Origin of the sequence: Neobacillus vireti (assembly GCF_036962345.1) — a bacterium.
GTDB lineage: Bacteria > Bacillota > Bacilli > Bacillales > Cytobacillaceae > Neobacillus > Neobacillus vireti_A.
In genome coordinates this window covers 57,672-115,342 of the sequence record NZ_JBALNB010000025.1, presented here as the reverse complement: position 1 = coordinate 115,342, position 57,671 = coordinate 57,672, and the positions used below count along the sequence as shown (strand labels likewise).

The following is a 57,671-nucleotide window of genomic DNA, read 5'->3' as shown; positions in this document are numbered from 1 at the left end:
AAAGAACCCGCACTTGTACCAATGGCAAACAAAAGTCCAATCGCAGTAAGAATTCGGAAGTTGATTGGCAAAATTTTCACAACTGTTTTGATGTCATAGGTAATTAATAGGAGAACAATTGCTCCAGCTGTCATTAGCCCTCCGATAAACCCGCCACCAGGATAATAATGACCCGCTGTAAAAATATAGACTGAGTACAGGGCTATAAAGAAGAGAAGAACTTTTACAGCAGTTTCAAGTATGATATTGTTTGTTTTTCTCATCCTTCTTTCCTCCTGTTCAGCCGTAATTTGATCATGCCAAAGATTCCCAAAGAAGCAATCGCCAATACTGTGATTTCAAAGAGTGTATCGAAACCGCGAAAATCTACTAAAATTACGTTTACCATGTTTTTTCCTGCAGCCTCAGTATACGTGTTTTCCACATAATACTTTGATATTGAGCCAAATAGCTTATTGCTATGAGCTGAGAGTGCGATTAAGGTAACAATGGCACCTACCCCAACAGAGATGAAAACATTCGTCAGTCGAAACACCATTCTTGTTTCAAACTTCCTTAATTTAGGTAAATGGTAGAAACAAACTAAGAATAAGGCAACAGAGATCGTTTCAATAACAAGTTGAGTCAAAGCCAAATCAGGTGCTCGGAATAAAACATAAAATAAAGAAACGGTATAACCAACAGCACCAAGCAAGATGATGGTGGTCATTCTTGATTTAGCAAATAGAATACATATAGATCCCAAAACAATAAGAATGGCTAAGGCGACTTCGTATACTCCTATCGAAGATACATTGCTTGTATCCAATTTAAAGGCATTCTTTCCAAAAAGCGTGGCTGCAAGAATAAAAATAAAGAAAGCAAATATATAGACGAGATACGTTCGAATCGATCCATTCATATAGGCAGTTGTTACCTTATGAGAGATTGATTGTACCCCGTTTAATAAGAAATCATAAAAACGATTAAGGGCAAGCTTCTCCGGGATCGCTCCATAGATTTTCTTCCATCTAGAATGCGTTTTATAAAGAAGGACGCCTAAAATAATCACACCGAGTGTCATAAAGAGTTCGATGTTGGGTCCATGCCAGAAGGTAATATGAACCATAAATTCTTCTCCGGTCCCTAGCAGACTTGGAAGAATCGAAGCCATAGCCGGCGAGATGAGACTATCCGATAATAGGTTAGGGAAAAAACCGAATATAATCACAAGTGAAACTAAGATAACCGGTGAAATCAGTAATCCAATTGGAGCTTCATGTGGTTTTTTATCAAGCTTTTCTGGCTGATATTTTCCGGTGAAAGTTTTAAAAACAAGAATCATACTATAAAAAAAGGTAAAGATACTAGCAATCCATGCAAGTACTGGAAATAGAATTCCCCAGGTTTGGAGGTTAAAAATATCCATTTCGGTTACATGAACCATTGCTGTAAAGAACATTTCTTTACTTAAGAAACCATTAAATGGAGGAAGCCCTGCCATTGAGAATGCACCAATAATTGAAATGGTAAATGTAATCGGCATAAAATGCATTAATCCACCCAATTTACGAATATCCCTAGTTCCTGTTTCATGATCGACAATTCCAGCTGCCATGAACAAGCTTCCTTTAAAAGTAGCGTGATTGATTAGGTGAAAAATTGCCGCGGTTACAGCTACTGTAAAGATATTTTCATCTAAAAATTCATAATGTTTAGCCGCTGCTCCTACACCAAGCAACGACATGATAAGTCCTAATTGGCTGACGGTAGAAAAAGCCAATATCGCCTTTAAATCCGTTTGTTTCACCGCAAATATAGAACCCCATATCAAAGTCAGTAATCCTACACCCGCAACCAGTAAGAACCAAAGAAAATGTTCTCCGAACACAGGTGTGAACCGTGCTACCAAATAGATTCCTGCCTTCACCATCGTTGCTGAGTGTAAGTAAGCACTAACTGGTGTTGGGGCTTCCATTGCATCTGGAAGCCAAATATAGAATGGGAACTGAGCAGATTTAGTAAAAGCACCAAGTAAAATACATAATAATGCAGGCACAAATAATGTGTGGTTAAAAATTTCATTGGCTTGAGTCATTATTTCCGAGACACTAAAGGTTCCAGTCATAATGTAAAGCAGGATGATTCCCCCAAGCATAGCGAGACCGCCAAATACAGTAATGAGCATAGACTTTTGTGCGCCATATCGTGATTTTTCGCGCTCGTACCAGTAACCAATTAATAGAAATGAAGAAAAACTTGTGAGCTCCCAGAACGCATACATCACAATTAAGTTATCCGATAAGACAACGCCAAGCATCGCCCCCATGAAGAGCAGTAGATAGACATAAAAGTTATTGAGTTTTTCTTTCTTCTTATCGAGATAATAGATGGAATAAAGAACAACCAATGCCCCAATACCTGTTATTAACAGGGAAAATAAAAGCCCCAGTCCATCCACTTTTGCTGTAAAATTAATGCCTAAAGATGGAATCCAGTTCAAGTTTTCCATGAATGACTTCCCACCCATTGTTACCGGTAAGAATGAAAGATAATAGATAAACAAGAAAATAGGTAAAGGCAGCACAAACCATCCAGTATGTATTTGACGAAATAGTTTATAAAATTGCGGAATAAAAACAGATAGGATCAATGGTGCTATAATTGCTAAGTGAAGATATGACAAAACAAAACCTCCTTGTTTCTGAAGCCCCACCCCTTTTGGGGGTGTTGTTATCAAATTTATCTTTTTCAATTTTTAACCCTTCAATATCATTCCACCTCTCAATGCGTTTCATTAATTGTTGCTGTAAATTTTAGAAATGCAAAAAGAGCCTGTCACCATGGGACATAGTTATCCCTTGGTGACAGGCTCCTCCAAAAATCGTTTTTATTTATTTACACAATGATAACATGAATTTTAATTCCATTCAATCCTTTAAAAAAAGTAATACAACCATGACCTTTGTCCAAACCTTCCAACCAGTGATTTCATAAATTGAAGTAAATGGTGGAGGTGGGAAAGAATGGGTCAACATGGTGGTAACAACAATGGATTTGCATTAATTGTTGTTTTGTTTATTCTTTTAATTATTGTAGGTTTCTGCATTCATTGGCGGCGGCTATTAAATACTAATACTCAACAAAAACTTGCTTTAGCGGCTATCCTCTAAAGTATTTTTAAAAATGTCTGTTTTGTTAATGATTGATGTTAAAATCCTAAAGCCGATTTTAACGTGGGAATAGTTAATTTGCGCTTTAGAATTTAGTTTGCAGGCTCTTTTCTTAACAAATTTATTCTATTTTTCGCAGAAACTTAGCACAATCATTAATTTTTGTGAAAAAACAACAAAGTTTAAGAAAAGAGCCTTAAATAAAAAGTTGTAACTTCAGTTAAACTATCGGTATGATAGGTACATTACGAAAAAAATTGGAGGCAACGATGCTTACTTTTAATGAAAAATTAGCCATTATTGAAGAATTCCCAGAATTAGAGCGAAAGGACGTATCACTTAAACGTGTAAATTTTCAACTGCCAAACAGTGCGTCAGACAAAAAAAATGTGGTCTACCACCTCCATCCCAATGGAAATGGTTTTGTTTATGCGGGGAATCTACATAGCTATGAAACAGATGATAAAGGAATGGTTAATATCCGTGACTTTACTGGAGATCAATTAAAAAAATTAATCAAGGAGTCTATTGACTCTTTATTACCAGTGGAAAAGTCGCTTGCAGAAGAAGCAATCATTGGAAATCAAGTTGAAGAACGCTGGGTTGATGACGAAAAGAATCATTTGATTGTCATCAATGAAAACGACTCGTGGAATATTTACTTTGGACTAAATCTTGAAGAAAGCTTCGATACCTATGGTGAAGCAGAGGATTTTTTATTAGAGGAAGGATTTCAAAGAGTTTAATACGTTATTTATTTCAAGCTGTGCCCTTTGCACAGCTTGTTCTATTTAGTCAACCTCACCCATTTTGGCTAACTCAGTATCAATCCAATCATCCAAGCGGATAATGCTCTGTTTTGCCCGATTATAATCAATACTTCGGTAGTGATGCATCCCACCCTTTTCCTCGTCTTTCTCATCCGCCCATTTAACAATTTGCTGTAGTGGTGTACGAACAATATCATTTGTCGGTAAGAAGGAATCGGTATGAAAAAGTATTGCCAATGCAATTGTCTTTGCTTTAATTGGATTTTCTCCAAGACGGATTAATAATTTATGTGCACGCTCCGCCCCTTTAATAGCATGTATATCATTTTGTTTATATAAATCATAATCCCATTTCCCATTTTTATACCATGTATAATGCCCCATATCATGTAATAGTCCAGCTTTTGCCGCAATATCAATATCCTCTTTATGCTCCTTTCCTAAATGAAAGGCATGATAGGCAACAGCAATTGCATGGGCGATTCCAGATCGATTTAAATATTTCTGTGCAATATGGTGTTCAAAAATATTTATCAACTTTACATCCCTCATATCAATCTCCTCTACTCCCTGTAAAATATTTTTTAATATTCATTATATTATAACTAAACTGTGTAAATCTACATATTTATCCAACCATTTTTATAAATAAAAGAGCCTTCATTAGTAATGAAAGCTCTCTTTTGATATTTATATTCAGTTATTATTCATTTGTACTTTCTGCCTCAATTATACCTTCAGGAACACTTTCACTATTAACATCTGACTCATTAAGGCTTTCACTGTCTTTCACTTCATTCTCTTCAATAGCACCCTTTTTCACTTTTGGAGCTAAATATTCGAAGTCGTTTGGATTAATCGGTGTAAAACCTTCCGGATGGTAGAATCTTAATAGGTCTTTATATACAATTTCGTCAGAAATCTGAAGCTCAACAGCAACTTTATCTGCGATCGGTTTGCATGCGTCTGTGCCTTCTAATAATTCTCCCGTTTCGTTACTGTAGCATTTCCCTTTGACTTGAACAATTTCAGGTGAGACAAAATCGCCATTTCTAAATAAAGCCCAATTTCGGTGATCCTTCGATAATAAATCTGATCCGAGTTCCATGTAATCCTTTGTGTCGATACCCAAAAGGTGCAAGATGGTTGAACGTACGTCTGCCTGACCACCATACTGCTGTTGAATTCCACCTTTTACACCAGGAACATGAATCAATAATGGCACACGTTGTAAGCCGACGTTTAGGGTTGGAGTAATTTCTTCTACACCAAGCACCTTGGCCATTGCATCATTATGGTTTTCGGAAATGCCGTAATGGTCTCCGTACATTACAATTACCGTATTATCATATAAGCCTGAAGCTTTTAAATCATTAAAGAACTGTTCAATGGCTTCATCCATATAGTGCGCAGCTTGGAAGTATTGATCAACCACTTTATCACCTGTATTACCTGCAGGAAACTCGGTATCCTGTGGGTCCATTTCAAATGGGAAATGGTTTGAAAGGGTTAAAAACTTTGTATAAAATGGCTGTGGCAAGCTTTGAAGCAATGGCATTGATTCCGTAAAGAATGGCTTATCTTTTAAGCCGTAATTCTTTGTATTTTCTTCCGTCATATTGTAATATTCCGCGTCAAAAAATTGGTCGTAACCTAAAGCTTTATACATAACATTTCGATTCCAGAACGTTTTATAGTTTCCGTGGAAGGAAGCAGAATAATAGCCATTCCCTTTTAGAATTGCTGGCATAGCATGATACGTATTTTGTGCTTTATTGACGAATACCGCTCCTTGTGCCATCGGGTATAATCCATTCTCCATCAAGAATTCCGCATCAGATGTTTTTCCCTGTCCCGTTTGATGGAAGAAGTTTTCAAAGTAAAAAGCTTCATTTCCATGTACTAAGGAATTTAAGAATGGTGTTACTTCCTGACCATCCGGCATTTTATAATCAATGGCAAAGCTTTGAAGTGATTCCATCGCAATATAGATTACATTCATTCCTTTGGCTTTACCAAAGTACTCGGGATTCGGGCTTGAGAAATTTGCTTTTCGATAGTTCTCAACATCTGTAATATCGCTGCTGTCTGCAAGTGCACGCTGGCCTGATGATTTAATGTTTTGAATTACATCGTAAATCGTAAAGTTATAGGCACCTAAATATTTTACCAAGTAGTTCCTATCGAAAGAACGGCTTAAAAGCTGTGGGCGGTCCTTTTCTGCTAATCCAAGATTGAATAAAAAGACAGTGACCGCAAACAATAGAACGACCTTAAATGATTTTTTATTCTCAACCGTAACCTTTCTAAAAACAGTTAACGCTAACGCAATTAAAAGAAAGAAATCTGTGAAATACAAAATATCGAATGGAGACATTAAAGACAAGGCACTATCTCCAAGTTGTCCTGCATTGGTTTTGGTCGACATTAATACAGGTACGGTAATAAAATCGCTAAAGAATCTGTAATACGCAATGTTTGCGTATAATAAGAACGACAAAATAAAATTGGTAATGATTAATACGAGTTTCATTCGCTTTTTAAAAAGCAATGCTAATCCAAAAAAGAATAATGCAGAACTTAATGGATTAATAAATAAAAGAAATTCTTGCAGGTTATTATCAATTCCAAGTGTAAATTCAATTTGATACGCAGCATATGTTTTTAGCCAGAATAAAACAACGGCAATTGTAAAGAAAACAATCGATCCATTATTTTTTATATCAGGCATTCTAATCTTTTTCATTGTTCATTCTCCTCTCACTTACCAATGAACCCGGTAAACGAACCTCAATTACTATATCACATTTATTGAAAAATAAAAACAAAACCATTACCAGTAATACCCATTTCTTTTCGTCAATTTTCACTATATTTAGCTAGTAATCTTAGATTTTGCTAGCTTGGTCAAATTCATCAGAGCATACATGTTGCTAAAAAGTGGAATCTTAAAGAATAGAGTTTCTTTTATTTAAGACGAAGGGAACCCAAATTAGTTTCAATTTTTTTCGTTACTTATATCAAGTAATCATAAACATGAAATTTCGTGCAGGCAATATGCGTATAGTCTTATCTTTTACAGAATATAAAACAAGCTCCCCTTTTAGAACTACATATAATATAAGAAAGCGATTACAAAACAAACGAATGAAAAACAACCTGTTGGTAAAAATAAAACGACAATTTTATTAGGAGTGAAAAAAATGAATGTGAATCGTGTAAAGCAAATTCTTTCGTCCTCCGCTGATATCGAAGTCAAATATAATGGAGCTTCTGTCTGGATCGATCAATTAAATGAGGATGGAAGAACAGCTACTGTTCACCTAAGAGGACCTCTTGAGGAAAGAACAGTCGTTGAAATTGGAGAACTAAACGAAGATTAAAAAAATACCTCCACCTTTTCTCCTTAAGGTGGAGGTATTTTTTTGCCTATATCATGTCTTCGTTTTCTTTATTAATCTCTCTAGGCTGAGGCTTTACTTGTTGATCAAAACCTTTTCTTAGTACCTCTTTGGTATTTGTTCCCATGTCAACTCTAGTATCAGATTTAGGAAGCTGGCTCAATTCTTTACCTCTTGGCATTGTCTTCACCCCTTTATTGTTAAATTGTTCAGGGGGTGTAAGAACTATACAGGTTTTATACGTTTTGGATGGCGTGATTTGCGAGAACCTGGATCGTCATATCATCCATTGGCGGGTTATGTAGTCCCGCTCTTACATCCCGATAGTACCGCTGAAGAGGATTTTTCAAAGATAAGCTTCTTGCCCCTACTACTCTCATGGCCAAATCCACTACTGTGATCGCATTATTCGTAACCGTTAATTTGGCAGCTCCCAGGACAGGTCCCATTTCCCCTCTAGCCTGTTCATCTGAATTGTCCCATTGCTTTGCTACAGTATGTAAGAAATACTCAGACTCCATCAACTTCAATTCCATTTCCCCTATTTTTTGTCGGACGTTCGGAAGGTCAATAATCGTACCTTCTACACTATTCGGAGAGTATTCTAGAGCAAAGTTAATGGCATATTTCTTTGCTGCTTTCGCTATTCCAAGATAACAAGCTGGTATATGGAGAAGCCAGCCATTTGCTTTTTTCCCTTCCCTTACGACTTGCTCAATTAAGTACTCTTCTGGTATTGAAACATCACGGAGGATTAAATCATGGCTTCCTGTTCCTTTTAAGGCAATACTATCCCATGTCTCTTCAATCATTAACCCAATTGAAGATCTAGGAATGAGAAAGTTGCCAACCTGATCACTATCGTGAATAGAAGCACTGACAAGAAAATAATCTAGAACAGGAGCCATGGTCGTAAATGTTTTTCTTCCATTAATAATCCAGCGGTTTCCTTCTTTACGCGCATTTGTCTCAGGTCTGCCTCCACGGGTTGGGCTTCCGGTTCTTGGCTCGGTTGCCGCACTATTAATAAGGGAACCATTTTTAACATCTTCACAGATTTTTTTAAAGAGGTCCTCATTCCAAGAATTTTTTTCAGCTTGATTCTTTATTAAACCCATATGCCAGCCAATAGATAGGGCTGTTGAGCCATCTCCCTCAGCAATTTTTTCTTGAAACCGCAGCATTTCGACTAAGGAAATTTCTCTCCCGCCATACTTTTTTGGAACCGTTAATGCCGTATAACCTCTATCTTTTAGCTCTTGTATATTTTCAAAAGGGAAACCTCCCTCGATATCAGTTTGATGAGCTCTTGAAAAAAATCGTTGTGAAAGAATGTTCATTAAATTCAACTGTTCATCAAATGATTCAATTGCTTGAAAATTCATTGAAAACTCTTCCTTCCTTTTGAATAAATCTAAAATTTTTATTAGTAAATTAAATTACTATGATCATACACGATAAAGGGTTATCTTTCCATTTATTTAAGAAATGTTACAATATTTATAGTCATGTGTCTCATCTCACAGTTCGAGGACGGAATTTGTTATATACTACAATAAGAAAAATTTACCAAGGGTGTTTTCTAGCCAATAAAAATGTTCGGTTGTTTAGATTTATTCTGGAAATACTACACGTGTTGGAAATGAAGGGGGGATTGGAATGTCTAAAGGTGCAAAACAATTATATCTGCAGACTACAAGCCTTATTGCTGGTTTTATGGTTTGGGTACTTATTTCATCGCTTATGCCTTATATACAAGCAGATATTAAACTATCATCGACTCAAATTTCTTGGTCAACAGCTGTACCGGTTATCCTTGGATCTTTACTAAGAGTACCAATTGGCTATTGGACAAATCGGTTTGGTGCTCGTTCATTATTTACAATTAGTTTTATCCTCTTGTTACTTCCAATTGGAATCTTAAGCATTGCCAACTCTTTATTTATGTTACTTTTGGGCGGATTTATGCTCGGTATTGGCGGTGCTGTTTTTTCAATTGGTGTAACCTCATTGCCTAAATATTACCCAAAAGAAAAACATGGATTTATTAATGGGATTTATGGTGCAGGAAATATTGGTACAGCAATTACTTCTTTCTCTGCCCCGGTGCTTGCCAATGCATTTGGCTGGAGAACAACTATTCAAATATTTCTTATTGTCGTGTTAGTTTTTGCACTATTAAATTTCTTCTTTGGTGACAAAACAGAGAAAAGAGTTAATGTCTCATTAATGGATCAAATTAATGCAGTATATAAAAATCAAAAGTTATGGTTTTTAAGTTTATTTTATTTCATTACCTTTGGTTCTTTCGTAGCTTTCACTATTTATTTACCATCTTTCCTAGTTAACCATTTTGATTTAGAAAAGGTGGATGCTGGTTTGCGAACAGCCGGATTTATTGCCTTAGCCACGGTATTTCGACCGGTTGGTGGATGGCTCGGGGATAAGTTCAATCCTTTTCTTATTTTAGTAGGTGTATTCTCTGGACTTACTTTTGCCGGGTTCCTGTTGTCCTTTACCCCCTCTTTGCCTATTTATTCTTTTGGTTGTTTATTTGTAGCTATTTGTGCAGGGACTGGGAATGGGACCATCTTTAAATTAGTGCCCTTCTATTTTTCAAAGCAAGCAGGTATCGTTAATGGTATTGTGTCTGCAATGGGAGGGTTAGGAGGTTTCTTTCCACCAATCATTTTAACCATTTTCTTTAATTGGACCGGACATTATGCGATTGGTTTTATGGCACTGTCAGAATTTTCACTTGCAAGTACAATATTAGTAGTTTGGCTTTACTATCAAGAAAGGATTGAAATATCAGCAAAGGTTGTTGAACATGCTACGGATGGAATAACGATTACAGACAAAAATGGAATCATACAAAGTGTTAACCCTGCTTTTACAAAGATTACAGGGTATACAATGGAGGAAGTAGTCGGAAAGACGCCAAGTGTTCTGCAATCAGGAGAACATGATAATGCCTTTTATAAAAAAATGTGGGATAGCCTATTAAGTGTTGGCTACTGGGAAGGTTTTATTTGGAACAAACGAAAAAACCAAGAAATCTATCGGGAATGGTTAACCATCTCGGCCATCAAAGATGACAGCGGGGAAACAAAGAATTTTGTAGCCATGTTTCATGAGTCCGATGATGAAAGGAAATCATAAGCAGTCAGACCTTCTTCGGTAGGTCTATTTTTTTTGAAAAATTCGTTTATCTGATCCAAATATTACAACTTTTTGTCTTTTATCCTAAGTTCACAGTTCCTTCACCTTTTTTGTGACGTACGTCACAAAAATCATGTTATCATCTGGTTTATAGTGAAAACACAAACAATATCCACTTCGAAATATGGAGTGGATTTAAGGGAGAGATATAAATGGCGCGGATTAATTATTGGAATCCTGAAGATGAAAAGTTTTGGAAAACAGAAGGAAAGAAACACGCAAATCGAAATTTATGGATTTCTGTTCCTTCATTAATGCTTGCGTTTATTGTTTGGCAGATTTGGTCTGTGGTTGCAATAAGATTAAACGACATTGGCTTCGCTTTTACAGATGAACAATTATTCACATTAGCTGCGGTTCCTGGACTTGTTGGAGCAACCCTTCGATTTGTTTATACTTTCGCAGTCGGATCAATTGGCGGTAAAAACTGGACGGTCATATCAACGGGTGTTCTTGCGATTCCTGCTATCGGCATTGGGTTTGCGGTACAAAATCCTGATACTCCATTTTCGATTATGTTGTTGTTAGCTGCACTTTGTGGACTTGGAGGAGGTAACTTTTCTTCCTCTTCAGCAAATATTAGCTTTTTCTTCCCGAAAAAAGAAAAAGGAACAGCTTTAGGTATTAACGGTGGATTAGGAAACATGGGTGTTTCAGTGGTTCAATTTGTTACACCATTAATCGTTACAACTGGTGCATTCGCATTTGCCGGTAAAGGTCAAGTCTTAGCAAATGGTCAACAAATATGGATACAAAATGCAGCATTTATCTGGGTCATTCCGATTGTTTTCATGACATTGCTTGCTTACTTTAAAATGGATAATGTCCCAGGTGCTAAACAATCTGTTGCAGACCAGTTTGTTATTGTAAAACGTAAACATACTTGGATTATGACCGTACTTTATATTGCGACATTTGGTTCTTTCATTGGCTATTCAGCTGCATTCCCGCTTTTATTGAAATCACAGTTCCCTGAACATATTTCACTAGCATTCCTAGGTGCTCTTGTAGCGGCTGCTGCTAGACCTGTTGGCGGCTGGATGGCAGATAAGTTTGGCGGAGCAAGAGTAACAGCATATGTATTTATCATTATGACAATTGGTGCTTTTGGAGTTATTTACTTCTTAAATCTTAACCAGTTTGCTGGTTTCTTAGCTACCTTCTTGGTTCTATTCCTTGCGGCTGGTATTGGGTCTGGGTCAACCTTTCAAATGATTCCAACCATCTTTATTCCAAAAGAAGCTGCACCAGTAATTGGTTTTTCAGCAGCATTTGCAGCCTATGGTTCATTTTTAATTCCTAAGCTTTTTGGATGGTCCGTTGAAACATCTGGTTCTTATGTAACAGCATTCTATTTCTTTATTGGCTTTTACGTCATCTCTTTTGCACTTAACTATTTCTACTATCAAAGAAAAACAACAGCAGTTAAAGAAATGGTCAAACAAGCCGGGTAATCCCCGGCTTGTATTCAAACCCTAGATTTCACAAATGATATCTAGGGTTTGTTTATTGTTGAAACTTTGAATATGAATCATTAATTGAGGACAAATCACTTTGCCTGCTATAAGTGATTTGTCCTCAAGACCCCCTATTGAAGACAAATCACTTTGCCTGCTACGAGAGATTTGTACCCGAGACCCCTTATTGAGGACAAATCACTTTGCCTGCTATAAGTGATTTGTTCTCAAGACCCTTTATTGAGGACAAATCACTTTGCCTGCTATAAGTGATTTGTTCTCAAGACCCCTTATTAAGGACAAATCCCATTGCCTGCTTTAAGTGATTTGTTCTCAAGACCCCTTATTAAAGGACAAATCCCATTGCCTGCTATAAGTGATTTGTTCTCAAGACCCCTTATTAAAGGACAAATCACTTTGCCTGCTATAAGTAATTTGTCCTCAGGTGATTCAACACAAAAAAAGCGCGGAATCAAACTCCGCGCCAACCTTTTAAATCCGAGAGATTGCAACTGCACAGGCCTTGTATTCTGCTGTGCCAGAAATTGGATCATATTCGTTTAGGGTTAATACATTTGTTGGAGTTTCACTCCAGTGGAAACTCATGAAGACAAGCCCTGGAACAACTTGGTCAGTGATTTTCGCCTTAACCGTCAATTCTCCCCTACGAGATCGGACTTGAACGATTTCCCCATCTACAATACCTAGTGCAAGTGCATCGTCTGGATGAATATCCACTGTCTCTTCGGTTTGTTTCACCTTAACTCCCGCCGCATAGTAACGAGTTTGCGAATGTGTGTTATAGGACTCATATCGTCTTCCAGTCGTTAAAGTAAATGGATATTCCTTATCCGGAAGCTCTAGAGGCGGTGTAAAATCTACTGGGACAAATGGTGATTTTTTAACATCAGACTGCTTATTATGAAATCTCTCATGCATAATAAATGTACCTGGGTGATCCTCCGTTGGACATGGATAATGGATACTATATTCCTTTTCTAGTCTTTCGTAAGATATGCCTCCATACATCTCCCAAGCCAGTTTTCGTACCTCATTCCAAATTTCTTCACTGCTTGAATAGTTCATTGGATAACCCATCATCGTTGAAAGTTCACACAGAATAACCCAATCCTCTTTTACGTTAACTCCTGGCTCAACCGCCTTGCGGACTCTTTGAATTCTCCTGTCCGTATTCGTGTAGGTACCATCCACCTCTCCCCAAGAACAAGCTGGAAGAACCACATCTGCCATTTGAGCTGTTTCTGTTAGGAATATATCCTGCACAATTAGCAAATCAAGCTTTTTCATTAGCTCCTTGGTATGGTTCATATGAACATCTGCTAGTAATGGATTTTCTCCAATTATAAAGAGAGCTTTTAACTCACCATTTTCGAGCCTGTCAAATGTTCTCGTTTGTGTATCACCCGCATGTGGATTAAGCGTCACATTCCATTCTTTCTCATACCTGGCACGGAACTCATCGTTAGCTACACTCATTGCTCCTGCCAATTGATTCGGAAGACAGCCCATATCTCCAGCACCCTGAACATTATTTTGCCCGCGCAGCGGCATAATTCCAGTGCCTTCCCTGCCGATATTACCTGTCAATAAAGCTAGATTTGCAATATCAAATACGTTATTAACACCACAATGGTGCTCTGTAATCCCAAGAGTGTAAGCAATCATAGAACCACTTGCAGACGCATATTCCCTAGCGGTCTCGACAATATCCTCTGGATTCAGCCCCGTAATGGCAGCTGCATATTCAGGTGTGTACAGTTCTACCTGCTTCTTTAACGAATCAAAATCAATCGTAAATTGCTCAATAAAATCTTGGCTATATAAGTTTTCCTTAATAATCACCCGAAGGAATGCATTAATTAGAGCAATATCGGTACCGACATTAATTTGCAGATGACGGTGTGAAAATTTAACCATGTCAATTTTTCTTGGATCAATAACGATTACTTTAAGACCATTCTTAATCGCTTTCTTAATTCTATTTGCGATGATTGGATGTGCTTCAGTCGTGTTCGACCCCATTAGCAGCAATACTTCTGCTCGATCAAAATCCTCTAACGTATTGGTTGGGAAACCGCTTCCAAATACAGTTGCCAGACCGGCAACACTTGGTGCGTGTCACGTTCGGTTACATCCATCTATATTATTACTGCCTATTACAGTCCTCATGAACTTTTGTGTAATATAATTGGATTCATTGGTTGTTCTAGCACAGGCAAACATCGAAATTGCATTTGGACCCCATGTATCTCGAATGTTGGACAATTTATCTGCTATAAATTTGTAAGCCTCATCCCATGTTGTTTCTACTAATGTGCCTGATTTTCTAATAAGCGGATTAAATAATCGTTTGTTCGAATGAACATATTCATAAGCGAAAGCACCTTTCACGCAGGTTTGACCTTTGTTTACTGGTGCATCCTTGTCACCGCGAATTTTCGTTATGCGATTATCATTTACTTCGAGTACCAGGCCGCATCCTGTACCGCAATAACCACAAATGGTTTTGACTAAATTTGCTTCCCCCACATTTTCCCCTCCAGTTTAAAACATAATACTTATATAAACATATTAATCTATTCAAATGAAAAGTAGCTTTATTTTTTCAAAAATATTTGTCTATTCTTTGAACAGTAAAAAAGACGAAAGAGAAATCTTCCGTCTTGATCATGCTGGCTTTGCTGGTAAAAGAATATTAAAGGTAGTTCCTTTATTTGGCTCACTCTCAACAAAAACTTTACCATTATGATTTTCGATAATTTTAAAGCTGACCATTAACCCGAGCCCATTCCCATTTTTCTTCGTCGTATAAAATGGTTCACCCAGCTGTTTTAATTTATCTTTTGGAATCCCTACTCCGGTGTCCTGAATAGAGATTTGAACATTGTTATCATGAATCATTGTTTTCACATGTAACTCGCCGCCATTTGGCATGGCTTCGATACCGTTTTTAATAAAATTTAAAAACACTTGTTTCAAACGATTTTCGTCACATTCAATTTGAATAATCTCATGTGGACAATCAAATGAAAGTTTCACATGCTTCTTTCTTGCTTCAAATTCTAGCAGTGATACGACGTTTTTAATGACTGGAACCACATTCTTTTCTTCTAATTCAACCATCTTAGGTTTTGCCAATACCATGAAATCCTCAACAATCGTATTGACCCGTTCAATCTCATCAAGAATAATATTCATAAATTCTAAGCGTTCAGGGTCCTTCTCATCTAATGTAAGAAACTCCGCATAACCTTTCATAGATGTCAGTGGATTTCGAATTTCATGCGCCACACCTGCCGCTAATTGGCCAACCGCTGCCAGCTTATCTTGACGATGGAGAACTTCTTCTGCTCTCTTACGCTCTGTAATATCATTTCGAATGGCAACATATTGATATGGCTTCCCATTTTCATGCAGGAAAGGAACAATGGTCGTATCCACCCAATATAAGGTTCCATCCTTCGCTTTATTTCTTATTTCACCTTTCCAAACCTTACCTTCTCCAATCGTCTTCCATAAATCTTTGAAAAACAGTTTCGTTTGATGACCTGAGTTTAAAATATTATGGTCCTTCCCAATAAGTTCTTCTCGGCTATATTTAGAAATTTCGCAGAACTTGTCATTGACACTTGTAATCCTTCCTCTTGCGTCTGTAAAGGCAACAATCGTTGATTGGTCAAGTGCAAAGCGAATGTCTGTATTATCTTTTATTGATTCCTTTAAATGTTCTTCCGCTCTTTTACGATCTGAAATATCGGAACGAATCGCTACATATTGGTAAGGCCTTCCTTTTTTATTCAAGAAAGGGACAATTGTGGTATCCACCCAATAAAAAGAACCATCCTTTGCTTTATTTCTAATTTCCCCACGCCAATTCTTACCGGATTGTATTGTTGTCCACAAATCTTTAAAAAACTCTTTCGAGTGATATCCAGAATTCAACATCCTGTGGTTCTTTCCGATAATTTCCTCTTTTTTATACTTTGAAATTTCTTCAAACTTATCATTTACGAATATAATGTTTCCTTGTGGGTCGGTTATAGCAACAATGGTCGATGCATCCAATGCAGCTGTGATATCCCTTAAATTTGTATCAGATTCTGCTAACTGCTTACTAACTAAAGTACTAGAAGCAATTAATCCGCTGATAATCAAAACTGTCACAAGTAATACTAAATAAACTAGGAATGTATCTTCATTAATAGAACTATTTCCAGTATTAGCTGAGAGAATCGTAGATGCTCTTTTTAATAGAAAATGCCCTTCCGCAATGGCTGCGGATATAATAAGGGCACTAAGAGGTTTCAACCAAGTCTGATTTCCTTTTGAATACGTTTTTGAGGAAAAGAGAATCCATAAGGAAAATAAAAAAGAACCAAATAGAAGTAGTCCTGAAAACACAAAAAGCGGAACATTGTATGCGATCGATAAGTTCATTGCGTAAATACTTATGATATGAATAGCAAAAACAGCTGTTGTTAAAAAGAAACTTCCGAATAACAAATGAATCGTTTTAACCTCTCTGCCAAAAAAAGGAATGAACGCCATTCCTGAAAAGGCTATCCCGATTAGGATAGACAAAATCGTTAGAGGAATTTGGTAACTTGAAAATCGATTTATATCGGCTGCTATGAGTCCGATAAAATTCATCACCCATATTCCAACACCCAATGACAAAGCACCGCCAAGATATAGCATCCTCTTATTTTTTTTAACACTTTTTATCAATGTGAACATATCTAACCCTGTATATGACGCCATGATCGTTAAACCAACAGCGATGACAATTAAAAATGGATGTAATTCAGTAGATACTGTTTCCATTTACAGCATCCCCCCTTTTTCTAAATATCTAGCTACTATGATTGTAATGTAAACAGTTTAGAGAAGGAAGTGTTTTTGTTCACATAATTGTCGAATTTATATTCCATTAAAAGGCATTCATACATAATATGTTCCAAACTTGCACAAAATTAAAAAAACGTGATAAATGACTCATTTTTCAAAAAAAATAAATTATTTTTTAAAAAGGACTACACAAATCTATTTTTTTTGATTATACTGTACTACAACAGTACGAATTAAAATAAACTGTATTAAAAAAGGAGGAGATTTTTAATGTTAATGAACCCAGTTGAATTTTTCCGCACTTTACAGAAAAAGGAATGTCCAGAATGTGGGCAGCATATGGAAGAACAGGCTGAAAGCTACTTAATGGAATGTGACCGCTGTTTAGCAAAAAGAGAAGAATAAGAAGAAATATTTTTTTATTCAATGTGTACTATAACAAAACAAAATCTAATACACTGTATTAAAAAAGGAGGAGTTTTTAATGTTAATGAGTCCAGTTGAATTTTTCCGCAATTTGCCAGTAAAGCAATGCCCTGAGTGTGGTCAGCATATGGAAGAACAAGCAGAAAGCTACTTAATGGAATGTGACCGCTGTTTAGCAAATAAAGACGAATAGACATAGGATTTACACGCTCCCCAATGAATGGGGAGTTTTTTTGATTTAAGATAGGAAAATTATCCATGATTTTTACTATGAAAATTCAGGAAGGAATAAACCCTATTTATAAAGCAAATGCTTAGTAAAGGAGGTGTTTGTGATGGCAAAGGAAACTACTTCATCCAATAAGAAGCAAACATCCATTCATGGTGGGATCTATCCTTCACAAAAATATGTTCCAGGTGAATCCGTAGATGAACATAAGGATATTGAGGATGCAAACATCATGTTAACCGGAGATGAAATTCGTCAACAAAATGAAAATCTTTAATAGAGGAAGGTAAATGGATATGGATATGGTTGATATTTCGAGTGCTAAGCCTGGAGACGAAGTGTTTGTAATCTATCGTAATCCGCATGTGCCAACTGTAGCTAATATACGAGCAGCAGAAATTGTCGCTCATCCAAAGGATCCGAATGCCCTTGCACTTTTCTTGAATGAAACTTTTCATGTCATTGAAGATGATGACGCTCTGTTTCCTAGTTCTGAATCTGCACAAAAAGCATTCGATGGTCATTTTTTTGATTTTGGAGAAGAATAAAAGACTGTCATCCTTTTGACAGTCTTTTTGAATATTATCCTAATTAAATTTTCGGAAGCTCTCTTATTTCTGCAGCCATTTCGTTTCCACACATTGGGCAGAGCAAATCGTCTGTTACAAAATCTTTTCTCATCCAGCCAATGCAAGCATTATCCATACAGGAATAGATTTCGGTGTCAATCATGATTACTTCAAGTTCTTCATCCTTAGCCCTTTTACCGTAAAAAATGGGAACCGCCTCCTTTTTTTATAGTATGTACCAAAAATGTCCTTTTCATCGCTTAAAAACAATCTTTACCATAAACAAAAACAGGAAGGAATAATTAATATGAAACCAACAAGTAAAAAGTTTACTGCGGCCGGTACAGATATTGAAGAGGTAAAACGATTAAATAGCCAGTCTGGCTTAAGTTATAACCAGGTAAAACAACTACTTGCTGAAAAATATGCCAATAAAAGATAGCCTTCCGATTGGAAGGCTTCTTCATTTATGATTCCGTATAATCGATGACGACTTCACCATCATGCCTTTTGGAAAGTATATTACTTTTCTTCCGGTTTTCTTTTGATTGAAAGATGATATCGAAATCATAATCATCTGGGTAAAGTTCTTTAGCGGATATATAAAGCTGCATTCTTTTATGATTAACGGATATTTTTTCACCTTTCACCTGAACGGTGTAATTACCTTGTTTGTCAGGTCCACTAAACACAATACCAAATTCATTTGTTGGTGAAATTTTTATATTGTCACCTTGATTGAAAACAGGAATTTTGTCTTTAGGCATTGCAGATTTTTTTCGATTTTTATATTTATTAACAATTATTTGTTTTTCTAATTCTCTCTGTTTAAAGATATCTGTTTCCTGGTTATCATAGTTTTTTATTTCCTTATAGGTAACTTGATGGGCTCTTTCAATAATCTTTGGATGAATTCCTAGTTTTAAGGCAATGGCAAACGCCTGGCTCTCTCCTCCTTTACCAATCGTAAGGCGATAGGTCGGGCTTAACGTTTCTAAATCAAATTCCATGGACCCATTAATAAATCCCGGATGTTCTTCAGCAAACTCTTTTATTTCACTATAATGCGTAGTCGCCAGCAAAGTTGCTCCCTTGTTAAAGAGCTGCTCTAGAATGGCAGTTGCCAAGCCCATTCCTTCTCCTGGATCTGTTCCTGAACCAAGCTCATCTAATAAAACTAAAGTTTGATCATTTGTATCTTTAAGAATCTCAATGATATTCACGATCCTTGAACTGAACGTACTTAAATTTTCGGTTATACTTTGACCGTCACCAATATCAACGAGAATGCGCTGGAAGATACTAAGATTACTCTTTTCATCTGCAGGAATATGCAGGCCGTATTGGACCATTAGTGTCAAGAGAGCGACTGTTTTAATGGTAACTGTTTTCCCGCCAGTATTCGGACCTGTGATGACAAGCGCATTTTGCCCATCGTTCATCTCTACTGATAATGCTACTGCCTTATCGCCAAGCAGAGGGTGCTTTGCATGAATCAACTTAATATGTTGATCATTATTCACTTGAACTTTCACTCCATTAATCGACCTGCTATATTTAGCCTTTGCAAACAAAAAGTCATAATGGACCATTGTTTCAATCGCCAAACAAAGTTGCTGTTCTTTTTCTTCCACTAATCCTGTTAAGTAGCTCAACACCTTTTGGACTTCAACGTCTTCATCCGCTCGCAGCCATGTTAACTGTTCTTGATATTGGACTATTTCTTCCGGTTCAATAAATAATGTTGAACCAGAAGCGGAGGTATCTAGAACACTCCCTTTAATTTTACTTCTGTATTCCTTTTTAATCGGAATGACATATCTTCCATCTCTTTGGCTGACAACATTCTCTTGTAAATACGTTTTATACTTATTCGAGCGGATCAACTGCATCGTTTTTTCCTTCAGCCGTTCCTCATGTATGGCAATTTGCTTTCTGGTTTTCAATAATTCTTTTGAGGCATAATCATCAACCCTGCCGTTACGAATACAACGTATAATTTCACTTTCTAGCTCAGGCAATTCCTCAATCACTTCTACATATGAGGTAACCCTCGGCGCATAATACACTTTATCTTTCATAAACCTGCGCATTTTCCCACAACAATCTAGGAATTCATGAAGCTTTGATAATTGTTCTGGACGGAGTGCTGTACCTTTGTTTAATTTAGATAGAAGCTGCTCCATCCCACCCAACCCATGAACGGGTACGCTTGAACTTTTCGTGAGAATATCTACCGCTTCCGTTACTTCGGATAACCATGCTTCAATTTGTTTAACGTTTGTTGAGGGAGTAAGGTTATAAACTTTTTCTTTTCCTTCATTTGTTAATGCAAATTCAGCTATTCTCTTTTTGATTTCTTGAACTTCCAAAACTTTAAATGTATGTTGATTCAATCTTTTTCCCTCCAAATAAATAAAAATAGCCGCAATGAACAATGTCATTGCGGCTGCACAAAATAAACGAGAGTTGTTTGCTCGTTTCAAATACAAAATTTCCCCATAAAAAAAACTGTCTACAGGAATGTACACAGTTACATGGAAATAATGTATGCCTGGTATGCCCATTGTTCTTAACTTCATTCCAAATACAAACTCAAATAGACCTTCTTCCAAACGTAAATTTTGAAAAAGGCAAATGGAATGAAAATATCCAATTGATTGGATTAGTTAAGAACGACACCTAACATACAACATACTCCCTTTTTTTAGAAAAAATTAACTCTTTCTCAAGATACAATAAAGAGTAATTTTTGTCAAAATGAATACTCTATTTTATGCAAATTTCAAAAATGTGTAACATAATTGACCGTTTCTTGGTTTGTTCAGCAAGTATTATTAGAGTAGGTCAAATATTTTTAGGTGGTATTTATGATTGATACGCAAACAGAGCATGCTCTAACCAATGAATTAATTGAACTCTTACATTCATCAGGGAGAATAATTGAAATAAAAAAAGGGACATTTCTGTTCCAAGAAGGACAGGCTGCTTCAGAAATGTTTCTGATTCTCTCTGGAAGAATCCAAATTTCAAAGATGAATGCTGAAGGCCAAGAGTTATACCTCCGCCTATGCTCTCTGCATGACATCGTTGGAGAATTAACCCTTTTTACCGAAGATCCACGTTATATTTTCAACGCGAGAGTAATAGAAGACGGACATGTGGCTGGTATACAACTAGATTTACTTGAGAAAGCATTATTCCAGAACAGTAATCTCAGCTATCAGTTTATTAAATGGATGAACGATCATATTAGAAGGACCATGACTAAATTTCGAGATTTAGTGCTCTATGGAAAAAAAGGGGCTCTCTACTCTACATTAATTCGCCTCTCTAACAGCTACGGCCTCCCTCAAGAGGATGGTATTCATATCAATGTACCGATTACTACACAAGATTTAGCACACTTCTGCGCTACAGCCAGGGAAATCGTTAGTCGAATGCTGACAGTATTAAAAAACAAGAAAGTAATCTCAATGGATCATAAAAAAATCATCATACATAATCTTGACTATCTCAAAAAAGAAAATGATTGCGAAAATTGCCCAGCCTCCCAATGTACCATTGATTAAATGGGTTCATTTGCAATATGAATGTTCACGAAATATCCACATCTTTTTCATAAAAATTTCATTATCCTTTATAGCAGGAGGGAGAAATTATGAAAAAAATCTATCTTATATGTAGTTTAACTCTGTTCATCGGGATTACGGCAGGAATCTCGTTTTTTCTTATTCGGGATGCAAGTGCTAAAGTACCAGCCAATGTTACGTTAATCGATCAGAATGGTGAGGATTATAATTTCAGCGAAGATTCTAAACTAAAACTAATCGAATTTATTTATACCCATTGTCCGGATATCTGCCCTACCACTACTCAAAAAATGGTTCAATTAAAGGCCGATTTAGAAAAAAACAACGTGTATGGTAAAGATATTGAGTTTGTTACCATTACGATTGATCCTTACAGAGACACACCAGAAGTGCTGCTAAAATATATGAATGCTTTCCAAATCTCAAATAATAATCATTGGATTTTCCTTACTGGCGATCAGGAAAATATTAAAGCTGAACATGAAAAGATTAGAGAAATTGCGGACTCATTACAATTTCAATATAAAGACCCTGGTAATGGGCAATTTGTTCATACATCTTTTACCTATTTAATCGACGGAAACAATAAATTTATTTCCAAGTTTCCAATGGGAGAAGATTTTGACAAACAAGAAGTCTTTGAAGAGATCTTGGATGAAATTAAATAATTTGCAATAAAAAAGCGGTTAGTCCTTGGGATTAATCGCTTTTTAATACCTATTTAGTTCACGGATGAAGGATACTTTTTTATTTGTTGCAAAGATAATAGGTAGTTGGACTTTGGTTTTGTGAGACTTGCTTTTATTCCAGCCTGTTTTAACTTATTAACGAGTTCAGTAAGTTGCTTTTTCGACATACTACTTCTCACCCACTTTATTCCTTCAATACTTGTTTACCCAATTCTACAACAAAAGTATGAATAAAGTGTGAAAACTACGAAAAAAAATTAGAAAATTTTTCTTCAATTTGTTTAAATTTCTCCAACGTTTTTTTCTCATTCAACAAAGAATTCGCTCTTCACCCTTTTTAATGGTATAATTAATAGATATTTTGCTGTTGGAGGATATTAAAAATGATAACTGTAAGTAATGTAAGTTTAAGATATGGTGACAGAAAGTTATTTGAAGACGTAAACATTAAATTCACACCTGGAAATTGTTATGGTCTGATTGGTGCAAATGGCGCTGGAAAATCGACATTTTTAAAAATATTATCTGGAGAAATCGAATCTCAAACCGGTACGGTTCAACTAGGTCCTAATGAACGGATGGCTGTTTTAAAACAGAACCACTTTGAATACGAGGAACAGGAAGTATTAAAGACCGTTATCATGGGGCATACAAGACTTTATCAAGTGATGCAAGAAAAAGATGCCATTTATATGAAAGATCCCTTCACTGATGAAGATGGTATGAAAGCTGCAGAGCTTGAGGGTGAATTTGCTGAATTAAACGGTTGGGAAGCCGAGCCTGAAGCAGCGATTTTATTAAAGGGTCTAGGCATAGGAGAAGACTTACATTATAAAAAAATGGCTGAATTAACTGGTTCAGAAAAAGTAAAGGTACTTCTTGCTCAGGCTCTCTTTGGCAGACCTGATGTATTACTGCTGGATGAGCCGACGAACCACTTGGATATTAATGCAATTCAATGGCTAGAAGAGTTCCTAATAAACTTTGAAAACACAGTCATTGTCGTATCCCATGACCGTCATTTCTTAAATAAAGTTTGTACACATATTGCAGACTTAGACTTTGGAAAAATTCAAATTTATGTAGGTAACTATGATTTCTGGTATGAATCAAGTCAATTGGCTACAAGACTGACTTCTGACGCGAACAAAAAGAAAGAAGAAAAAATAAAAGAACTTCAAGCCTTTATCGCTCGTTTTAGTGCAAATGCTTCTAAGTCGAAGCAAGCTACTTCTCGTAAAAAGTTATTAGACAAAATTACACTCGATGACATTCGTCCTTCCTCACGCCGCTATCCGTTCGTAGGGTTTACTCCTGAACGTGAAATCGGCAATGATTTATTAAGAGTTGAAGGATTAACAAAAACCATTGATGGTGTAAAGGTTCTTGATAATATTAGCTTCTTTATGAATAAGGAAGATAAAATCGCACTTGTTGGGACCAATGAAGTTGCCAAAACAACACTATTTAAAATACTAATGGGTGAAATGGAAGCTGACAGCGGTACCTTTAAATGGGGTATTACCACTTCACAAGCTTATTTTCCTAAGGATAACTCCGAGTATTTTGAAAACAGTGATTTAACTCTTGTTGATTGGCTTCGCCAGTTCTCCCCTAAAGATGAAAGCGAAAGCTTTTTACGCGGATTCTTAGGAAGAATGTTGTTTTCTGGTGAGGAAGTGCTTAAAAAAGCAAGTGTCCTTTCTGGGGGCGAAAAGGTACGTTGTATGCTTTCAAAAATGATGTTAAATGGGGCAAACGTTTTACTTCTTGATGAGCCGACTAACCATCTTGACTTGGAATCCATTACAGCATTAAATAATGGTTTAATAAACTTTAAAGGGTCTCTTATTTTCTCCTCACATGACCATCAGTTTATTCAAACCATTGCGAACCGAATTTTCGAAATAACACCAAATGGTTTAATGGATAAGCAAATGACATATGATGAATACCTTGAAAATAGTGAAATTCAAAAACAAGTTGCTGAAATGTACAATAAATAAATTAAAAAGCGGGCACCCGATGTGCCCGCTTTTTTTAATCTTTCTTTTGTTTCCTGCGTGATGACGATGCTGTTCTATTTCCAGTTTCTGTTGTGGTTGTTCCTTGGCCTTCTACTTGTGGTGATGCCAAGCCAATGGTAGATGGATCCTTTTTACGCTTTCCCATAGTTACACCTCCTTTTTTAGTTTTTGAAGTTTGTCGGGACTTATACAGAATAATTAACGAGTACTTTGGGATGATAATTTAATGGAGGAGGTGTTTTGTATGGCGAAAATTGGAGTAGAAGAATCTTTAACAGATATTCAACAAGCTTTAAGGGAAAAAGGGCATGATGTCGTTCAATTGAGACAGGAATCAGATGCACAGAACTGCGATTGCTGTGTTGTTACTGGTTTAGATTCCAATGTAATGGGAATGCAGGATACCCAAACAAAAGGTTCAGTCATTGAAGCACATGGAATGACTGCAGATGAAGTATGCCAAAAAGTCGAAAGCAGACTTCAGTAGCAAGAGAACAACATAGGAAAATGTTCGATTATACTTAAAACTGCCGCCCAGGCAGTTTTTTTATGCCCTACTTTAAGGAAGTATATTCTTTCGTTATAATAGAAAGAGGAAACTTTGATAGATTATGAGAGGAAGTAATTCATGAGAAAATCTTTTTTTGTCGGTCTCGCCATTTACTTATTTATTGGCCTGTCGGCATGTTCCCCTGAAAAATCACAACAACAAACAAAAAAAAATGAATTAACGATTTCGGCTGCTGCCAGTCTTAATGAAGCACTGGTAGAAATAAAAAACCAGTTTGAAGAAAAGAATCCACAAATTAAACTTCTCTACAATATTGATGGATCGGGTGCATTGAAACAACAAATCCTTCAGGGAGCTCCTGTCGATATATTCCTCTCCGCTTCCCACGATCAATTTAATGAATTAATTCAGGAAGGCATAATAAATCGTGAAAAGCAAATTGACTTATTAGGAAACCAACTTGTTTTGATTACCAACAAAGAAAATCAGTTCTCATTAAACGGATTTTCAGATTTGGGACTTAGTCAGGTTAATAAAATTGCCATTGGAATACCTGAATCCGTTCCAGCTGGTAAATATGCAAAACAAACTCTTGAAAATGCTGGAATATGGAAGCAATTAGAGCCTAATCTCATACAAACAAAGGATGTCCGTCAGGTCTTAACATATGTTGAAACAGGTAATGTGGATGCAGGGATTGTTTATGCAACTGATATTAACAGTTCAAATAAAGTAAAGGTTGTTGCAACTGCAGATGAAGAGACACATGACCCTATTGTTTACCCTGCCGGTATAATAAAGTCTACTTCTCATAAAAATGAGGCTGAGTTGTTTCTCGCATACTTACAAAGTACTTCAGCAAAAACCATTTTTAAAAAATATGGATTTAAAGTATTGGATTGATGATGATGTTTTCAAATGATTTTTGGCACCCGCTTAAATTTTCTCTACAAGTTGCTTCCATTTCTGTCATTATTGTCTGTTTTTTTGGAATCGTATTTGCGAGACTATTATACAACAAGAGTTTTAAAGGAAAAATGCTGCTCGAGACTTTTCTTATGCTTCCAATTGTTCTTCCACCCACGGTGATAGGATTTTTATTGATTTATTTTTTTGGCAGGCACAGTCCCGTTGGTGCTTTTATTGAGGAATTCTTTCAACATTCCATTATGTTTACACCTTGGGCTGCGATTATTGCCTCCACCACGGTTGCTTTTCCGTTGATGTACCAATCAGTAAAACTAGGTTTTCAAGCTGTGGATATTGACATAGAAAATGCGGCACGCGTTGATGGCGGAAATAAAATGAAGGTATTTTTATTTGTTTCCCTTCCCTTATCTCTTCCTTCGGTTATTTCAGGTCTTATTATGAGCTTCGCACGGGCACTAGGTGAATTTGGCGCCACCTTAATGTTTGCAGGGAATATACCAGGAAAAACACAGACTGCTCCAACCGCAATTTACGTGGCAATGGAGTCTGGAAACATGAGTTTAGCTTGGTCATTTGTTCTTTCAATGGTGGTCATCTCCTTCCTCATGCTTCTGCTTTCAAACTTCGTACAAAAAAAGCCATGAATAAATTTTCATGGCTTTTGCTAATACTATTGTTTTCTTACCAGCTTTTTTCGAACTCCAAGAAAGACACCCGCAAATGCAAAAAAGATAATCCCCAAAAAGATATTGAAACTGCTTTTTTCGCTAGCTAACTCCTTTTCTTCCTTTATACTTACATGTTTTGGTTCTTTTACTTCAAGCTGTAAAGATTGAATAACTTGTCCATCGTTCATTACTTCTAGGACCCCATTTTTGGTGATATCCTGTTCAGAGCCATTGATATGTTCCGTTACCAAAGTATTTGTTTTAGTATGATATATCTTTTCTTCCACTGTAAAAAGCTCATTTTGTTTTACCACTCGATGATGAAAGTTTTTTAACCCATAATCAATAAGATTTTCAGTATCGTCATACGATTCATTACTACTATCCGCTTTTAGAACAATCGCAGTAAGCTTTATTTTATCATTTTCAGCCGTTGTTGCTAACGTATGTTTGGATTCATTTACAAACCCCGTCTTCCCGCCTGTAATACCTTCAAAGGGGATTTCTCCTTTTAGTAGACGATGGTGTGTCAATATGGTTGTTTGCCATGACTTTCCAATCCAATCAAGCTCTTTTGTTCTAAAAATCTCCGAAAATACAGGATTTTTTTTTGCGTAGTTTGTGATCAAGGCTAGGTCTAACGCCGTTGTATAATGGTTTTCATCAAATAATCCATTCGGGTTGGTGAAATGAGTATCACGAACACCAACTTTCTCTTTTAGATAGACATTCATATTTTTTGCAAACTGCTCTACTGATCCATCTACATGTTCAGCGATTGCTACAGCTGCGTCATTTCCTGAGTTTATCAACATTCCCTGGATCAACTTTTTTAAAGGAACCTTCTCCCCTTCTTCTAAATATACCTTCGTCCCATCTTCATTTACCGCCCTAGAGCTTACAGTTACAACATCCTCAAGGTTTGCATTTTCAATCGCATAAATAGCACTCGCTATTTTCGTCAAACTCGCAGGATATAATTTCTCCTCACTGTTTTTATCATATAAAACTGCACCTGTTTCTGAATCCATCAGAACAGCTGCTTCACTTTTTATCTCTAGAGCCTGTTTTTCTTCTGCATATGTGATCAATTGGTTTGATAAAATGAGAAATAGTAATGCAATGAACGATACAAATTTAGCCAAGTTACAACATCCTTACCTTTTCTTTATCACCTGATTTTATCAAATTATAAAAGCATGTAAATATATATAGGAAATTTGTTATTAAAACGAAAAAAATTCAGCGTTTACTTGAAATAATCGTAATAATAAAAGGCTTTACCATAAGGACTGTACTGAACAAAAATGGTACCAAATAATATCCTAACCGGTAGAATAAAAGGACAGCAAGTACCTTTTCCTCCGGTACATATAAGTATTGCATGCCCCAGATAAACACCAAATCGAAGGATCCCAGACCGCCTGGAATCATGCTAATAATACCTGCACACGCCGCTACCACATAAACAGGAAACAGCTGTTCAAAGTTAAGAGGTATGTTCATCATCAAGGTTAAAAACCAAATACCGCCAAATACTGCTGTCCACTCAAACAAAGAAATACAAAATAATTTTACAGCTTCTCCTGAAGTTATGAAAGTTTGCTTGTTCCTGCTTTTATTAACAACATTTAATCCCCAAAAAAGAGGTAAATAGCAAGACACACTCAAAACAGCTAAAAAAAGCCACTTCGTTTGTACAAAAATGGGATGATCTCGGAAACCCACTACTACTAGTAAGGCTAAGAGCGCCATCCCTGTCATATAAAAGAAGGTAATTACTGCAATTCCCCCCACTAGCCTTCGCTTATCATTTTCTAGTTTATGATAAAAGTAGGTTCTTAACATTGCACCAATTAGACCGCCAAAACCAAACAGATTTGAGTAGGTGTTCACGATAAGTGCCTGTTTTATGACTGTTTTTGTTCTTGCTCGTAACCCAAGAATCTTTATTAACATAAAATCATAAAACAGCATTGGTAAAACAGCAGCAAACATAACACTAAATATTAGAAGCAAAGCACTAAATTGCAGTTGTCCAATTTCATTTTGTAGTAAACCAACATCTAAATTCCCGATAAACTTTTTTAATTCTAGGATTACAATTATTAATAATAGAAGCGGGAAGATAAATTTTACAAATGTAAACCATTTTTCTTTTTTCATTCTCAGAATACCACCTATTTTTTCAATGCTGTCTATTCGAAAAAACGCTTCTTTTATATGTATATGTATGAGCACTAGAAAAAAATTATAAAAAAGAGACAAGTTTGCCTCCCTTGTTTGCATAAACATGATATAGGACAAATTATTGAGGAGGTTTAAGATGAAATTCTTAGTTTTAAAGAAAGATACACTTGTGTTTATTTTAGCTACGGCATTTTTACTAGTAATCATTTCTGCATGGTTTATGTTAAAAGCCGGCGATACCGCAGTCTTCAATCAAATTTCTAACGAAAATACTAGAGAAATTCATATGGTGACGGTTGAGTATAAATCTAAAATGAAAGATGGTAAGGAAATTGAGGTATACCGCTGGGATCCAGGGACTATTAATGTTGAAACGGGAGAAAAGGTAAACTTGTACATCAACGGAATTAATGGAGAAGAACATCCATTTTATATTGAAGGGACTGACATTAAAGGAACTGTTAAAAAAGGGGAAGAAACTATGATCCCTCTGCAAATTGATAAAGAAGGGACTTATCGATTGATTTGTGAAATCCATAGTGACAGAGACCATAATGGTCCTATGATTGCGGATATTATTGTCGATTAAAAACAGGAGATTCAATCTCCTGTTTTTTCATTGCAAGTTGATATCTGTTTCATAGGTTTCCACTATGAACGTGTTGATATCATTGTGTTTGTCTTATATAACAGATTAAACAGATATCAAAATAATTATAGTACAGATTTCCCCTTTTCAGAATTCGTTCATAAAAAGTTCAAAACAAGCCACGAAAAAACCCTTATAAACATGACTTCACAATTTGTTAACAATATGTGCGATTGCATTCACAAAAAATCTGTTACACTCTAGTTAAGAAATAGAAAGAAACACTGTAATAGTAACTTTTTATATAAACTTACGAGGTGAATAAACATGGAACAATGGAAAGGTTTCACAAAAGGTACTTGGACAAAAGAAGTTAACGTACGTGATTTCATACTTAAAAACTATAATCAATACGAAGGTGACGACAGTTTCCTTGCAGGTGCAACTGACGCAACAAACAAGCTTTGGGAACAAGTAATGGAATTAACAAAACAGGAACGTGAAAAAGGCGGAGTCCTTGACATGGATTCTGAAACAGTATCTACTATTACTTCTCATACTCCTGGTTACCTTAATGAGGAACTTGAAAAAGTGGTTGGTGTACAAACTGACAAGCCATTTAATCGTTCAATGCAGCCTTTCGGCGGAATCCGCATGGCTAAAGCTGCATTAGAATCTTATGGTTATGAGTTAAACCCAGAAATCGAAAGATTCTTTACTGAGTTCCGTAAAACTCACAACCAAGGTGTTTTTGATGCATACACAGACGAAATGACACTTGCTCGTAAAGCTGCGATTATAACAGGACTTCCTGATGCTTATGGCCGCGGACGAATTATCGGTGACTATCGTCGTGTTGCATTATATGGTGTTGATTTCTTAATCAACGAAAAACAAATAGATAAAAAAAATACAAGCAAAGTTATGACAGAAGACAATATGCGTCTTCGTGAAGAAGTCGCTGAGCAAATTCGTGCATTAAAAGAATTAAAAGAAATGGCCAGCAGTCATGGCTTTGATATTTCTCAGCCAGCAACAACAGCTGCAGAAGCATTCCAATGGTTATACTTTGGTTACTTAGCTGCTATTAAAGAGCAAAACGGTGCCGCAATGAGTCTTGGCCGTGTATCAACTTTCCTAGACATTTATGTAGAGAGAGACTTAGAAAATGGCACTTTAACAGAGGTAGAAGCACAGGAGCTGGTCGACCATTTTGTTATGAAGCTACGTTTAGTGAAGTTTGCTCGTACTCCTGATTATAATGAATTATTCAGCGGTGACCCAACTTGGGTAACAGAATCAATTGGCGGTTTGGCTCAAGATGGTCGTTCACTTGTAACAAAGACCTCTTTCCGTTTCCTACACACATTAGATAATTTAGGTCCAGCTCCAGAACCAAACTTAACTGTCTTATGGTCACCACAGCTGCCTGAAAACTTTAAAAAATATTGTGCAAAAATGTCAATTAAAACAAGTTCTATCCAATATGAAAATGATGATATTATGCGTCCTGAATATGGCGATGATTATGGTATTGCTTGCTGTGTATCCGCGATGGAAATCGGCAAACAAATGCAATTCTTTGGCGCTCGTGCAAACCTTGCAAAAGCCCTGCTCTACTCCATTAACGGCGGTGTAGATGAAAAACTAAAAATCCAAGTTGGTCCACAATATCAGCCAATCACTTCTGAAGTATTGAACTATGAGGAAGTAATGCAAAAGTTTGACCTAATGATGGAATGGCTTGCAGGTCTTTATATCAACACCCTAAATGTCATTCACTATATGCACGATAAGTACAGCTACGAAAGAATTGAAATGGCATTACACGATACTCAAATCTTACGTACTATGGCAACAGGTATTGCCGGTTTAAGTGTTGTAGCTGACTCCTTAAGTGCCATCAAATATGGTGAAGTAAAAGTCATTCGCGATGAAAACGGTCTTGCGATTGATTTTGAAATAACTGGCGATTACCCTAAATACGGAAACAACGATGATCGGGTTGACAGCATTGCGGTGGAGATCGTAGAAACATTTATGAAAAAGCTGCGTAAGCACCAAACCTACCGTGATTCCGTTCATACTATGTCAATCTTGACGATTACTTCAAACGTTGTATATGGTAAGAAGACTGGAAATACACCGGATGGCCGTCGTACTGGCGAACCATTTGCACCAGGTGCAAACCCAATGCATGGCCGTGATACCAAAGGTACACTTGCTTCTCTATCTTCCGTTGCTAAACTGCCATACAGCTCAGCAATGGACGGAATTTCTAATACTTTTTCTATCGTTCCGAAAGCATTAGGAAAAGAAGAAGAAAGTCAGGTTCGCAACTTAGTTTCTATCTTAGACGGATATGCCATTAAAACCGGTCACCATCTAAATGTCAACGTATTTAATAAGGAAACATTAATGGATGCCATGGAACATCCAGAATTATATCCACAATTAACTATTCGTGTTTCTGGATATGCGGTTAACTTCATCAAATTAACAAAAGAACAGCAATTAGATGTAATCAATCGTACTTTCCACGAATCACTTTAATTCGTAATACGGAGCTCTTTTAAAAGGGCTCCTGCTTTAAAAATAAAGGGGGATCATCATCATGAACGGAAATATTCATTCTATCGAAACATTAGGAACTGTCGACGGACCAGGTATACGATATGTTGTCTTTACACAAGGCTGCCTTTTACGCTGTCAGTTTTGCCATAATGCTGATACATGGGAAATCGGCAGCGGCAAGCAGATGTCTGTTTCCGAAATCATGGATGATCTTATGTCCTACCTTCCCTTCATTCAGTCCTCTGGTGGAGGAATCACGGTTAGTGGCGGGGAACCACTATTACAACTGCCATTTCTCATAGAATTGTTTAAAGAATGTAAAAAGAAAGGGATTCATACTACAATCGACTCTTCTGGAGGCTGTTTCTCGCATTCTAAATTATTTATTGAACAGCTTGAAGAGTTATTACAGTATACAGACCTGATTTTACTGGATTTAAAACATATCAACCGCAAAAAACATATTCAATTAACCGGGATGGCTAATGACCATATTCTTGAATTTGCCAAGTTTTTATCTGACCATAAAGTACCCGTTTGGGTTCGCCATGTTCTGGTTCCTACCGTTTCCGATGATCCTCAGGATCTTCAAAAGCTTGGAGAATTTATTGGTACACTGGAAAATGTACAAAAGATCGAAATTCTTCCCTACCATAAGCTTGGAGTTTATAAATGGGAGGCACTTGGACTTGAATATCCATTACATCATGTTGAGCCACCATCAGAGGAAAACGTAGATTTCGCCTACAAAATGATTACTACCCACTGGAACAAACCATTAATGACAAAATAAGAAAAATGCTGCTTAGAAGGCAGCATTTTTCTTATTTTGAATGAATATTTCTACAATGTTTTTCCCAGTAGAATTCAATTGCTTCTTTACTTCATCTCCATTATACTCATAACATTAACAGCAAAAAGCGAGGTGATTATTTTTGTACCAGCTGCTCATTGATTTTACTGATACTAACGCATTAGAAACCATTTATCTGAGTTTATATTTTGGGGTAATTATCAAATTACTTTGGGCGTGGAATGTGGAGTATTGCTTTATGGGTTCCATAAGCGAGCCTGCACATACAAAAATAAATCACCCATTATTAACCTATAAAAAGAATGGCTCTGTAAATAGCAATATTATTCTTATTCGAATTTTTAAATACATTCGTAGAAAAGAAAGTTCACAGGATGATACAGATGAACCTATTTCCTCCTTCCTATACCAAGTAAAAACAACTTAAACAACCCTAGGAGGAAATATGATAAAAAAGCGTTCTTTACTGACAATACTACTGATAACATTAATGACTTTCTTTCTTTCAGCCTGTTCAGCAGCAGACGGCAAAAACACCGGATTTTTCCATTCGTATTTTGTTGAACCGTTTATTGTTTCTATTCACTATTTAGCGGAGCTGTTCAATGGAAACTATGGATTATCTATTATTCTCATTACTCTACTTATTAGACTTGTATTAATGCCGTTTATGCTTAAGCAATATAGAAGCCAAATGGATATGAAAGAAAAAATGGATGGTCTGAAACCAGAAATGGAAGCTATTCAAGCCAAGCTAAAAGCGGAAAAAGATTCAAAAAAGAAACAAGAGTTGCAGCAGGAACTGATGGGTCTATATCAAAAGCACGGTGTCAATCCTTTAAATATGGGCTGTTTACCCCTTTTGATTCAAATGCCAATTCTTACAGGATTTTATTATGCGATTCGTGGTTCTGAAGAGATTGCAAGTCACCGTTTCCTATGGTTTAGCCTTGGAGACCCTGATATCATCATTACCCTGCTTGCGGGTGTGATTTATTATTTCCAATTTAAAGTTTCTCAGTCTAGTATGCCAGCTGCTCAGCAACAGCAAATGAAATTTATGGGGCTGTTGTCTCCACTCATGATCGTCATGTTTTCATTTAGTTCACCGGCAGCGCTACCGCTATATTGGGCAGTAGGCGGTACGTTTTTAATTCTACAAACCTGGTTAAGCAGAAAACTATATCGGAAAGTAAAAAATACAGAAATGAATGCTAGTACAAATTCGTAATAGTAAAAAGAAGCATTGGAGCTCAATGCTTCTTTTTACTGTACACTAAGTTTCCTTGCTAATTCCTGCTTTACAGTTCCCCACTCCTCTTGAAGAATGCTATAGAAGACAGTATCACGAACATATCCACCAGAAATTTTCCGATCCTTCCGGAGTGTTCCTTCTTTTACTGCACCTATTCGTTCAATTGCACCTTGTGAACGGAGGTTTCTGGAATCTGTTTTAAGTTGAACACGCCTTAGTTCCCAGACTTCAAATGCATGTCGTAAAAGCAGGTATTTACATTCTGTATTTACTCTTGTTCTCCAAAATTCCGGACGATACCAAGTAGAGCCGATTTCTACACTACTATGTTCTGGTAAAATATCAAGATATCGGGTACTGCCAATAATGCGGTCCTCTTGATTCACAACTGTAAAAGTGTAATCAATCCCTTTTTCCCGATTCAGCATAGCTGAAACAATCATCTTCTCCATTTCATCTTTACTTCTTATCGTAGTAGCCATATAGGTCCATATTTTGTCGTGTTTAGCTGCTTCCCACAATCCTTCGAGATGCTCGAGGCTGATTGGAACTAATCGTACCATTTCCCCTTTTAACTCAAAAAGCTCATTCCACAACTCCATTTCTCCATATCCTCCCGTTTCTTTGTAAAAAAATAGACTGTAGGCGTGAGCCATCAGTCAAGATTTTGAAAATATTCTTTGTAAAATCCGCCTACTTTTCCGGTATTGTCGATAATATAATAAAACTCTTCGGTTTCATTTTTAACCTCATAGGTTTTTCCAGCCGTTAGGGCATTATTTACAATATATTTTTTTGCATCTGTATGGACACATTTTACTTTTTTTACGGTCTCACGCTCACGCCATGTTAAATGAATCATGCTTGCACCGTTCCTTTCCGTTGATAACTATTCCTAAGTATAATCAAATGGAACAGTGTAGTGCAACTATATTTCATTGGTGTCATAATAAATATTTTAATGTTTTTAATATGACAAATTTGTGAAAAAGGTTCTCAAATGTTAAGAAAACGATTACAATATTAAAAACTGAATATTCAATCCATTATTCCGAGGAGGGCTTGTCAAATTGAAAATAATGAGTAACGAGCTGTTGGTGGTAACGTATCGGGATGCTTTAAAATCTGGAAAGGAAAAAGAATGGATAAGGATATTAAAAGATGAAATCAAACGTCGTGGATTGAGGCCATTTAAAAATCAATAAATGATACTTTCATACTTAAGAGCCGCCGAGCAATCGGCGGCTTTTTCATACAAAAATAAAAGGCCGGTAATCCGGCCTTAAAACAGTTATAAAAATCCTTTTGTTAATTCAAACAGTTTAGTTGGGAATAAAGGGTTCTTCCTTTTTTCGCTCTGAGATGAGTCGATTAATTCTTTTACCTCGCTAGGTAATTCCGTATGTCCACAATTTAGGCAAGTTTGAATTATGGTACTTCTACTGAACATATTAATACCATCTTCCGTTGTATAGGCAACATGTTCCTGACAATCAACCAAGCGGTGGTGGTGAAATTTTGACGCCCTCATTTTAAGCAAGCTTCCTTTCTATTAGAGATTATACTTCTATTATAATATCTAATAAGGAAAAATAGCTGTGGAAGAATTTAGAATTTTCGCTCATTCGTTACAATTCCATGAAATAAATATGAAATTTTCCCAATACAAGCTCAGATTCTCCCTTTAATTTCCTTGTTCTTTTTTACCATTAGCTTATCTAATTCCGCTATCACCTTCATGCTGGCATCGTCCGAATCATCTGCATGGATATCGATGAATTTCCCATCATATTCGTGGGTTGCATAATCATAGCGCGGATCGTAATAATGTTCGAGCAAAATACCAATCATCCCTTGATATTCCTTATTTTCTAATGAATGAATTAATGCTTTTTTTATGTCATTATCTTTTATCCGTCTTAGAATTTTTTCAATTCCAATCGAGATTTGACTGTGATACCAAGGTTCATTCTGATAGGGCAAGACATATTCATTCACTAATTGCTTAACTCTTTGTTCTAAAGGTGTGTGGATGTATATATTGATACCCTTCATTTTTTTATTCATAAGCTCTTCAGGCTGAGCGGCTTTCCCAATTCGTTTGCTTTCTGCTTCCATGACAAAATAAGCAGAACCTTTTATTTCTTGGAGTTCCTTGTATAAAAGTGAATCAAATATCTTTTGATTATTACCTTCCCCGATCCCAATCGTTCCAAAAATAGAGCCTCGATGTGCAGCCATTTCCTCAAGATCTAGTGTCGGGTAACACAGTGACTTCAATTTTTTCAAGACCTCCGTTTTACCTACACCTGTTAAACCATGTAATACAACTGCTGTTTCTGGAAACATAGTCGGGATTTCTTTTAGAATAAATTGACGGTAAGCTTTATAACCGCCTTCTAATTTCATAGCATAGATACCTGCAAACTCTAAAAAGGTAACAACTGCCTTGCTGCGCATTCCCCCGCGCCAACAATGGACCACTAATTCTTCCCCGTCTGACATCGCTTCTTTAATTTGTTTCAGAAGACTAGGAATTTTAGGTGAAACAAACTCCATTGCCCGCCATTTTGCTGCTGCCTGTCCTTCGTGTTTATAGATGGTACCAATAACCTCTCGCTCTTCATCCGTAAATAAAGGAATATTAATTGCCCCAGGAATTGCACCATCCTTAAACTCAATAGGTGAACGAATATCAATGATGATTGTATTCTTCCTCGTTAGTAGTTCCTCAACTGTAATATCCTTCATTTATATTAACTCCTCAAATTTTCTATAAAACAAACAAAACTTCCAAAAATGGAAGTTTAAAATCAAAACAGAAAGGGATATCCCTAATACATAAATGCTAGAAGTTCATTAAAAGTATAGTCTAATTATATAAGAGATATACGATGGTATCAAGAATACAATCCTGCCAATTGATATACATGCTATTACATTTTGCTTTTTGCCAATTAAAAAAGTCCACCCACAATGGGGCAGACTTAAAAAAAATTACCGGACGTTTTTTTCAGGTTTAAGAACAGACATAAAGCTCTCCAACTCAGTTAAATCATCCTTATATAATAAATCGACGATTTTACTTCCGACAATCACTCCATCACAATGGGCTGTTAGCTCGTGGATTTGTTTTTCAGTTGATATTCCAAACCCAGCAACTACCGGAATTGGACTAATTTCTTTCACAGTCTTTAAAAATTCTATTACTTCTTGATCAAATTCGTTTCTCGTTCCCGTGATCCCTTTAACGGTAACTGTATATAAAAATCCATTGCCTCGACTTGAAATTTCTTTGATTCTTTCTTTTGGAGAGGTCAACGTAACAAGTCTAATCAATTCAATTCCTAGGTCTTCAAATTCATCTGCAATTAGGTCCTCCTCTTCAATCGGAAGATCAGGAATGATACAGCCGTCTATCCCAGCGTTCGCTATATCTTGTGCAAATGCGGATATCCCATAGGCATAGATAGGATTTAAATATGTCATAAGGACGATAGGAATTGACACCACATCCCTTGCCATTGCAAGTTCTTTAATGATTCCTCTTAGTGTTGTTCCATTTTGGAGCGCTCTTATGCCCGCTTCTTGAATGGTCGGACCGTCTGCAACTGGATCAGAAAAAGGAACGCCAATTTCGATGAGTGTAGCACCGAATTTTTCTAACGTAATAAGACGCTCTGTCAGGTTGCTTAGCCCGCCATCTCCAGCCATAATATAGGGGATAAAAGCCTTCCGCTCCTGATCTTTTAACATCTTGAATGATTGTTCAATTCTATTCATTATACTCTCTCCCTTTCTAACCTTTCTTTAACGGCCATTACGTCCTTATCCCCCCGACCGGATAAGCATACTACGATATTCTCTGTTTCCTTCATTTCAGCAGCAAGTTTAACCGCAAATGCGATGGCATGAGCACTTTCAAGTGCTGGGATGATTCCTTCTAGTTTTGAGAGAAGCTGAAATGCGTCTAAAGCTTCTTTATCTGTAATGGAATGATATTCTGCTCTTCCACTGTCTTTTAAGTAACTATGTTCAGGTCCAACTCCTGGATAATCAAGCCCCGCCGAAACAGAATGTGCCTCTATAATTTGGCCTTCCTCATCTTGCAGTAAGTACATTAATGCCCCGTGCAGTACTCCTGGTTTTCCTTTTGTCAGTGATGCTGCATGGAAAGCAGTGTCTACCCCTTGTCCTGCTGCCTCTACTCCAATTAGACGTACTTCTTTGTCCTCAATAAACGGATGGAACATTCCAGCAGCATTACTGCCCCCGCCGATACAGGCAACGACTGCTTCTGGAAGCCTTCCTTCTTGTGCAGAAAACTGCTGTTTTGTTTCCTTGCCAATTACACTCTGAAAATCTCTTACCATAACCGGAAATGGATGTGGTCCCATTACTGAACCTAGAAGATAGTGAGTATCATCCACATGCTCAACCCAGTAGCGTAACGCTTCATTAACTGCGTCTTTTAAGGTGGCGCTGCCAGAGGTAACACTAACAACCTTCGCTCCAAGAAGCTCCATTCGGAAGACATTTAACGCTTGTCGTTTGATATCTTCTTCTCCCATAAAAATAATACATTCAAGATTCAACAATGCACATACTGTTGCGGTCGCCACACCATGCTGACCTGCACCCGTTTCAGCAACAATTTTTCTTTTACCCATTCTAATCGCTAAAAGTGCCTGACCAATGGCGTTGTTAATTTTATGGGCGCCAGTATGATTCAGGTCCTCTCGCTTAAGATAAATTTGAGCACCGCCAGCATATTTTGTAAGATTTTTTGCGAAATAAAGTGGTGTCTCTCTCCCGACATATTCCGATAAGTATCCATTTATTTCTGCTTGGAAGCTTGGGTCATCTTTTGCAATTTTATAAGCTTCATCCAACTCTAGAACTGCTTTCATCAACGTTTCTGGTACAAACCTTCCGCCATAAATACCAAATTGCCCTTTTTCATTCGGTAGTGTATATGAATTCATTCCTTGTTCCTCCTGTTTGGCTCCCTTTAGCCTTATTAATGAATGTCTGGATTTTATCTAGATCCTTTTTTCCGTCACTTTCAACACCGCTGCTGACATCGACCATGTATGGTTGGATTAGCTTAATGGCTTCTTCCACATTTTCTGCATGCAATCCTCCGGCTAGAATGACTTTTTTTCCCTTAAGATTCTTTGCAGTAATACTGTTCCAATCAAAGGACAAGCCATTTCCCCCTCTGTATTTCCCTTTCGGACCGTCCACCAACAAGTATTCACAAGGATAATCTTCTATTTCCTTTAAATTTAGATCTTTCTCAATACTTACTGCCTTGATGACCGGTAACGATAGAGATTCGCTAAAAGCAGGTGTTTCATCCCCATGTAATTGAACATGTGTGAGTCCTGCAGCTGCAGCAATTTCCTCTATCTTGTCTTTTGTCTCGTTAACAAACACCCCTACCTTTAACACCTCTTTTGGTAAATGAGTTATGATGTCTTTTGCTTTTGAGGCGCTGATCTTTCGTTTGCTTTCTGCAAAAACAAAACCAATTGCATCAGCACCATAATCGATCGCAGCCAAAGCGGTAGTAAGATCCTTAATTCCACAAATTTTCACTTTCATTATTTCAACATTCCATTTAGCGGCAATCTGAAATCTCTGAAGGATTGAGCAAGATCTGGACTCTTCATTAATGCTTCCCCGACCAAAATTCCATTTGCTCCCGCATTGCGTACCCGTTCCACATCTTCCTTGTGGTGGATTCCACTTTCGCTGATTAGGAAGGCACCCATATCCTTTATTGATTTTGCAAGCGACTCTGTTACGTCAAGCGATACGTTAAAGGTCTTTAAATCACGATTATTAACGCCAATCAGCTGGGCACCAAGGTTAAGTGCTTTTTCTAATTCCTCTTGATTATGGACCTCCACTAACACCTCTAAATCCAAGCTTCTTGCATATTGATACAGTTTTGACAGCGTATTCTCATCCAGTGCTGCAACAATTAAAAGAATGATATCTGCACCAAATGCTTGCGCCTGATCAATCTGAATAGAATCAATTATGAAATCCTTACAAAGGATGGGCAGATCAACTGCGGCCCTCACCGCTTTTAAATCCGCAAATGAACCTTTAAAAAAGGTGGTATCTGTCAGTACGGATATAGCCGATGCACCTGCCTTTTCGTAGTGTGTTGCTTGATCTGCAGGTTCCACTCCATTGTTAATCATTCCTTTAGATGGAGAAGCACGTTTGAATTCGGAGATGATTGCAATTTCATCTGCATTCTGTAATTTTTGGATAAAGGATCGTTTTGGCTTCGCTTCTACTTTTATCAAATCTCCTTCGCGAAGTTTTAGGACCTCTTTTTGTTTTTCCTTAATTATCCGATCTAATATCGTTTCCACTTATATCGCCTCTCTTTCCGCTTTCGCTGTCAATTCAATTAATTGGTGTAACTTTTCATAGGCAGCACCTGAATCAATTACATCTCTAGCAATGTTAATACCATCCTTTATGCTTTCTGCCCTTCCGCTTGTATAAATGCCGATTCCTGCATTTAATAACACAGTGTCAAGGCATGCTCCTTTTTCGCCTGAAAGAACCTTTTTAAGAATCTCCGCATTTTCCTTAGAATCTCCGCCTTTAATCGTGCTGTTATCATATTGAGGAAGTCCTACTTCTTCTGGTACAAAGGTTTGAGTGGAAATAACTCCATTCTCTAATAAAGTCAGATAGTTCTCACCCTGCAGGGACGCCTCATCCATTGATCCTGCTCCGTTAATGACTACTGCACGTTTACGTCCTAGGTTTTGCAGAACTTCTGCAAATACAGGTAATAAGTCTTTTCGATAAACACCAAGTACTTGGTAGTCCAAATCCATAGGATTGGTAAGTGGACCAATAAAGTTGAATACCGTAGGGATTCTTAATTGTCTTCTAACCGTCATAATCTTCTTTAATTTTGGATGTACATGCGGCGCAAATAAGAAGGCAATTCCTAGTTCATGGAGAATTTCTTCTGTACGCTCAACAGGTAAATTTAAATTAATGCCTAGATATTCCAGTACATCTGCACTGCCTGTTTTACTTGAAATGCTGCGGTTTCCATGCTTTGCCACAGGAATACCAGCTCCAGCAATTACAAATGCTGATGTAGTGCTTATATTAAAGCTCGAAGAACCATCTCCGCCGGTGCCACAGTTATCTAAAACATCCGGAAACTTCTCACGAAATGGGAGTGTATTCTCCTTAAGACCCTTGACGATTCCAGTAATTTCTTCTACTGTTTCACCTTTTGATTTTAAGCCCATTAAAAAGGCTGCAATTTCACTTTCAGATACCTCTTCCCCTAATATTAAGTCCATTGCCTCTTTCATTTGTGGTTCTGAGAAAGATTCACCTTCAGCTAATTGGAGTAAAAAGTTTTTCATTTCTCTTCTTCCCTTCTATTTCAGTTAAAAAGTTTTGCAACATTTGCTTTCCATTTGGTGTACCAATCGATTCAGGATGGAATTGCAAACCGAATACTGGGTAGTAACGGTGCTTGATTGCCATTATTTCTTGGTCATCTAGTGAATGTGCGACACATTCCAAATCGGGTGATAGACTATCCTTAGCTATTACCAAGGAATGGTAGCGCATTACTTCTAATGGGGAAGTTAAATACGTAAAAACTCCACTGCCAATATGGGTGATTTGCGATGTTTTTCCATGTTTTATATATTCAGCTCTTTTTATTTCACTGCCAAATGCTGCTCCTATAGCTTGATGACCTAAACAAATTCCTAATATAGGAATTTCTTGATATAAACTCTGAATCACCTCAATACAAATTCCTGCATCTTCTGGTTTTCCAGGACCCGGTGACAAAATAATGGCTTTCGGATTCATATCCTTTATCTGTTGGATTGTAACCTGGTTGTTTCTAATAACAGTTACTTCCTCACCTAATTCACCTAAATATTGATAAAGGTTAAACGTAAAGGAGTCAAAATTATCGATAAGTAAAATCATTATTCACCCTCCAAAAAGGCTTTTAATTTATTTATGGTTTCTTCATACTCAGATTCAGGGTTGGAGTCATGGACAATTCCTGCACCTGCCTGTATATAAGCAGTGTTGTCTTTTAGTATCATCGTTCGAATCGCCAGGGCAAAATCCATATTTCCATTAGCAGATAGATAACCAATTGCACCGGAATAAAGACCTCGTTTTGATTTCTCCAATTTATTAATAATCTCCATCGCCCTGATTTTCGGTGCCCCTGATACAGTGCCTGCGGGGAGACATGCTGCCAAAGCATTAAGACTGCTATGTTCTCCTTTTAACGTACCGCTAACTTCTGATACGAGATGGATGACATGCCGAAACTTTTCAACCTCCATATACTTATCAACAGTTACAGAGCCAAATTCACAAACTCTTCCTAAGTCATTACGTCCGAGATCAACGAGCATTTTATGTTCCGCTAATTCTTTTTCGTCACTCTTCAATTCTTTTGCAATTAGCTGGTCTTCCTCAGTTGTTTTTCCTCTTCTTTTTGTACCTGCGATTGGATTTGAGAAAACCTGTGATCCCTGAGTTTTTATAAGGCTTTCAGGTGATGAACCTATTACCGTGTAACCAGCGAAATCAATATAAAACATATAAGGCGTTGGATTGTGAGCACGGTGCTTGCGATAAAGTGATAACGGTGTGCCATGATACGGTGATTTCATCCGTCTAGAGAGAACCACCTGAAAAATATCGCCAGCTTTGATGTGCTCCTTCGCAATTTCTACATTTTTTATAAAATCTTCTTTCGATGTTTCTGACTGAAAGCCTGTAAATTCGAATGGAGAATCATCTTGATAAATTACTGGTTGTTTCAGTTCTACAATTATTTGATCGATCCTTTTTTCAATTTCACTATCATCTGTTAAAGGAAGACCACAAATGGTTATTTTTTCTTCAAGGTGATCAAAAACGATAACAACCTCATAAAACATCAAATGGACATCGGGCATTTGCAGACCGTTCGGGAATTCTTCACCAATGACTTCAAATTGACGGATTATGTCATAACCTACGTACCCTACTGCCCCGCCAATGAACGGGAAAGGTGCTTCATCTATTCTTGGGAGCAATGTTTTAATCAGTTCAAGTGGATTTCCTATTAAAACATTTTTATCTCCATTTCGATATAAGATTTCATTGGAATCACCCGAAGATATGAGTTCAAATGCCGGGTCAGATCCAATTATGGAATACCGGCCAGAGTCGTGGTATTTATGTGAACTTTCCAATAAAAATTTTTTATCTCCGCTAATTTTCTGTAGTATGGAAATAGGAGTGAATGTATCCCCTTTTAATTCTTTTATGAAAAGTCCGCTTTTTGTTTTCATGTACCATTCATCCTTTCGTAAATAAATAAAAAAATCGTCCTCTATACGCATAAAAAACTTTATGCATATAGAGGACGATTCTTAGACCGTGGTGCCACCTCCCTTTGAAGCTGAATGTCAGCTTTCTCTTTTAGATACAGAGCTATCACTCGATATCCTATCCTTTTAACGGTGGAAGTCCGTGCTGCCCTACTGTAAATTCAGGAAGCCTCTCGCAAGTCCATTCGACAAATCCATTCTTACCGGGCTCTCACCTTCCCCGACTCTCTGAAAAGAATGTAATAAGTGTACTACTCTTGCTCACAGATTTAATTATTTTTTTATAAAAACAAAAAGGGCCCTCCATCCTAAAAGGACGGAAGACCCGTGGTGCCACCTTAATTAGCTAATAAATCAGCTCACTTTACCGATATCGAAGCATTTGCTTGAATATCTGTCTCTTTTAACGATGAGATCTTCGCCAAAGCCTACTGACCCTATAGGAGGTTCGGTTTGGAGGCTCCGAAGTCCATTCACTAATACGTCTACACTGATTTGCACCAACCATCAGCTCTCTAAAGAATCCGTATAAGTTACTACTCTTCATCAATGCCCTTCACTTATTGATTTTTATATTAAACCATTTTGAATCTTATTGTCAACACTAATTATTAGAAAATTCAATTTAGGTGAGCTTTTTTTTATTCCATTTAAAGGATTGTTATTAGATAGTTATTTTAAAATAAAGATGTCAATATTAACGTTAGCACATCATTATGAAGGCGGGGAAAGAAGATCATGGATTTTACAGAACGATTATTCCCGGATTCAGAGGTGAGAAACAAATCTTCCTCAGCTGGAAAAAAGAAAAAAACAGGTGAGTTATCTAAACAAAAGTGGGCGATTCTCTCGCTTTCATCTATTCCATTAGTTATGACACTTGGCAATTCGATGTTAATACCAGTACTGCCTTCAATGGAAAAAGAATTATCCATCACTGCCTTCCAAACGAGCATGATTATAACGGTTTATTCCATCGTTGCCATTTTCTTAATCCCAGTTGCAGGGTATTTATCAGATCATATTGGAAGGAAAAAGGTTATTATCCCCAGTCTAATTATAGCTGGAATTGGCGGTTTAATTTCTGGATGGGCCGCTTGGAAGTTGGAAAACGCCTATTGGGTAATATTAGCCGGACGTGCGCTCCAAGGTGTGGGAGCAGCTGGAGCTATGCCAATTGTACTCCCTTTGGTTGGCGATATGTTTAAAAATGAAGATGATGTCAGCAGTTGTCTAGGATTAATTGAAACCTCGAATACTTTCGGCAAAGTTCTAAGCCCGATTTTGGGCTCCTTACTAGCAGGTTTTTTTTGGTTTTTACCGTTCTTTTCATTTCCAGTCTTTTGTACAATATCGGTCATAATGGTAATGTTGTTGGTTAAAAGTCCAAAGTCAAAAGCAAAAGCTATTCCATTTAAGGAATTTTTTACAAATATTAAACAAACATTTACGGAAAAAGGAAAATGGTTATATGCGATTTTTTTTATTGGCGGTATTTTAATGTTAGTTCTTTTTGGCATATTATTTTACCTTTCTGAAATCTTTGAAACTGAATATGGGATAAAAGATCTAAAAAAAGGATTGTTACTTGCACTGCCACTTGGAGCGCTTTGTTTATCATCGTTTATTGCAGGAAAAGTTATCAAGGATAACAAGGTACTAATGAAATGGCTGACTTTCGGAGGTATTGTTGCGGCAGCCCTAGCTATAGCGGCACTTTGGTTTTCAATTAAACTTTGGTTTATGCTAAGTATGTTTCTTATAGCCGGGATCGGTATCGGGATTGGTCTGCCGTGTCTAGATGCCTTAATTACGGCAGGAATCGAGAAAGAGGAGCGAGGAACAATTTCCTCTATATATAGCTCGATGAGATTTATCGGAGTTGCAGCCGGCCCTCCGATTATTGCGTTGTTAATGAAACAGGATAATTATTGGATTTTCATTACGCTCAGCGGCCTAAGTATTATAGCAGCATTTGTGGCAATATTCGCAATCAAGCCCAGTGAGAAAAAAGCACATTAAAACGAGCGCTGGGCACTTTCCCAGCGCTTTATGTTCATTTGAAAACTATGTGTTTGGTTTCGATTTTTTAGCTTTTTTGTTTTGTGGAGTCATTTCATTTGCAAATTCTTCGCTCAAAAGGCTTTTGGCACTTTGTAAACCAGATTTTGTTTTAATATTCCGTTTCGTCAATATTCTCACCACCCAATATCAAGATGGCTATAATTTAACCAAATGGAACAAAATCATGCGAAAAATACTAATACGGACTCAACCAATCGGGATCTCTATTCAGACATACATGGCACTTTGTTGTTTCTGCATAAAAGGAGTAAAAACTATGCCCGCAATCATGACAATTCTTTTGATAAACGTTCTCTACTCGTTCACTTTTTCCACTTATACCTGCTAAAATCTCAATCGCATTTTCCGGACAAACTTCCGCACAAGAGAGGCATCCTACACATTTATTGTTTTCAATCTGAAGGGTGCCATCCTTAAGTTGAAATACTTCTTCCTTACAGAGTGAAAAGCAAGCCTGGCACAGTGTGCATTTATCTTTGTCCAACTCTACAGAGAAAAATTGAAAATCTGGATAATATTTTGTCAGCTTCCAGTCATCCTTCTCCATCTTCCAGGAGGCTGGAGCCATCTTTTTAGCCAGTTGTTTCCCTTCTTTCTGAAAAGAACCAAAGAAGGATCTTCTGGATAACACCTCATCCCTTACCTTTTCCACAACAATAATAGGACATTCATCAAGTAATTGTAATTGTTCATTTGTATCACATAATACAGTTTCCCATGCCGTGCTCAATGGCTGCTTACTAACTTGAATCGATGTCATTCCTCTTTTTTTATAAATGAGCAGTTCTTTTATCTCAGGTGTATAGTTCGGGTCATAAACTAAGCTTCGGTTATGAAAAACCCGGTTACTGACCAATCCTTCAAGAGCTGATAATGGACAGGCAATAATGCATTCACCACACATCGTACACTTCTTTGTATCTAAGACGAGTAGATGGTCTTTTATCTCAAAGGCGTTTTGCTCACATCTTTCTATACAAAAACTGCAAGTTGATTTTCGATTTTGTACTCTGGAACATTTAGTGGAAACATTCATTTCTTCATGCATGCTTTCCAGCCATTTCACGAGGATCGACATGATATCACCAACTCATTAACTTGAAATCTTAAACTAATTTTGCATCCCTGTGCGGTGTAATTACAAGGTTTGGCTTCGTAATTGTTGCACTTGGCATTCCTTTAATTTGGCTAATGTTTCCATATTTCTTTCGAAGCTCTTCTATTGAACCATATTCAATTGCTCCCAACGGGCAAGTTGCAACACATACAGGGTCTTCACCTTTTTCCTGGAGATCGATACAAAAGTTACATTTATTCGATTTAAAAGTCTCTTTGTTATATTGAGGAGCACCATAAGGGCAAGCCTTCACACATAACTGTGTTCCAACACAAATTTCCTTATCAATCGTAACAACCCCATTTTCATCCCTCTTAGTAATCGCACCTGTTGGACAGCTTAGAACGCAGACTGGCTGCTCACAATGATTGCATGAAATGGAAAAATAAAACGACATTACATTATGAACAATCCCTCCAGTTGGCTGCTGCATATAGGTCCCTTCCTCTTTCGTGTAAACCCTGCGATAGTTGATTCCAACTTTTGTATTGTTTTTATCTTTACATGCTACACTGCATGCCTTACATCCTTGGCAAATGCTCTGATTGATATAAAATCCTATTTGGACCAAGATTGTCACTCCCTACGCTTTTTTCACTTCAACAAGGTTTGTTAATTGTGGATTTGATTTTGCAAGTGGTGTTGGTCTCTGCGAGGTTAACACGTTTACCGATCCCCTTTGGTCAGCACCTGACTTATCAGGTGTATACCAAGCCCCCTGAGGGATACCTGCCACTCCTGGAGTGATACGTGCAGTAACCTTCACATCGATAAACAAACTGCCTCTCTCATTAAATACATTAACTCTATCTCCATCCTTTATCCCACGCTTCTCAGCATCTTTAGGATTTAACCACATTTCTTGCTTGGCAGCTTCCTCAAGCCACGGCATATTATCATAGGTAGAATGACATCTGCGCTTATAATGCCAACTAATTAGCTGCAATGGGTATTTCTCAATTAATGGATCCTCTGGTCCTTCCCAGGAAGGAATATATTTTGCGATAGCTGGAATTTCTTCATGTTGGTTCATGTCCCATAATTTCTTTGAGAACAGTTCAATTTTGCCTGAAGGTGTCTCAAAAGGATTGTTCTCAATGTCATCTATTTGGGCCTTAAAGCCGACTAGCGGCTCATCATATGTAAAATGGTGAACCCCTTTTTTTCGAAATTCCTCAAAAGTTGGAAAGGCAGGATCTAGTTCTTTTCTTGTTCTTTCTACACTTTCTTTTACCAAATCGAGAATGGTTCTGCCCTCAGTATATTGCTCCTTAACACCTAGTTTTTCAGCCACTTCTGCAAACACATCATATTCGTCTCTGCATTCATAGAGGGGATCTATGGTTTTATCACCAAAAACTACGTAATCTCCAAAACACCACGGTACACCGATATCATATCGTTCAAAGAAAGTTGTTCCGGGAAGGATGATATCTGCATATTTCGCACTCGGAGTCATAAAGAGATCACTGACAACAATAAATTCTACTTTACTCTCATCCTCCAAAAGCTGTTTCGTTTTATTAATATCTGCATGCTGATTAATAAGCATATTTCCAGCCATATTAAAAATCAGCTTTATATTCGTTGATAATTTTTCGGTTCCTTGCAGCCCATCCGCTGCTGTCATTTCTGTTCCGTGTTCTACTGCTTTTGTCCAGAGGAAACAAGGGATTGAAGCCTTTACTGGGTTTTCATAAGATATAGGATAAACAATGTTCGAACGGTTCCAATAACCTGTTCCTGCAGCCCAGCCGCCTAACTTTCCAACATTACCTGTTAAACAAGCCAGCTGAGCACCACCGCGCATGAATTGCTCACCGTATGCCTGGCGTTGTGCTGCCCAGCCTTGTATTAGTGCAGCTGGTTTAATGGCTGCATAATTTCTTGCAATTTCGCGTATTTTTTCTGCAGGAACTCCGCAAATTTTTTCTGCCCACTCCGGTGTTTTAGCCACCCCATCTTTCTCACCTAATAGGTAGCTTTTCAAGCACTCTTCCTTTGCTACTCCTTCAGGCATATGTTCACCGTCAAACCCTACACAGTACTTGTCAAGAAAAGCTTGATCATGTAAGTTTTCTGTGACGATTACATAACCCAGCGCATCCATCATTGCATTATCCGTTGTCGGTTTTATCGGTATCCATTCATCTGCATAAGTTATTGCTGTATCCGTATATCTAGGGTCAATAACGACTATTTTTGCTCCATTTTTCTTTGCTTGCAGTAAATATTCACGATAGGGGGTTGAGAAGATCATTTCGGATGGATTTTGCCCCCATAAAATAATGTATTTTGAATGAAGCAAGGAATCGAAACTGCTGCCAGAATTATTGGTTCCATAGGTGTATGGTGTCGCAACGTTTCCTGCCCCGGAACTGTAATCATTTCGAAAGTTGAGGAAACCACCGGTGACGGATAACAACTTTCTTACTGCTGTACTGCCGCCATGCAGCCCCCAGCACTGACCTGATGAGTAGTTATCATATCTTGATTCAGGGCCATATTTATCCCCGATCCGTTTCACCTCAGAAGCGATAGTTTCTACAGCCTCTTCCCATGAAATTCTTTTAAACTTTCCTTCACCTCGTTTTCCGACACGTTTCATAGGATACTTAAGGCGATCCGGATGATAGAGAAGATTTCGATAGTTCCTGCCACGTACACATGCTCTGAGTGGGGGAATCGATGGATCACTGCTATCCTGTGTATCTGTCGCCACTCGTACTACAACTCCGTCTTTTACATAAGCCTTTATGACACAACGACCACCACAGTTATTAACACTACAGGTAGAAACAACCCTATCCCAATCACTTGCACTAGCCGCTTTCTCAACCTTTTGCTTATCTATCAATAATTTGGTCCCTACACCGCCGGCGATAACCGGAACACCAATTGCCCCAGACCATTTTAAAAAGGTCCTGCGCTGCATTTTATTTTTCAATACATTTTTTAAAGGACTGCCCTCAGACATATCTTAATGCCTCCGTTTCCTGCTTTAGTTTGTAAAAACGATTGGAACTCAGTATGGAACAGCTCTTATGTAGTTTTACATACATATATACCCTTCTACTATTGTGAATAATTTCACATAATTATTCTTTGGTCCACTTCTTCATTTCCTTCCGCTCTTATAATTCAATTTTAATGTAAAGTTCTTAAATAAATATTAAATTTCAGATCGTTCACATTTATTTCATATGTATTATCCATAATTTGATAACATTTATAGCTGAATCGTGTCATTTATTTCTAGTAATGCTCGAAATATGTATATAATATAAAAGGAAAATATTTTGAAGAGGATGATTTCATTGAACATTACTGGCCATACAGTTGAAAAACTTGTAGATCCATTTGGTTTATTAAGCGGTGACCGCTTTGAATTTTTTATAGACATTGAGGTAGACGAAGAGGATGAACTCTATACTGATAAAGGAATTGGTATAAGGGTACTTTTTGTAGTGGATGATAATGGTTCAAAAATTTCTAACTATCATCTTTATGAAAGAGGAACCGACAAGGTCTTAGACTTTGAACTGGAAGAAGATGAAGAATTGTTAGTGTTTAATTATTGTAATGAAAACATTGATATATAAGAAAAAGCAGGGGAATCCCCCTGCTTTTCTTATTTATTACATAAAGTTTTTACTATGATTATGAATTACCGCTAATTCTTTTGTGGTAAGACTCATTTCACTTTTGCATATTGGACAGAGGGGCACTTCAGTGCTCTTAAAATTGTCACGAATCCAGCATTTACAGCTTTCTGAATTACATTTCCAAATTTTAGTTTCTTCTAGCTTAATTTCTTCATCATTTCTTCTACCAAACGCCAAAATGATCACCCCTTGTACGATTTGCAAAACTGTTTCTTGACACCTTGATCAAGATGTGAGGAAAAAAATCATCTTTTTATTAAGCTCTTTTCTTAAATTACGAAAACAGCCATTTATAAAGATAAAAAGGTGATGCCTTTTCCTTGCACCACCATTTTATTTTTCAAATTAAGCTTTAACAACGTTAGCAGCTTGTGGTCCACGAGCGCCTTCAACGATTTCGAAAGAAACAGATTGACCTTCTTCTAAAGATTTGAAACCTTCTGATTGGATAGCAGAGAAGTGTACGAATACATCTTGACCGCCTTCAGCTTCGATAAATCCAAAACCTTTTTCTGCATTAAACCATTTTACTTTACCGTTATTCATGAGTAGTACCCCCAAAGATTTGTTCACTTTAAGTTTATAACCATTTAAAAAATCAAAAAGCCGCAATGCACTTCCAGGTAATAGACATCACCCACGTTATGTGCAGTTACGACTACTTAAACTTAAAACCTATTTTAAACGAACTTAAAAGCGTACCTTAATCATAACCTTTATTTCTCTAAAAGTCAATTAAATTTACAGTATAGCATACTAGCAGGCAACTATATATATATTACTACATTATTTTTTTTCAAAATTACCTTGTAAAAAAATTTCCATGAAATTGGAAACAAATTTCTGAAAATCTGCTTCCATCCCAATAAAATCTAAGGTTTCCGGAGGTTCTTCAGCTGGCTTCGGGCGAAAATCTGCAATACTTTTTCCTTTGGAATTTCCAAACTCCTCCACTCTTACTCTTTTAGGAATATACTTAAACAATTCAGGATTCGTAATAGCCATTAAAGGAACAACATCATGTAATGGCGCACCCTGAAGCCCCGGGATATTTTTTTGGTAGGCCTTAAAATAATAATCAAAGGCAGGTTTCAATAATGGCCTAAAGGGTGTCGGACTATTTTCACCAAGATAATTTATCACTTCCGACGTGATAATGGCTTTATTCGTAATATTTAATGGATATAAAAAAACATTGTAAGCTTTCTCCATGACGATTTTGGCTGCAATTGGATCGGAAAAGAAGTTCGCTTCAGCCTCTGCTGAAATATTACCTGGAACTAAAAAAGCGCCACCCATAATATAAAAAGCAGTGACATCTTTTAATGCGTTATCCCCAAATACGATAAACACGAGTGCCAGTTCTGTTAATCTGCCAATATTCACAATAATAAGTCTGCCTGCATATTCATTAACGATTTCTAATATTTTCGTAAAATCATGTACCTTTACATTTTGCAATGTATCTGGCGGCTTAATTGGACCCAATCCCTCTGGTCCATGAATTTCCGGATAATACTGAACAGGTTCACCTGATAAGGGGCCAGCAGCTCCTGATATGATTGGAATCTCCGCTCTCCCTGCTAGGCTTAATAAGTAGGCAGTATTTTTTACAGATTTCTCTCTAGGTGTGTTTCCGTATCCACTTACAATACCAACAAGATCTATATCTGGGTTCATTAATGCATACATAATAGCAAAGGAATCATCTATTCCAGGATCCGCAAACAAAAGCACATGATAAGCCATTGCCTCTCCCCCGTACCTTTACAAATTTTGTATTCTCCCATAATTTTATGCTAAGGATTAGTTTGTAAGTACTATCGATGCTTAATACTCAAATAAACCGACTCGATTAAATCGAATCGGTTGTTGTTAGTTATGCTTCTTTTTTCACTCTTGGTGCAGCTTTTTTTCTTGGTGCTGAAGGTTTTTTTGCTGTTGTTGTTTTTAATGCAGGTTCTTTCCTTAAAGCAGTTCCTTTTTTTACCGTTGTTTCCATACTTGGCTTTGTACGGTCAATAGATGCCTGGAGGGCGGCCATTAAATCAGTAACATTCGATGGTGTCTCTCTTGCAATAGGTGTAACAGTTTCTTGGCCTTGTCGTTTGGATTCAATTAACTCTAATAATGCAGTTCGATATTCATCAGTATATTTTTCAGGTTCAAATTCAGATGTTAACTGATCAATCAGCATAATAGCCGTAGATAATTCTTTCTCAGTTACCTTATCATCCGCTGGGACATTGGGTACATCCCCAGCACGGCGAACCTCGTCAGGGAAATGAATGGTTTCCATCACCAATGTATTTTCATAAACACGAATAACGGCCATTTGCTCTTTTGATCGTATAATAATTTTTGCAATCCCAACCTTCTGAGACTCCTGTAATGCCTTTCTCAGCAGGGAATATGCTTTACCTCCGCCTTCATTTGGCGACATATAATAACTGCGGTCAAAATATATGGGATCGATTTCCTCTATTTTGACGAAATCAATGATTTCTACTGCCTTCTCTTCGTTTTCTTTCCTTAACTTTTCCAAATCTTCATGATCGAGGACAACAAATTTTCCTTTTGTATATTCATACGCCTTGACAATGTCCTCTGGTTTAACTTCCTGTTCACATGCTGTGCATATTTTTTCGTATTTAATCGGTGCATGACATTTATTATGCAAGGTCCGTAGTTTTATGTCTTTGTCTTCTGTAGCAGTATGAAGCTTTATCGGGATATTTACCAATCCAAAACTAATACTGCCTTTCCACATCGTATGCATTTGGGTATTCTCCAATCTTTTTGTTATTATTTTTGCTTTCTTTTTCAATTACATTCCTAAAAACATTTGGTAAAGGACAATATAAAGAAAAAGAAAGGAAACAAAAAAATGAAGCCGATGCTGCCAACGCTAACGTTTGATCTGACACCGAATCCTGATTGGCTGTACGAGGTTAAATACGATGGTTTTCGAGCAATTTTAAATTGGGATCACAACGGGATTACGTTAACCAGTAGAAATGATAAGCCTTTGCTGCCACAGTTCCCTGAAATAGCTGAATTTCTAAGTTCTTTTGAGGAACAATTTCAACCCTTTCTTCCTCTCCAACTTGATGGCGAATTAGTTTGGCTGGAGAATCCCTATAAAGCGAACTTTTCAAGTATTCAGGTACGCGGCAGACTTAAGGCCGCAAAGAAAATTACCGAACAAGCAGTAAAATCTCCTTGCAGACTAATGGTCTTTGATCTCCTGGTTTTGGAGGGGAAATCCCTGCTTTCTAAATCCTTTGAAAAACGAAAAGAAATGTTGCTTAAACTATTTACCGATATTGGGCTACCCATTGAAGCAGACCCTTATAATAATTATCTGCTTCAACCAGTAAAGGCTTATCAAAATTTTTCGGAAATATGGGAAAATGTTGTTTTACATGATGGTGAGGGTATTATCGCTAAGCATAAAAGCAGCCTTTGGGAGGAAGGAAAGCGATCGTTACAGTGGTTAAAATATAAAAACTGGAAATATGTCAGCTGTTTTATTACTGCGTACGAAAAATCAAATGGATACTTTTATGTAGGTGTGTATAGAGAAGGGAAAATATATGGGATTGGACAAGTGCTGTTTGGCTTTAAACCGGATGAAAAGCAGGCACTTCAAAGTACCATTCAGCAAAATATGGTGAGTGAAGACAATCAATTCATTTATGTTGAGCCTGCTATTTGTATTGAAGTAAAATATTTAGAGCTATATGATAATCAGCTGCGGGAACCTCATTTTCACCGTTTCCGCTTTGATAGTAAACCGGATGAATGTACATATGATCAATTCATTTTTAAGCAAAAAAACTTACCTGAGGACTTGGATATTACCCATCCCGATAAGCCGCTTTGGAAAAACCGTGATATCCAAAAAGCTGATTTTATTCTGTACTTAAGGGAAATCTCTCCCTATATGCTGCCATTTTTAGAAAACCGTATCTTAACCGTGATTCGATATCCGCATGGGATGTTTGGCGAACCTTTTTATCAAAAAAACTGCCCAGATTATGCACCTGATTTTGTGAATACTTTCCAATCCGAAGGAATTGATTATATTGTTTGTAACAATTTAAAAACCTTGATATGGCTCGGCAATCAGCTGGCCATTGAATACCATATACCATTTCAAACCATTCAGAGTAAGGGTGCAAGTGAAATTGTCTTTGATTTAGACCCCCCCTCTAAAGACGCGTTTCAAATGGCGGTAAAAGCAGCATTGTTAATCAAAGAGGTTCTTGACCAATTAAATCTGATTGGATTTATCAAGACATCCGGTAATAAGGGATTGCAAATTTATCTGCCTTTGCCTGAAGACACATTTTCATTTGATGATACACGTTTATTTACCAGCTTTATTGCTGATTATTTAATTTCGAAGGATCCTGATTCATTTACCATTGAGCGAATGAAGAAAAACCGTGGAAATAGACTATATGTTGACTATGTCCAGCATAGTGAAGGAAAAACAATTGTCGCACCGTATTCAATGAGGGGAAATGACCATGCCGGGGTTGCCACCCCACTCTATTGGGAAGAAGTGGATGAGAAACTAAATCCGATAGATTTTACTATGGAAAATGCCCTAAACCGGATTCGGAAACAAGGGGATCCTTTTAAAAATTACTTTCAAACCAAATCGATTCAAAACTTTGTACCAGTCTTGGACGTGTTAAAGGCGAATAAATAATTATTCGCCTTAGTAACTTGGATATAATTTCGAAAACTTTTTCTATAGTGATGGGATCCTTATTCCGTGCCAATTACGGTCACTATACACTTGTAGAGTGACTGTAAACATTTACAATCCGGCTTTCCTTAGAAAAGCTTGGGCCTCTGCCTGTAATTTTTCGTAGGTCTCTTGTTCAGACATGTCTTCTTTTAAACTCACTGTGAAATGTCCACTCTTAAGGTCAACGTCAACCTGTGCTTGGTACAAGTAAGTAGCGTTTCCAATCAAGTCGATGGAGTAATTTTCTTCGCTTTCATGAACCACACATTGAACCTTACCGCCGTTATTATAAACATTGATGATGTCATCCACGTCATTTAATCCTTGGAGACATGTTACTAAGGAAGATGCCGACATCGCCGTTCCACAAGCATTTGTGAAGCCTACACCGCGTTCAAATGTATTGACATAAATGCTGCCAGGATTCAAAGCTTTCACAAAGCTGACGTTTACACCGTCCGGCAGTAAGTCATTCGGATTATTTACTTTTTCACTAATCTGTTTTTGGATATCAGACTTCAAATGTTCTGCTTCCACAATTGAAATTAAATGTGGATTCGGTACCGCTAGAGCAGAGAATTTTAATTCCTGTGAAAGCTCTGGAATTTTTTCATTTAATAAGTTCGGTTGATTTAGATTCAATGGCAAGTCTTCCAAATGAAACGATACAGGTGAAATTTCCACTTGATAAGTTGTCACGGTAGGAAAAATATCGTCTTGTTTGCTTACCTTTAAATCAGCCTTCATGGTTTCGATAATAGCTTCCTGGATTCCTCGCATTTCACAAACATATCTTGCCACTAGGCGAAGACCGTTGCCGCACATTGATGCCTCAGAACCATCTGCATTAAATATCCTCATTCTCCCAACAGCTTGATCACTTTCCATAATGAATAGAATACCATCTGCACCTAAGTCTGAATTTCGATCACATAACAGTCGAGCAAGCTCTGCCCTTTCACTTTCTGAAAAAGAATAAGCATTGGTTATTTCATCTATTAAGAGAAAATCATTTCCTGAACCATGACCTTTTATTAAATCAATTCGCATCTACGAATACCCCCGGAATAAATAAAAATATATTTTATTTATTCTATCAAATAATAAATGAGAATGACACTTTGGTTACCTCTCGATAAAATATTCATTGATCAAAAAAGACATCCTCAATAGCTTGTCCTTTTCCGATAAGCTTTTGGAAAGCGAAAGGACTGGTGTATTTGGCTCCGGAAATCTCCCGCTCCATTCTATGGGCATCCATCCCCTTCTCAGACGTGCGACCTGCTCCTGTGACTGATTCATGACACGTTCATCCATAAAGATAGTTGAACCTTCAACTGAACCAAGGTAATGGCCGGTCTCGTCAATGATTTCTTTCTTTTTTTTCAACCATGCTGCCTTATCAATTTCATAATAACCAACATATCTTTTAGTTCGATCATAGACCTCAATCTTTAAGGATTTTTGCTGTTTTATATTATAATATCCAAAAGCTTGACCATGGCTATCATAGAATGCATAAACTCTAGGTCTTTTTAATAAATGAAATCCCTTACTTCGATATTTCTTTATCATTCCTGCTTGGTGTCCATCCGGAAAGAAGAGGTGTAGGCTCGGATCCTGGTGGTTCATGAAAACAACTAGGAGGTGTCTAGCATCAAATATATTTTGATGATAACTATGAGTTTTCGACATATTGTACCCGATTGAAATAGATTGTTTCATTCTAAAAAGATAGAGTTGAAAACTAATAAAGCTGTAAACAACAAAAGGTATCGTCAAGAACATGATTTGTTTGTTCTGAAAATAATATAAATTCCCTACAGCTATTAGCATGGCGGGAACGAGTGCGACAATGCTTCCATTCAGATTAATATTGGCTGTACCACGGTAAAATTCATTTATTTTCATTTTGAAAACTCCTTATCTGCTCCTCTTGTTTTAATTCTATTAAACGAGGTCTAAAAAAATGATAGGAGTTTTTTCTAGTAAAAAAAAGAAGCCATTCTCATGACTTCTTCACTTTTCTATATTCAAAAGCACATCAAGAGGCGAGCTCTTTTTTCTTAAAAATTAAGACACTTAACCATAAGAGAATAGCTATTATCAAAATTCCCACTAAACTTGCTGGAAGTGTATCATCTGGAAGTTCTCCCGCTGTCAATAAAGCGCTGGCGTAACCAGTTAACTGCGATGGACTCCATTCCAACAAATGAACAAGTGCACCGCTAATGATACTGACCACGAGGGCAAGTGCCAGCGATATAAAGCCCGCCATCCCTGGTGCCATAAGCGACGCGCTAAAGAAAACCGTAACCGTTAACACAACGGACAGCCATATAGCGTACAAAAGATAGGATTGGAAAAACTCACCGAAAGGGATCCAATCGAATAATTGACCAGTATAATACCAAGTTGCTAGATAACCGATAAATAATGATATCCATACTAATAAAATGCCCCCTGCCCATTTTGCTGTTATATAAGAAAGATAGGAGACAGGTTTCACTAGAATCATCGCGGCAACTCCACTTTTCCTTTCTCCAGCGATGACTCCCATAGTGCTTAGGACAATAATTAGAACGCCAATTGTCGAGTATTGGCTTAACCCTGAGGCTAACACTGCACCGGCGCTTGGGGTCGGAATATCAAAGACTGCTCCTTCCGGAAGTCCGCCTAAGGCATTAAGAAGGGGCT

General features: G+C 37.2%; 58 protein-coding genes, 2 pseudogenes and 2 other annotated features (2 of these 62 cut by a window edge). Of the genes and pseudogenes, 25 read left to right on the top strand and 35 right to left on the bottom strand.

What is annotated here, in order from left to right; all coding sequences use genetic code 11:
• Nucleotides 1–263: the 5' portion of a Na(+)/H(+) antiporter subunit B gene (locus V7108_RS25535; protein ID WP_335515164.1), read on the bottom strand. The gene continues 163 nt to the left of window position 1, outside the view; 263 of the gene's 426 nt are visible here — the first part of the coding sequence; its start codon is at nt 261–263; its stop codon lies beyond the left edge, outside the window.
• Complete coding sequence (locus V7108_RS25530; RefSeq protein ID WP_335569775.1) at nt 260–2,665, bottom strand: Na+/H+ antiporter subunit A; 2,406 nt, start codon at nt 2,663–2,665, stop codon at nt 260–262. Before V7108_RS25530 ends, V7108_RS25535 begins: the two co-directional genes overlap by 4 nt.
• A gap of 340 nt (nt 2,666–3,005) precedes the next feature.
• On the opposite strand from V7108_RS25530, the gene V7108_RS26980 reads away from it, so the two are divergent.
• Both V7108_RS26980 and V7108_RS25520 read left to right on the top strand, forming a co-directional pair.
• Nucleotides 3,006–3,152, top strand: coding sequence for a YjcZ family sporulation protein (locus tag V7108_RS26980; protein WP_420489219.1), 147 nt, complete (start codon nt 3,006–3,008; stop codon nt 3,150–3,152).
• A gap of 269 nt (nt 3,153–3,421) precedes the next feature.
• Nucleotides 3,422–3,898: a hypothetical protein gene (locus tag V7108_RS25520; RefSeq protein ID WP_335515155.1), complete on the top strand. Its 477-nt coding sequence runs from the start codon at nt 3,422–3,424 to the stop codon at nt 3,896–3,898.
• A gap of 45 nt (nt 3,899–3,943) precedes the next feature.
• On the opposite strand, the gene V7108_RS25515 is transcribed toward V7108_RS25520, so the two are convergent.
• Together V7108_RS25515 and V7108_RS25510 are read right to left on the bottom strand one after the other, a co-directional pair.
• A complete protein-coding gene (locus V7108_RS25515; RefSeq protein WP_335569774.1) occupies nt 3,944–4,474 on the bottom strand; it encodes an HD domain-containing protein in 531 nt (176 codons plus the stop codon).
• Between the two features lie 283 nt (nt 4,475–4,757).
• Nucleotides 4,758–6,668: pseudogene (locus V7108_RS25510) on the bottom strand (LTA synthase family protein); the annotation flags it as partial.
• Between the two features lie 457 nt (nt 6,669–7,125).
• Between V7108_RS25510 and V7108_RS25505 the strand changes: the two are divergent.
• The gene (locus V7108_RS25505; RefSeq protein ID WP_335515150.1) at nt 7,126–7,305 is read left to right on the top strand and encodes an H-type small acid-soluble spore protein; all 180 of its coding nucleotides are present in this window, start codon (nt 7,126–7,128) and stop codon (nt 7,303–7,305) included.
• 46 nt (nt 7,306–7,351) lie between these two features.
• On the opposite strand, the gene V7108_RS25500 is transcribed toward V7108_RS25505, so the two are convergent.
• The gene (locus V7108_RS25500; RefSeq protein WP_335515147.1) at nt 7,352–7,504 is read right to left on the bottom strand and encodes a hypothetical protein; all 153 of its coding nucleotides are present in this window, start codon (nt 7,502–7,504) and stop codon (nt 7,352–7,354) included.
• A 55-nt stretch (nt 7,505–7,559) separates the two neighbouring features.
• Entirely contained in the window at nt 7,560–8,708 is a 1,149-nt protein-coding gene (locus tag V7108_RS25495) for an acyl-CoA dehydrogenase family protein (protein WP_335569773.1), read from the bottom strand.
• 274 nt (nt 8,709–8,982) lie between these two features.
• Between V7108_RS25495 and V7108_RS25490 the strand changes: the two genes are divergently transcribed.
• Together V7108_RS25490 and V7108_RS25485 are read left to right on the top strand one after the other, a co-directional pair.
• Nucleotides 8,983–10,485 carry a nitrate/nitrite transporter gene (locus V7108_RS25490; RefSeq protein WP_335569772.1) on the top strand — a complete coding sequence of 501 codons (1,503 nt, stop codon included), beginning with the start codon at nt 8,983–8,985 and terminating at the stop codon, nt 10,483–10,485.
• 212 nt (nt 10,486–10,697) lie between these two features.
• Nucleotides 10,698–11,999 (top strand): MFS transporter, encoded by a 1,302-nt coding sequence (locus V7108_RS25485; RefSeq protein ID WP_335512893.1) that lies wholly within the window; start codon nt 10,698–10,700, stop codon nt 11,997–11,999.
• A 495-nt stretch (nt 12,000–12,494) separates the two neighbouring features.
• On the opposite strand, the gene fdhF is transcribed toward V7108_RS25485, so the two are convergent.
• From fdhF to V7108_RS25470, 3 genes and pseudogenes are all read right to left on the bottom strand, one after another.
• Nucleotides 12,495–14,414 (bottom strand): formate dehydrogenase subunit alpha, encoded by a 1,920-nt coding sequence (gene fdhF / locus V7108_RS26975; protein ID WP_420489221.1) that lies wholly within the window; start codon nt 14,412–14,414, stop codon nt 12,495–12,497.
• Nucleotides 14,391–14,552, bottom strand: a pseudogene (locus V7108_RS26970) (hypothetical protein); the annotation flags it as partial. The gene fdhF and the pseudogene V7108_RS26970, both read right to left, overlap by 24 nt.
• 138 nt (nt 14,553–14,690) lie before the next feature.
• Complete coding sequence (locus tag V7108_RS25470) at nt 14,691–16,847, bottom strand: PAS domain S-box protein (protein WP_335569771.1); 2,157 nt, start codon at nt 16,845–16,847, stop codon at nt 14,691–14,693.
• Nucleotides 16,848–17,141: 294 nt separating this feature from the next.
• On the opposite strand from V7108_RS25470, the gene yhfH (V7108_RS25465) reads away from it, so the two are divergent.
• The 4 genes from yhfH (V7108_RS25465) to V7108_RS25450 all read left to right on the top strand — a co-directional run bounded on the left by yhfH (V7108_RS25465) (nt 17,142) and on the right by V7108_RS25450 (nt 18,074).
• Nucleotides 17,142–17,276, top strand: a complete 135-nt coding sequence (gene yhfH / locus V7108_RS25465) for a protein YhfH (protein ID WP_335569770.1) — start codon at nt 17,142–17,144, stop codon at nt 17,274–17,276.
• A 79-nt stretch (nt 17,277–17,355) separates the two neighbouring features.
• Nucleotides 17,356–17,490 (top strand): protein YhfH, encoded by a 135-nt coding sequence (yhfH, locus tag V7108_RS25460; protein ID WP_335569769.1) that lies wholly within the window; start codon nt 17,356–17,358, stop codon nt 17,488–17,490.
• A 142-nt stretch (nt 17,491–17,632) separates the two neighbouring features.
• Nucleotides 17,633–17,803 (top strand): hypothetical protein, encoded by a 171-nt coding sequence (locus V7108_RS25455; RefSeq protein ID WP_335519865.1) that lies wholly within the window; start codon nt 17,633–17,635, stop codon nt 17,801–17,803.
• A 19-nt stretch (nt 17,804–17,822) separates the two neighbouring features.
• Nucleotides 17,823–18,074 carry a transcriptional regulator SplA domain-containing protein gene (locus V7108_RS25450; protein WP_335519873.1) on the top strand — a complete coding sequence of 84 codons (252 nt, stop codon included), beginning with the start codon at nt 17,823–17,825 and terminating at the stop codon, nt 18,072–18,074.
• Between the two features lie 43 nt (nt 18,075–18,117).
• Here the strand turns inward: V7108_RS25450 and V7108_RS25445 are convergent, their stop codons facing one another.
• A complete protein-coding gene (locus tag V7108_RS25445) occupies nt 18,118–18,303 on the bottom strand; it encodes a cold-inducible protein YdjO-related protein (protein ID WP_335519871.1) in 186 nt (61 codons plus the stop codon).
• A 99-nt stretch (nt 18,304–18,402) separates the two neighbouring features.
• Here V7108_RS25445 and V7108_RS25440 point away from each other — a divergent pair, with 99 nt between their 5' ends.
• Nucleotides 18,403–18,537: a hypothetical protein gene (locus V7108_RS25440; RefSeq protein ID WP_335519862.1), complete on the top strand. Its 135-nt coding sequence runs from the start codon at nt 18,403–18,405 to the stop codon at nt 18,535–18,537.
• A gap of 25 nt (nt 18,538–18,562) precedes the next feature.
• Here V7108_RS25440 and V7108_RS25435 read toward each other — a convergent pair whose 3' ends face one another.
• Nucleotides 18,563–20,491: an endonuclease MutS2 gene (locus tag V7108_RS25435; protein WP_335569768.1), complete on the bottom strand. Its 1,929-nt coding sequence runs from the start codon at nt 20,489–20,491 to the stop codon at nt 18,563–18,565.
• A gap of 474 nt (nt 20,492–20,965) precedes the next feature.
• Between V7108_RS25435 and V7108_RS25430 the strand changes: the two genes are divergently transcribed.
• The 3 genes from V7108_RS25430 (at nt 20,966) to V7108_RS25420 (ending at nt 24,383) form a co-directional block, all read left to right on the top strand.
• Complete coding sequence (locus tag V7108_RS25430) at nt 20,966–21,667, top strand: Crp/Fnr family transcriptional regulator (RefSeq protein WP_335569767.1); 702 nt, start codon at nt 20,966–20,968, stop codon at nt 21,665–21,667.
• 89 nt (nt 21,668–21,756) lie between these two features.
• Nucleotides 21,757–22,356, top strand: coding sequence for an SCO family protein (locus V7108_RS25425; RefSeq protein ID WP_335569766.1), 600 nt, complete (start codon nt 21,757–21,759; stop codon nt 22,354–22,356).
• A gap of 404 nt (nt 22,357–22,760) precedes the next feature.
• A complete protein-coding gene (locus V7108_RS25420; RefSeq protein WP_335569765.1) occupies nt 22,761–24,383 on the top strand; it encodes an ABC-F family ATP-binding cassette domain-containing protein in 1,623 nt (540 codons plus the stop codon).
• 34 nt (nt 24,384–24,417) lie between these two features.
• On the opposite strand, the gene V7108_RS25415 is transcribed toward V7108_RS25420, so the two are convergent.
• The gene (locus V7108_RS25415; RefSeq protein WP_335569764.1) at nt 24,418–24,549 is read right to left on the bottom strand and encodes a YuzL family protein; all 132 of its coding nucleotides are present in this window, start codon (nt 24,547–24,549) and stop codon (nt 24,418–24,420) included.
• Between the two features lie 99 nt (nt 24,550–24,648).
• Between V7108_RS25415 and V7108_RS25410 the strand changes: the two genes are divergently transcribed.
• From V7108_RS25410 to modB, 3 genes are all read left to right on the top strand, one after another.
• The gene (locus V7108_RS25410; protein WP_335518882.1) at nt 24,649–24,891 is read left to right on the top strand and encodes a YkuS family protein; all 243 of its coding nucleotides are present in this window, start codon (nt 24,649–24,651) and stop codon (nt 24,889–24,891) included.
• A 141-nt stretch (nt 24,892–25,032) separates the two neighbouring features.
• A complete protein-coding gene (modA, locus tag V7108_RS25405; protein WP_335569763.1) occupies nt 25,033–25,818 on the top strand; it encodes a molybdate ABC transporter substrate-binding protein in 786 nt (261 codons plus the stop codon).
• Between the two features lie 2 nt (nt 25,819–25,820).
• Nucleotides 25,821–26,489 (top strand): molybdate ABC transporter permease subunit, encoded by a 669-nt coding sequence (gene modB, locus V7108_RS25400; RefSeq protein ID WP_335569790.1) that lies wholly within the window; start codon nt 25,821–25,823, stop codon nt 26,487–26,489.
• A gap of 26 nt (nt 26,490–26,515) precedes the next feature.
• On the opposite strand, the gene V7108_RS25395 is transcribed toward modB, so the two are convergent.
• A complete protein-coding gene (locus V7108_RS25395) occupies nt 26,516–27,658 on the bottom strand; it encodes a D-alanyl-D-alanine carboxypeptidase family protein (protein WP_335569762.1) in 1,143 nt (380 codons plus the stop codon).
• Between the two features lie 97 nt (nt 27,659–27,755).
• Nucleotides 27,756–28,679 (bottom strand): lysylphosphatidylglycerol synthase domain-containing protein, encoded by a 924-nt coding sequence (locus V7108_RS25390; protein ID WP_335518892.1) that lies wholly within the window; start codon nt 28,677–28,679, stop codon nt 27,756–27,758.
• Between the two features lie 160 nt (nt 28,680–28,839).
• Between V7108_RS25390 and V7108_RS25385 the strand changes: the two genes are divergently transcribed.
• From V7108_RS25385 to yidC, 5 genes are all read left to right on the top strand, one after another.
• Entirely contained in the window at nt 28,840–29,292 is a 453-nt protein-coding gene (locus V7108_RS25385; RefSeq protein WP_335518896.1) for a cupredoxin domain-containing protein, read from the top strand.
• A gap of 327 nt (nt 29,293–29,619) precedes the next feature.
• Nucleotides 29,620–31,845 (top strand): formate C-acetyltransferase, encoded by a 2,226-nt coding sequence (pflB, locus tag V7108_RS25380; RefSeq protein WP_335569761.1) that lies wholly within the window; start codon nt 29,620–29,622, stop codon nt 31,843–31,845.
• A 61-nt stretch (nt 31,846–31,906) separates the two neighbouring features.
• On the top strand, nt 31,907–32,659 hold the full coding sequence (pflA, locus tag V7108_RS25375) for a pyruvate formate-lyase-activating protein (RefSeq protein WP_335569760.1): 753 nt from the start codon (nt 31,907–31,909) through the stop codon (nt 32,657–32,659).
• Nucleotides 32,660–32,918: 259 nt separating this feature from the next.
• Nucleotides 32,919–33,107 (top strand): hypothetical protein, encoded by a 189-nt coding sequence (locus V7108_RS25370; RefSeq protein WP_335512346.1) that lies wholly within the window; start codon nt 32,919–32,921, stop codon nt 33,105–33,107.
• Nucleotides 33,108–33,125: 18 nt separating this feature from the next.
• Entirely contained in the window at nt 33,126–33,911 is a 786-nt protein-coding gene (yidC, locus tag V7108_RS25365; protein ID WP_335569759.1) for a membrane protein insertase YidC, read from the top strand.
• A gap of 35 nt (nt 33,912–33,946) precedes the next feature.
• Here the strand turns inward: yidC and V7108_RS25360 are convergent, their stop codons facing one another.
• On the bottom strand, nt 33,947–34,537 hold the full coding sequence (locus tag V7108_RS25360; RefSeq protein ID WP_335569758.1) for a GNAT family N-acetyltransferase: 591 nt from the start codon (nt 34,535–34,537) through the stop codon (nt 33,947–33,949).
• Between the two features lie 53 nt (nt 34,538–34,590).
• Nucleotides 34,591–34,797 (bottom strand): DUF6501 family protein, encoded by a 207-nt coding sequence (locus V7108_RS25355; RefSeq protein ID WP_335512343.1) that lies wholly within the window; start codon nt 34,795–34,797, stop codon nt 34,591–34,593.
• A gap of 217 nt (nt 34,798–35,014) precedes the next feature.
• Here V7108_RS25355 and sda point away from each other — a divergent pair, with 217 nt between their 5' ends.
• Nucleotides 35,015–35,140: a sporulation histidine kinase inhibitor Sda gene (sda, locus tag V7108_RS25350; RefSeq protein WP_420489045.1), complete on the top strand. Its 126-nt coding sequence runs from the start codon at nt 35,015–35,017 to the stop codon at nt 35,138–35,140.
• Between the two features lie 466 nt (nt 35,141–35,606).
• Here sda and mnmH read toward each other — a convergent pair whose 3' ends face one another.
• The 8 genes from mnmH to trpE all read right to left on the bottom strand — a co-directional run bounded on the left by mnmH (nt 35,607) and on the right by trpE (nt 43,306).
• Nucleotides 35,607–36,686 (bottom strand): tRNA 2-selenouridine(34) synthase MnmH, encoded by a 1,080-nt coding sequence (gene mnmH, locus V7108_RS25345; RefSeq protein ID WP_335569757.1) that lies wholly within the window; start codon nt 36,684–36,686, stop codon nt 35,607–35,609.
• 246 nt (nt 36,687–36,932) lie between these two features.
• On the bottom strand, nt 36,933–37,718 hold the full coding sequence (gene trpA, locus V7108_RS25340) for a tryptophan synthase subunit alpha (RefSeq protein WP_335569756.1): 786 nt from the start codon (nt 37,716–37,718) through the stop codon (nt 36,933–36,935).
• Nucleotides 37,718–38,920: a tryptophan synthase subunit beta gene (gene trpB, locus V7108_RS25335; RefSeq protein ID WP_335569755.1), complete on the bottom strand. Its 1,203-nt coding sequence runs from the start codon at nt 38,918–38,920 to the stop codon at nt 37,718–37,720. The genes trpA and trpB overlap by 1 nt, the downstream gene beginning before the upstream one ends.
• Nucleotides 38,895–39,542: a phosphoribosylanthranilate isomerase gene (locus V7108_RS25330; protein ID WP_335569754.1), complete on the bottom strand. Its 648-nt coding sequence runs from the start codon at nt 39,540–39,542 to the stop codon at nt 38,895–38,897. Before V7108_RS25330 ends, trpB begins: the two co-directional genes overlap by 26 nt.
• Nucleotides 39,542–40,327 (bottom strand): indole-3-glycerol phosphate synthase TrpC, encoded by a 786-nt coding sequence (gene trpC / locus V7108_RS25325; protein WP_335569753.1) that lies wholly within the window; start codon nt 40,325–40,327, stop codon nt 39,542–39,544. The genes V7108_RS25330 and trpC overlap by 1 nt, the downstream gene beginning before the upstream one ends.
• Nucleotides 40,328–41,353, bottom strand: coding sequence for an anthranilate phosphoribosyltransferase (gene trpD / locus V7108_RS25320; RefSeq protein WP_335569752.1), 1,026 nt, complete (start codon nt 41,351–41,353; stop codon nt 40,328–40,330). It lies immediately after the preceding gene.
• A complete protein-coding gene (locus tag V7108_RS25315) occupies nt 41,325–41,936 on the bottom strand; it encodes an anthranilate synthase component II (protein ID WP_335569751.1) in 612 nt (203 codons plus the stop codon). Before V7108_RS25315 ends, trpD begins: the two co-directional genes overlap by 29 nt.
• Nucleotides 41,936–43,306 (bottom strand): anthranilate synthase component I, encoded by a 1,371-nt coding sequence (gene trpE, locus V7108_RS25310; protein WP_335569750.1) that lies wholly within the window; start codon nt 43,304–43,306, stop codon nt 41,936–41,938. The genes V7108_RS25315 and trpE overlap by 1 nt, the downstream gene beginning before the upstream one ends.
• 67 nt (nt 43,307–43,373) lie before the next feature.
• Nucleotides 43,374–43,619: a binding site (T-box leader), on the bottom strand.
• Between the two features lie 35 nt (nt 43,620–43,654).
• Nucleotides 43,655–43,904, bottom strand: a binding site (T-box leader).
• 179 nt (nt 43,905–44,083) lie between these two features.
• Between trpE and V7108_RS25305 the strand changes: the two genes are divergently transcribed.
• The gene (locus V7108_RS25305) at nt 44,084–45,367 is read left to right on the top strand and encodes an MFS transporter (protein WP_335569749.1); all 1,284 of its coding nucleotides are present in this window, start codon (nt 44,084–44,086) and stop codon (nt 45,365–45,367) included.
• 45 nt (nt 45,368–45,412) lie between these two features.
• On the opposite strand, the gene V7108_RS25300 is transcribed toward V7108_RS25305, so the two are convergent.
• The 4 genes from V7108_RS25300 to V7108_RS25285 form a co-directional block, all read right to left on the bottom strand.
• Nucleotides 45,413–45,538: a hypothetical protein gene (locus tag V7108_RS25300; protein ID WP_335515848.1), complete on the bottom strand. Its 126-nt coding sequence runs from the start codon at nt 45,536–45,538 to the stop codon at nt 45,413–45,415.
• A 67-nt stretch (nt 45,539–45,605) separates the two neighbouring features.
• Entirely contained in the window at nt 45,606–46,508 is a 903-nt protein-coding gene (locus V7108_RS25295) for a 4Fe-4S binding protein (RefSeq protein WP_335569748.1), read from the bottom strand.
• A gap of 28 nt (nt 46,509–46,536) precedes the next feature.
• Entirely contained in the window at nt 46,537–47,118 is a 582-nt protein-coding gene (locus V7108_RS25290) for a DMSO/selenate family reductase complex B subunit (RefSeq protein WP_335569747.1), read from the bottom strand.
• Between the two features lie 12 nt (nt 47,119–47,130).
• The gene (locus V7108_RS25285; RefSeq protein WP_335569746.1) at nt 47,131–49,524 is read right to left on the bottom strand and encodes a DMSO/selenate family reductase complex A subunit; all 2,394 of its coding nucleotides are present in this window, start codon (nt 49,522–49,524) and stop codon (nt 47,131–47,133) included.
• 331 nt (nt 49,525–49,855) lie between these two features.
• On the opposite strand from V7108_RS25285, the gene V7108_RS25280 reads away from it, so the two are divergent.
• On the top strand, nt 49,856–50,149 hold the full coding sequence (locus tag V7108_RS25280) for a DUF6509 family protein (RefSeq protein WP_335514894.1): 294 nt from the start codon (nt 49,856–49,858) through the stop codon (nt 50,147–50,149).
• Between the two features lie 36 nt (nt 50,150–50,185).
• Here the strand turns inward: V7108_RS25280 and V7108_RS25275 are convergent, their stop codons facing one another.
• The 4 genes from V7108_RS25275 to V7108_RS25260 form a co-directional block, all read right to left on the bottom strand.
• A complete protein-coding gene (locus V7108_RS25275) occupies nt 50,186–50,389 on the bottom strand; it encodes a cold-shock protein (RefSeq protein WP_335514865.1) in 204 nt (67 codons plus the stop codon).
• A 168-nt stretch (nt 50,390–50,557) separates the two neighbouring features.
• Complete coding sequence (gene cspD / locus V7108_RS25270; RefSeq protein WP_283861127.1) at nt 50,558–50,758, bottom strand: cold-shock protein CspD; 201 nt, start codon at nt 50,756–50,758, stop codon at nt 50,558–50,560.
• A 240-nt stretch (nt 50,759–50,998) separates the two neighbouring features.
• Nucleotides 50,999–51,961 (bottom strand): nucleoside hydrolase, encoded by a 963-nt coding sequence (locus V7108_RS25265; protein ID WP_335569745.1) that lies wholly within the window; start codon nt 51,959–51,961, stop codon nt 50,999–51,001.
• 130 nt (nt 51,962–52,091) lie between these two features.
• Nucleotides 52,092–52,991 carry a Ku protein gene (locus V7108_RS25260; RefSeq protein WP_335514872.1) on the bottom strand — a complete coding sequence of 300 codons (900 nt, stop codon included), beginning with the start codon at nt 52,989–52,991 and terminating at the stop codon, nt 52,092–52,094.
• Nucleotides 52,992–53,099: 108 nt separating this feature from the next.
• On the opposite strand from V7108_RS25260, the gene V7108_RS25255 reads away from it, so the two are divergent.
• Nucleotides 53,100–54,932 (top strand): DNA ligase D, encoded by a 1,833-nt coding sequence (locus V7108_RS25255; RefSeq protein ID WP_335514875.1) that lies wholly within the window; start codon nt 53,100–53,102, stop codon nt 54,930–54,932.
• A gap of 111 nt (nt 54,933–55,043) precedes the next feature.
• On the opposite strand, the gene dapF is transcribed toward V7108_RS25255, so the two are convergent.
• The 3 genes from dapF to V7108_RS25240 form a co-directional block, all read right to left on the bottom strand.
• Nucleotides 55,044–56,024, bottom strand: coding sequence for a diaminopimelate epimerase (gene dapF / locus V7108_RS25250; protein WP_335514881.1), 981 nt, complete (start codon nt 56,022–56,024; stop codon nt 55,044–55,046).
• Between the two features lie 75 nt (nt 56,025–56,099).
• Nucleotides 56,100–56,885, bottom strand: coding sequence for a hypothetical protein (locus V7108_RS25245; protein WP_335514884.1), 786 nt, complete (start codon nt 56,883–56,885; stop codon nt 56,100–56,102).
• Nucleotides 56,886–57,018: 133 nt separating this feature from the next.
• Nucleotides 57,019–57,671 carry the 3' portion of an ABC transporter permease gene (locus V7108_RS25240; RefSeq protein ID WP_335569744.1) on the bottom strand. It continues 127 nt past the right edge of the window, so only the last 653 of its 780 coding nucleotides appear in the window; the start codon falls outside the window, past its right edge — the gene reads right to left on this strand; the stop codon is at nt 57,019–57,021.

Excerpts from the sequence above, each read along its gene's own strand:
- V7108_RS26980 (WP_420489219.1), top strand. The coding sequence starts at position 3,006 with ATGGGTCAACATGGTGGTAACAACAATGGATTTGCATTAATTGTTGTT.
- V7108_RS25520 (WP_335515155.1), top strand. The coding sequence starts at position 3,422 with ATGCTTACTTTTAATGAAAAATTAGCCATTATTGAAGAATTCCCAGAA.
- V7108_RS25515 (WP_335569774.1), bottom strand. The coding sequence starts at position 4,474 with ATGAGGGATGTAAAGTTGATAAATATTTTTGAACACCATATTGCACAG.
- V7108_RS25505 (WP_335515150.1), top strand. The coding sequence starts at position 7,126 with ATGAATGTGAATCGTGTAAAGCAAATTCTTTCGTCCTCCGCTGATATC.
- V7108_RS25500 (WP_335515147.1), bottom strand. The coding sequence starts at position 7,504 with ATGCCAAGAGGTAAAGAATTGAGCCAGCTTCCTAAATCTGATACTAGA.
- V7108_RS25495 (WP_335569773.1), bottom strand. The coding sequence starts at position 8,708 with ATGAATTTTCAAGCAATTGAATCATTTGATGAACAGTTGAATTTAATG.
- V7108_RS25490 (WP_335569772.1), top strand. The coding sequence starts at position 8,983 with ATGTCTAAAGGTGCAAAACAATTATATCTGCAGACTACAAGCCTTATT.
- V7108_RS25485 (WP_335512893.1), top strand. The coding sequence starts at position 10,698 with ATGGCGCGGATTAATTATTGGAATCCTGAAGATGAAAAGTTTTGGAAA.
- V7108_RS25470 (WP_335569771.1), bottom strand. The coding sequence starts at position 16,847 with ATGGAAACAGTATCTACTGAATTACATCCATTTTTAATTGTCATCGCT.
- yhfH (WP_335569770.1), top strand. The coding sequence starts at position 17,142 with ATGTTAATGAACCCAGTTGAATTTTTCCGCACTTTACAGAAAAAGGAA.
- yhfH (WP_335569769.1), top strand. The coding sequence starts at position 17,356 with ATGTTAATGAGTCCAGTTGAATTTTTCCGCAATTTGCCAGTAAAGCAA.
- V7108_RS25455 (WP_335519865.1), top strand. The coding sequence starts at position 17,633 with ATGGCAAAGGAAACTACTTCATCCAATAAGAAGCAAACATCCATTCAT.
- V7108_RS25450 (WP_335519873.1), top strand. The coding sequence starts at position 17,823 with ATGGATATGGTTGATATTTCGAGTGCTAAGCCTGGAGACGAAGTGTTT.
- V7108_RS25440 (WP_335519862.1), top strand. The coding sequence starts at position 18,403 with ATGAAACCAACAAGTAAAAAGTTTACTGCGGCCGGTACAGATATTGAA.
- V7108_RS25430 (WP_335569767.1), top strand. The coding sequence starts at position 20,966 with ATGATTGATACGCAAACAGAGCATGCTCTAACCAATGAATTAATTGAA.
- V7108_RS25425 (WP_335569766.1), top strand. The coding sequence starts at position 21,757 with ATGAAAAAAATCTATCTTATATGTAGTTTAACTCTGTTCATCGGGATT.
- V7108_RS25420 (WP_335569765.1), top strand. The coding sequence starts at position 22,761 with ATGATAACTGTAAGTAATGTAAGTTTAAGATATGGTGACAGAAAGTTA.
- V7108_RS25415 (WP_335569764.1), bottom strand. The coding sequence starts at position 24,549 with ATGGGAAAGCGTAAAAAGGATCCATCTACCATTGGCTTGGCATCACCA.
- V7108_RS25410 (WP_335518882.1), top strand. The coding sequence starts at position 24,649 with ATGGCGAAAATTGGAGTAGAAGAATCTTTAACAGATATTCAACAAGCT.
- modA (WP_335569763.1), top strand. The coding sequence starts at position 25,033 with ATGAGAAAATCTTTTTTTGTCGGTCTCGCCATTTACTTATTTATTGGC.
- modB (WP_335569790.1), top strand. The coding sequence starts at position 25,821 with ATGATGTTTTCAAATGATTTTTGGCACCCGCTTAAATTTTCTCTACAA.
- V7108_RS25390 (WP_335518892.1), bottom strand. The coding sequence starts at position 28,679 with ATGAAAAAAGAAAAATGGTTTACATTTGTAAAATTTATCTTCCCGCTT.
- V7108_RS25385 (WP_335518896.1), top strand. The coding sequence starts at position 28,840 with ATGAAATTCTTAGTTTTAAAGAAAGATACACTTGTGTTTATTTTAGCT.
- pflB (WP_335569761.1), top strand. The coding sequence starts at position 29,620 with ATGGAACAATGGAAAGGTTTCACAAAAGGTACTTGGACAAAAGAAGTT.
- pflA (WP_335569760.1), top strand. The coding sequence starts at position 31,907 with ATGAACGGAAATATTCATTCTATCGAAACATTAGGAACTGTCGACGGA.
- V7108_RS25370 (WP_335512346.1), top strand. The coding sequence starts at position 32,919 with ATGGGTTCCATAAGCGAGCCTGCACATACAAAAATAAATCACCCATTA.
- yidC (WP_335569759.1), top strand. The coding sequence starts at position 33,126 with ATGATAAAAAAGCGTTCTTTACTGACAATACTACTGATAACATTAATG.
- V7108_RS25360 (WP_335569758.1), bottom strand. The coding sequence starts at position 34,537 with ATGGAGTTGTGGAATGAGCTTTTTGAGTTAAAAGGGGAAATGGTACGA.
- V7108_RS25355 (WP_335512343.1), bottom strand. The coding sequence starts at position 34,797 with ATGATTCATTTAACATGGCGTGAGCGTGAGACCGTAAAAAAAGTAAAA.
- sda (WP_420489045.1), top strand. The coding sequence starts at position 35,015 with ATGAGTAACGAGCTGTTGGTGGTAACGTATCGGGATGCTTTAAAATCT.
- mnmH (WP_335569757.1), bottom strand. The coding sequence starts at position 36,686 with ATGAAGGATATTACAGTTGAGGAACTACTAACGAGGAAGAATACAATC.
- trpA (WP_335569756.1), bottom strand. The coding sequence starts at position 37,718 with ATGAATAGAATTGAACAATCATTCAAGATGTTAAAAGATCAGGAGCGG.
- trpB (WP_335569755.1), bottom strand. The coding sequence starts at position 38,920 with ATGAATTCATATACACTACCGAATGAAAAAGGGCAATTTGGTATTTAT.
- V7108_RS25330 (WP_335569754.1), bottom strand. The coding sequence starts at position 39,542 with ATGAAAGTGAAAATTTGTGGAATTAAGGATCTTACTACCGCTTTGGCT.
- trpD (WP_335569752.1), bottom strand. The coding sequence starts at position 41,353 with ATGAAAAACTTTTTACTCCAATTAGCTGAAGGTGAATCTTTCTCAGAA.
- V7108_RS25315 (WP_335569751.1), bottom strand. The coding sequence starts at position 41,936 with ATGATTTTACTTATCGATAATTTTGACTCCTTTACGTTTAACCTTTAT.
- trpE (WP_335569750.1), bottom strand. The coding sequence starts at position 43,306 with ATGAAAACAAAAAGCGGACTTTTCATAAAAGAATTAAAAGGGGATACA.
- V7108_RS25305 (WP_335569749.1), top strand. The coding sequence starts at position 44,084 with ATGGATTTTACAGAACGATTATTCCCGGATTCAGAGGTGAGAAACAAA.
- V7108_RS25295 (WP_335569748.1), bottom strand. The coding sequence starts at position 46,508 with ATGTCGATCCTCGTGAAATGGCTGGAAAGCATGCATGAAGAAATGAAT.
- V7108_RS25285 (WP_335569746.1), bottom strand. The coding sequence starts at position 49,524 with ATGTCTGAGGGCAGTCCTTTAAAAAATGTATTGAAAAATAAAATGCAG.
- V7108_RS25280 (WP_335514894.1), top strand. The coding sequence starts at position 49,856 with ATGATTTCATTGAACATTACTGGCCATACAGTTGAAAAACTTGTAGAT.
- cspD (WP_283861127.1), bottom strand. The coding sequence starts at position 50,758 with ATGAATAACGGTAAAGTAAAATGGTTTAATGCAGAAAAAGGTTTTGGA.
- V7108_RS25265 (WP_335569745.1), bottom strand. The coding sequence starts at position 51,961 with ATGGCTTATCATGTGCTTTTGTTTGCGGATCCTGGAATAGATGATTCC.
- V7108_RS25260 (WP_335514872.1), bottom strand. The coding sequence starts at position 52,991 with ATGCATACGATGTGGAAAGGCAGTATTAGTTTTGGATTGGTAAATATC.
- V7108_RS25255 (WP_335514875.1), top strand. The coding sequence starts at position 53,100 with ATGAAGCCGATGCTGCCAACGCTAACGTTTGATCTGACACCGAATCCT.
- dapF (WP_335514881.1), bottom strand. The coding sequence starts at position 56,024 with ATGCGAATTGATTTAATAAAAGGTCATGGTTCAGGAAATGATTTTCTC.
- V7108_RS25245 (WP_335514884.1), bottom strand. The coding sequence starts at position 56,885 with ATGAAAATAAATGAATTTTACCGTGGTACAGCCAATATTAATCTGAAT.